We start from the raw sequence: 52,740 nt of genomic DNA, 5'->3' as shown, positions 1-52,740 counted from the left end.
CCACAGGAAACCACCCTGCGGGCACTTCGGCGCCTTGCGATGCACCGCACCAGACGCCCCGGGCTATCCGCGAAGATCCACCGGACAGGACCTAGACGGGGCGCGTCGTCAGGTGGCGAGGCCCGTCTTGGCCCCCGCGCCGCACAGCGGGACGGTCACGGTGCGATCGGTCCACTCGCCGACTGCCGCCCAGCAGGCGACGCCGGTCGACTCGACGAAGAGACCGCGCGACGCCAACTCCCGCTGTGCCGCGCGGATCTGATCCTCGGTCACGGTGACGAAGGTCCCGCCCGATTCGCGTACCGCCCGCAGGATCTGGCGGGCGCGTGGTGGCCGCGGGATGGCGATGCCTTCGGCGAGGGTGGACGCCGGGGGCTTGAGCGTGCCGGGGAATCCGGTGCCGAGGTCGTCCTCCCCCGCGTGGAAGGCGGCGGCCAGCGGTGAGACGGCCTCGGCCTGGACGGCGACCAACTGGGGGCGCTCCGCGATCAGTCCGTGCGCGTGGAGTTCGGCGGTCGCGAGCGAGGCGCCGAGCAGCAGGGTGCCGTTGCCGACGGGGACGGCGATCGCCTCGGGGAGGCTGCCGCCGAGGTCCTCCCAGAGCTCGTACACGTATGTCTTCGTGCCGTGCAGGAAGTACGGGTTGTAGACATGGCTCGCGTAGAACGTGCCCGCTTCGCCGGCCGCGGCGCGGGCGGCTCGCGCGGTGGCCTCCCGGTCGCCCTTCACGCGTTCGAGGCGGGCGCCGTGGGCGCGGATCTGCTCGGTCTTCTGCGGTGACGTGGACTCCGGGACGTACACGGTGCAACTCAGCCCGGCCCGTGCGCAGTACGCGGCGACGGCCGTCCCCGCGTTACCGCTGCTGTCGGCGACGACACGGTGGACGCGCTCCGGTCCCAGCCGCAGGGCCAGTTCGGCCAGCATCACCGCGCCCCGGTCCTTGAAGGATAGGGTCGGCATCAGGAAGTCGAGCTTCGCGGAGACGGTGGGTGTCATCGGAACCAGCGGCGTACGGCCCTCGCCGAGAGACACCGCCCTTGTCGGAATCGGCAGCGCCTCCTCGTACCGCCACAGCGAATTCACGCGCCGCCCCAGGGAGTTGAGGGGAACGGGCGATGCGCTGAACTCCAGGTCCCAGGGGCCGCCGCACTCGGGGCAGCACCAAGGGGCCGATTCGACGGCGGCGCGTGTGCCGTCGACCGGGCAGAGGTACGTCGTCATGCGACCAGCATGACAGGCCGGGCGACAGCGGCAGGCGGCAAAGCTCCTGCGTACACCGCCCCTTGTCACTTCATGTGAAAGTCTGGCCTATGCTTGCGGTCAACAACCAACGGTTGCCAGGGTGTTGCTGTCTGTCAACTTGTTGGGAGTGAGCCTGTGGCTTTCGGTGAGCAGCCGGCCTATCTGCGTGTCGCCAGTGATCTTCGGCAGAAAATCGTCGATGGCGCTCTGCCGCCGAACACCCGGCTGCCGTCCCAGGCCCGGATCCGCGAGGAGTACGGGGTCTCGGACACGGTCGCTCTCGAAGCACGCAAGGTGCTGATGGCGGAGGGGCTCGTCGAGGGCCGTTCCGGCTCGGGCACCTACGTCCGTGAGAGGCCCGTCCCGCGCCGTATCGCCCGCTCCGGGTACCGGCCGCCGTCCGGCGCCAACCCCTTCCGGCAGGAGCAGGCCGAGGAAGGGGTGCGCGGCACGTGGGAGTCGAGCAGCGAACGCGACGAGGTGGCTCCGGAGATCGCGGAACGGCTCGGCATACAGCCGGGCGACCCCGCGATGCGTACGCGCTACGTCTTCAGGGACGCGGGGGAGCCGATGATGCTCTCCACCTCGTGGGAGCCCCTGGAGGTCACGGGACGCACACCGGTGATGCTTCCGGAGGACGGGCCGCTCGGGGGCTGCGGGGTCGTGGAGCGGATGGCGGCCATCGGGGTCGTGGTGGACAACGTGGTGGAGGAGATCGGCGCGCGCCCGGGGCTTGCGGAGGAGCTCCTGTTGCTCGGCGGTGTGCCCGGCCATGTGGTGATGGTCCTGGAGCGGACGTACTACGCGTCCGGCCGCGCGGTCGAGACGGCGGACGTGGTCGTCCCGGCGGACCGCTACCGCCTCGCCTATCACCTTCCGGTCAGATGACGATCGTATGACAACCGGTCGATCCGAGCGCCGGCCCGGCGGTCCGGTACGGTGGTGTGCCGCCTCAACAGGGCGTCGTACGCCGGGAGATGGCGCGCGACGGCCCGGGTCCGCCCCTGGAGCCCCGAATCTTCTTGGCCAGATGTGTACCTCTTTGTGTAAACGCGCATCCGCTGAGTGAAGGTCAGGCGTAGGCTCGGGCATATGCGGATTGGGGTTTCCAGCAGATCGCCCGAGTGGTGTGGACCGTTGGCGGGAGGGGCGCGATGAGCGACAGCGGTGCTGTGCTGCCCTGGCTGGTCATACGTCAGGACGACAACGGGAATCGGTACCGCGTGGGCAGGTACGCCACGAAGGACGAGGCGCAGAAGACCGTCGACAGCCTCGATATCAAGGGTCACAAGCAGCTCTACTGGGTCGAGCGCCTCCAGCAGACCGGCCGCTGACCTCGCGGGCTCCGGACCGCGGCCCCTCGTCGAGCCAGTGCCGACGGCCGCGTTACGATCCGGCCCATGAGTGACGGCGGAGCTGCAACGGTCTTGATCGACACGGTCGCGTGGGTCCGGCTGGAGCAGGGCAGGATCCTCTGTGCCCGCTCCCGCGGGAAGGATGTCTTCTACATCCCCGGGGGTAAGCGCGAAGGCGCGGAGACCGATCTGGAGACCCTGGTGCGTGAGGTCGAGGAGGAGCTGGCCGTGGCCGTCCTCCCGGCCACCGCGGCCCATCTGGGCACGTACGAGGCCCAGGCCCACGGTCAGCCCGACGGCGTTCTCGTCCGGATGAGCTGCTACTCCGGCGAGTACCGGGGCACGCCGGCCGCCACGAACGAGATCGAGGAGATCAGCTGGCTCTCCTACGGCGACCGGGCCCGTGTGGCCCCCGTCGACCAGCTTCTCTTCGACGACCTCAGGGCCTCGGGCGAGCTGGCATGACCCTCCGTCAAGATAGATCTTCTTCGATTCCGGGTATGTGCTGATAAACCCTCCCATAAGGGGCATGGGTTCGCTGTCAGTCTGGAGAAGTGGTCGGCTTGATCGAGGCGGAGAGTACCTACGCCGAGTGGACCTTCCCCGCCGAGCCGGATGCCGTACGTACCGCACGCCACGCGGTACGCGATGCCCTCGGCGGCTGGCTGCTCGACCACTCTGTTCGTGATACGGCCGTCCTGCTGGTCAGTGAGCTGGCCACCAATTCCCTGCGGTACACACCGGGGCCGATCGGTGTCAGGCTGGCTGTCGTCCCGTTGGGCCCCGCGGACCTCACCGGTGCCGCGCTGCTGGTGGAGGTGTCCGATCCGCTCCCCGAACCGCCGACCGCACGGTCCGCCGGCCCCGACGACGAAGGGGGTCGCGGGCTCCAGCTCGTCGCGTGCTCGGCCCGGCGGTGGGGTACACGCCGGGGGAAGACGGGTAAGACGGTGTGGTTCGAGCTGCCGCTCCCTGGTTAGGAGTGTTGAGGGACAACGATCACGTTGGTCTCGGCTCAAAAAGAACGAGACTGTGCTGTGATCGTGAACGCCGTACCAGTCAGGGCCGTAGTGCTGAATACTGCGGGGATGGCCGGTCCGGTGCGTGAGCTGGAGGGGACGGTCGCGTGAGCGAGATATCTGGAACGGCGGACGACGTCGTGTGGCAGAGCAGTCCGCCTGGCTCGATCTATGACTACATAAAGGTCGCTTCCTTCTCGATCGGGCCCGACGGGCTGGTCGACCAGTGGAGTCTGCGAGCCGCTGAGCTGTTCGGAATCACTCCGGACGAGGTCAGGGGCAAGGACCCGGTGGAGGTGTTCGTACCCTCCGACCTCCGTACCCGTGGGCACCGCAAGATCGCGGAGATCCTCGACGGCAAGGAGTGGACCGGGCTCGTCCCGTTCCAGGTGCCCGGCGAACGTGGCGTGCACGGCCTCGCCGAGGTCTATGTGATGCCCAGCGAGACCGAGAGCGGCGAACGGGCCGCGCTCTGCATCGTCGTGGACGTCCGCGCCCTGCGCCGGATCGAAACGGAACTCGCCTCTTCGCAGGCGATTTTCGGTCAATCTCCCTTTGGCTTCGTGCTGTTCGGCACGGACCTCACCGTCCAGCGGGCGAACCAGCGCTTCGCCGCCGTCTTCGGCGGCTCGGCGGACGAGCACCGGGGCCGCACGGTCCACGACTATCTCTCCCGCCCCGAGGCGGACCGGCTGAACGCCTCCCTCAAGCGGGTCCTGGCGACCGGCGAATCCGCCACCGACATCCAGATCGTCGGCGTCACCCCGGGCGGCAAGGAACGCCGCCATTGGTCCATCAACCTGTACCGCGTCCTCAGCGGAGCCGGCCGTACGATCGGGGTCGCCGGTCTCGGCAGTGACGTCACCCGTCGTCAGATCGCCGCGCGCGAGGCCGCGAGCGCCCGCCGCAATCTCGCGATCCTGAACGAGGCGAGCGCGCGGATAGGCAACTCCCTCGACCTGGAGACCACGGCCAGGGAACTCCTCGACGTTTCCGTCCCCGGCTTCTGCGACCTCGCGTCCGTCGACCTCTACCAGGGGCTGCTCACCGGGGAGGAGGCCCCGCCGGGACGCGGCGGCTCCTCCGGCCCCGATTCAGGCGGTGGCAGCGCCGCCCTGCGACGGGTCGCCGTCGCCAGCGCCGTCGCCGACGCGCCCCTGCTCGGAGCCGACCTGACGGGCGGAGGCGCGGTCGAGTCCCCGTCGGCCGGCGCCGTCCACCGGTATCCCTTCAACTCGCCCTGCGCCAACGCCCTGCGTACCGGCCGGGTCCAGACGGTGCCCGGCGGGCCCGGCAGCCTCATCCAGTCCACCTTCGCCGTGCCGATGGTCGCGCACGACACCGTGGTGGGACTCGCCCAGTTCTCCAGGACCAAGGGCAGCGAGCCCTTCGGGGAGCGGGACCGCGCCCTCGCCGTGGAGCTCGCCGCGCGCGCCGCCGTCTGTATCGACAACGCCCGCCTCTACCGGAGGGAGCACGAACGCGCGCTGATACTCCAGCGCAGTCTGCTTCCGCCCGGCGATCCCGAGGCCGCCGGGCTCGACATAGCGTGCCGCTATCTGCCGGGCAACACCGCCACCGAGGTGGGCGGAGACTGGTTCGACGTCATCGAACTGCCCGGACACCGGACCGCCCTGGTCGTCGGCGACGTGATGGGACGGGGGCTGCGCGCCGCCGTCGCCATGGGTGAACTCCGCACGGCTGTACGCACCCTGGCACTGCTCGACCTGGAGCCCGCCGAGGTCCTCTCCGCGCTGGACGAGATCGCGCGCGGCCTCGGCACACCGAGCGGCGCCCAGCAGGCCTCCCGTGTCGCCCACAAGTCGCGGGACGCCGATCTCTCCGAGGTGTATCTCGCGACCTGCGTCTACGCCGTCTACGACCCGGTCACCCGCCGCTGCACCTTCGCCAACGCCGGTCATCCCCCTCCTGTGCTCGTCGAGCCGGGCGAGGAGGCGCTGCTCCTGGACGTACCGCCAGGGATGCCCCTCGGCGTCGGTGGAGAGCCCTTCGAGCAGGTCGAGGTCGACCTTCCCGAGGACGCGCTGCTCGCGCTCTACACGGACGGTCTCGTCGAGTCGCGCGACCATCCGATCGACGAAGGGCTGACGGCTTTCCGGCGGGCGCTGACCAGTCCCGTACGGCCCCTGGAAGACGTCTGCGACCACGTGCTCAACACGCTCGACACCCGGCACGGCGAGGACGACATAGCGCTGCTGATGGCCCGCATACAGGGCCTGCCCACCGAGGCGGTCGGCGACTGGCAACTGCCGCGCGAGCCGCGCTCCGTCGGCCGCGCCCGCGAGGTCGCCCGCGCGCAGCTCCACTCCTGGGGCCTCGAACCGCTGGTGGACACCGTCGAACTGCTCGTCAGCGAACTGGTCACCAACGCCATGCGCTACGGCGAGGGCGAGATCCGGCTGCGGCTGCTCCGCGACCGCACGCTGGTCTGCGAGGTGTGGGACGCGGGTCTCGTACAACCGCGCAGGCGACGCGCGCGCGACACCGACGAGGGAGGGCGCGGGCTCCAGCTGGTCGGCCTGCTCAGCGCCGCCTGGGGGTCGCGCCGCACCCCCCGGGGGAAAACGGTCTGGTTCGAACTCGCCCTGCCCGACGGGGACTCGACGACGGAGCCCAGCGTCGAACAGCTCCTCAGCATGTTCTGACCCGGCGGGCGCCCCCCACTCCGGCCGGGTCACGGGAAGACGCCGGCCGGACGGCGGGCTGCTCCTCCGTCGCCCGATGGACCGGGGGAGTCGCGTCAGAAACGGCCGCCGCCGCTCATACGGCCGCGGGTGCCGGCGCCTCCGAAAACGCCAGGACCGGCATCACGACCGTCACCGTCACCGCCGCCATCACCGTCACCGGACCGGCCGCCGAGGATGATTCCGCCGAGCACGGCACCGCCGAGCCCGTTTCCCACTCCTGCCCCTGACCCCGCCCCTGTCGCACCGCCCGGACCGGACCGGCTCCCGAACGAGCGCACATCCTGCTCGGCGAGGTTCTGCGCCTGCCTCGCGAGAGCGTCCGCGTGCTGGGCCTCGGCCAGCGCGCCCCGCGCGTCGCCCAGCTCCGTCAGAGTCCCGGCCTGGTCGAGCCTCCGCTCCGCCTCCGCGAGCCGCGTGCGGGCTTCGCCGCCCACCGCACCCCGACGCGTCGCGATGTAGCCGTCCGCCGCGCCGACCGCCGAGCGTGCGCCGAGCGACGCCCGGTCGAGCAGCGCCGGTGTACGGCGTCCCTCCGCCTCGCCCTCGCCCTCGCGCGCGCCCGCGAGGGCCTCGTCCAGCACCGCGTCCGCCTCCTCGGTCCTGCGCAGGGCGTCCATCGGATCAAGTGGCCCGGCGGCCTGTTCCTGCCGCACGTCGGCGATCACCGCCTCGGCGCGCGCGATCCGCCCCTCAAGATCCGCCGTGGGTGTGCCTTCCTCCATGCCTTCGAGCAGGCCGCGCGCGTCCGCCAGATCGGTCTCCAAGTCGGTCAGCGAGCCCGGGAACTCGCCGGCCGCCTCGGCGAGTTCGAGAGCGCGCCGCTCCACGGCCTCGACCAGGATCGCCGCCTGCCCGATGGCGCTCTCCGCCGCACGGACATATACGGCCGCGGCTCCGTCGTCGCCCGCCTCGATCGAGCGGCGCGCGTCGTCCAGGCCGGCCGTCGCGAACACCAGCCGGTCGTCGGCCTGTTCGACAGCGTCCCCGACGGGCGCGGACGCCGACTCCGCGTACCGCTCCCGCATCGCGGTGAGAGTGGCGGCGGCCGTGACGCTTCTGCCGCTCAGCTCCCGGAACCCGGCCTCGGCGGTGGTCAGCGCCTGCGGCGCGGCGCGCTCCCTCGCGCGCAGCCGGTCGAAGTCCCCCGATTCGGCGTCCAGTCGGCCGTTGGCGTCCGTACACCGGGCGACGATCTCGTCCAGCATGCGGCGCCGGGCGCGGTCGTCCTCCGGGAACGCGTCGTCCAGCTGCAGACGCAGCCGGAAGGCGGACGCCAGCTCCCCCTTCGCGTAGGCCACGGAGTCTTGGAACGGTCGCGTCGCCTCCTCCCCGAACTGCGCCGTGGCGAAGCCGAGTTCCTCCTCGCTGGTGCGCACGGCGTCGTCGGTCTCGACGAGCACCTGTCCCGCCCTTCGATCGAGCTCCGGCAGCGGTGTCCGCGGCGAAGGACCCGCGACTCCCCAGGTCTCCTTGCCACCGTGCAGCGTCGTACGGCTCCAGGCACGGTGCCTGCCCTTGATGTAGCTGTAGGCGGCGAGAGCCGCGGCCCCGCCCACCAGGACAACAGGAAGGACGAGCGCGCTGCCCGCCCGGTTGGAGGCGGCCTCGCGGCCAGGGTCCACCGGGCCGGAAGAGATGGCGGGCGTGGGGATGGGCGTGCCGGCCGCTGCCGCGCGGATGCCGTCGGCCGCGCCGATCGCGGCTCCCGCCCAGTCGTTCCGGTGGAGAGCGGGTTCCACAGCGGTCCTCGCCACGTTCGCGAGCCTGTCCTCGGTAAGAGGGGAGTCGGCCGCGGCGGCGTACGCGTACCGCCGGTCATGCGTGGCGACGGCGAGCAGGATGTCGTCGCGGCCGAGACGGTTCCGCCCGGCGGTCGCGGCGGCCCAGCTCTCTCCGGTTCTGCCGGAGAAGTCACGCACGTAGACGACGAAGAGATGGATACGGGCATCCCGGTACAGCCGGTCGAGCGATGCTGTCACCGCCCGCTGCCGGCCGTCGAGCGCACCGACCTTGTCGGTGATCTGTCCCTGATGCGAAAGGGTGACGGGATCCTCGGCGCGCGCGTCGGGCGAGACGGCGGGCATCAGCAGCCACCCGGCCGTCAGCAGCATGGCCAGGAGGCTCCGGCCGGCTGTTCGAGTCCGGTTACGGCGTACTGTCCGCGTCACATTTTGGAGGCTATGTCCGGCCTCGGTGGTCCGCGACCGGACTGCCGACCCCGCGCGGACGCCCGAAGCGCCGGGCTCGGTGCCGTTCCGGCCGGCGCCGCACGCGGGGCGGCGCCGGCCGGCCCTTCGGGATCCGGCGCGGGAATCAGATGCTGAAGCGCTCCTTGGCCAGCATCGGACGGATACGCGAAGCGAAACCGCCGGTGCGGAAGGGGCGCTGCAGCAGACCGGGGCGCAGTTCCTGGGCGAGCGCGGCGGCGATCATGCCCTGATCCAGGGCGAGAGCGGAGCTGCTGACGTGGCCGCTCCCCACATTGACCGAGTCGCGGAAGCCGAAGCCGTCCTCGTACGCGCCGAAGTCCGCCGCGATGGACTTGAGGTTGGCGAGGGCTTCCGACCGGGCGTAGGGCAGGGCGAGGAAGGAGGCGTGCGGGGTCACGACCCCGTTGGTGTAGGCGGAGGCGGGCGGCAGCGGCTCACCGTGCGTGACATAGGTGCGGTCGGTGTTCGAGGCGTATCCGTCGATGTTCATGCCGATCGCGTCCACGCCGTACTCCTGGTAACCACCTTCGGGCACCTCGGCGGGGGAGAACCCCCAGTAGCCGTATTCCGCCTCCTCCAGGCCGTGCTCGATCTGGGAGCGGACGAATCGGCGGTGGGTGGTGCCCCATGAGCGGGGTGACCACTCCGGCTCGGGCACGAACAGCGGCACCATCAGGGCTTCGAACATCGAGCCGCCCCAGGTCGGGACCAGTTTGCGGCCCCGGTAGGTGTAGTGCCCCTGGAAGAGCCGGACGCCGTCGACGGTGTCGTACGCCCCGCCGGGCGGCTGCTCCTGACCGTGCTCGGGGAGCATCGTGCGGAACATGTGCCAGTAGTGGTCCGAGGGAAGGCTGCCGTCGGCGATGCCCAGGTAACTGGCCATGCGGGGCTCGGTGTTGAGCGCTCCGTAGTGGTGGCCGGTGGGCTCGCCGGTGTCGGTCCAGAAACCGCCCCGGAGCTGGCCGGGGTTGGCCACCGGGTCCCCGGCGTCGTACGGGGTGTAGTAGTACGACCAGTCGGCGGTGGCCAGCAGCTTGCCGACCCGGCGGCGCAGCCGGCTGTCCGCGTCGGCGGCGATGAGCAGGCCGGTCACGAGCCAGGCGTTGTCGACCGAGGAGAGGAAGGGACGGACCGGGTCGCCGGTGCCCGGCCAGTTGGTGAGCACCGAGCCGTCGTGGGCGTCGTACCAGTTGAGCCAGAAGCCGTGGTGGCGTTCGAGCTTCTCGACGGCCGTGAGGGCCCGGTCGAGGCGGCGGTGCATGGTGTCCTCGTCGATGACGCCGAGTCCGGCGGCGGCGACCGTGGACCAGAGCCCGCAGCCGATGTTGGTCGGCGAGGTGTTCTGGGAGGGGACCGGCCCGCCCGGTGCGTCGAGGTTGATCTTGTCGGCGGCGAGACCGATGTCGGTGGTCATCGCCTCGATCGAGTGATACGTGTCGCGGAACCAGCGGCGCAGCAGCGGTGTATCAGAGGCGTGAGCGGCACGAGCAGGCGACGCGACCGCGGTCGGCGCGGACACGGCGGGTGTGGCGAGGGCGCCGAGGGACAGGGCGGTGGCCCCTGTTCCCGCGGCGGCGAGAAATGTACGACGGTCCATGAGAGTCCAGCTCCCCTTGGCAGATGTGGAGTGGTGGCCAGGTTCGGTGCCTGGGCCAGGTCTTTTGGCCGCCGCCATGGCCGGAGTAATGGGCGGAGGGGCCGGCCATGGCGGCGGTGTCGGTACGGGGACCGACGGCGGTCAGGTGCCGCCGGTCCCCGGGACTGTGGGCGCGCTCAGGTGCGGACGAGGCGCAGGAAGCGGATACCGGGGTTGGGCAGCGGCACGGTCAGCGTGGCCGTGCCCGCGTCGTCGGCGACCAGGGGCCCGAAGGGCTCCACCGGCAGCTCGTCGGCGGCCCGCAGCTTCGCCCACTGGGGCTCGTCCGGCCAGTCGCCGCCGTTGAGGTCGTTCCAGACGGCCTGGATGTTGGCGTGTTCCTCGTCGACCCGGCGGGAGAGGGCGGTGTAACCGGAGCCCGGCCGAAGTCCGGTGACCCGCACGGTCGCCGTGCGGTCCAGCGGCGCGGAGCCGTCGATCTTGGACTGGTCGAGCGTGCCGTTCCAGACCAGGACGTCGACGGTGGTGCTGTCGTCGGCGCGGGTGGCCAGGGACTCCACCAGCGCCTCGGCGCCGTCGCCCGTGACCACGGCGGGGATCCGCCCTCCGGCCAGCTGGGAGAGGAGATAGAGCGCCCAGAAGCGCGGCTTGCGCAGATTGCCGACCGTGAGGAGACCGAATCCGCCGTGGAAGAGGCGGGGCGGCCAGCCCAGTTCCTCGAACTGGTCGGAGGCGACCCAGTAGGCGAGCGCGTCGGTCGACGACAGGGCGCTCTTCATACCGCGCAGGATGAACGGAGCGGCGAAGACGGAGTCGCTGACCCGGTGGAAATGGGTGGGGGTGACACCCCACTCGGTCCACAGGATCTCCGGCTCGGGGCGTCCGGTCGCCTCCGCGAACGCGCGCGTCATCGGACGGAAGTCGAGCGGGGCGTTGCCGTAGGTGTGGGTGGAGACGAAGTCGACGGGTACGTCGCGCTCCTGGCAGTACTCAAGAAAGGCGCCGACCCAGCCGGCCGCGGCGGACGACGGGCCGCCGACCCTGATCCGCTCGTCGACACCCTTCACGGCGCGGACGGCGACCTCGTAGAGCAGGTGGTAGTCGTCCTGGGTGCCGTTCCAGAAGACCTCCAGATTGGCCTCGTTCCAGACCTCGAACTCCCAGCCCGCCACGGTGTCCTTGCCGTACCGGTCCTGGAGGTGGACGGTCACCTCGCGGCAGAGGTCGCCCCAGTGCTCCCACACGGCGGGCCTGGACACCAGAGCCCGGTAGTCGAAGACGGTGTAGTCCGGGTCGGCGGCCAGCTCCTTCGGCATGAAGGAGAGTTCGACGACGGGCTGGAGACCGGTCGCCAGGAACCGGTCGTAGACCGCGTCCAGGCCGGAGAAGTCGAAGGAGCCGTCCGGCTGGACGGTGAGTGTCTCCGGGAGGAAGGTGCCGTGCGCCCGCACGGAGCGGACGCCGATCTCGTCGCGGACGATCTCCAGGGCACGGGCGTACTCCTTCGCGACGTCCGAGCCGCCCGCGCCCGGCTTGTCCCAGGCCAGCAGGGAGAAGTGCTCGGCGCCGATCATCCTGTTCCAGACGCCGGGGAGAGGAGTGGCGGGTGCGGCGGCGTCCACCGTGACGGTGACCGGGGCGGGGCCTGAGCCGGCGGGCTCGGCGCGGCCGGAGGCCGCCTGCGAGAGGGCGCCGGCTCTGCCGTCGGACCAGGTCGCCACCTTGTAGTGGTAGACGCGTCCGGGCTCGGCGAGGGTGTCGGCGTACGGCGGATGGGGTACGGCGAGCACGTCGCCGCCGAGGTGGTCGAGCGGTTCGTAGGGGCCGTCGGCGGACTCGGCGCGGTGGACGAGATAGCCGAGCGCGCCCGCCACCGGTTGCCAGGTCAGCAGCACATGGCCGGTGCCGTCCTCGGCGGACAGGCCGACGGGGGCGGGGAGTTCCCCGATGCCGGTGAGCCGCTGATCGCTGGGCTTCCCGATACGGGTCTCCCAGTCGGCGCGAGCGGTGGACTTCTCGGTCATGTCGGTACAAACCTTTTCGTCGATGAGTGCGCGGCGGTAGAGCGGCGGCGTCGGAGCCGCGGTACGCGTCGGGAAGGCCGGTGGCGGCGGCTACTTCATGCCGGTGGTGGCGAGGCCCTGGGTGAAGTGCCGTTGCAGGACGAGGAACACCAGCAGCACCGGCAGGATGATCAGGAGGGAGCCGACCATCAGCATGCCGTTGGAGCCGTCCGACTGGTTGGGGTCGGTGGCGAAGGTCGCGAGGGCCACCGGGAGGGTGTATTTCCCTGGGTCGTTCGTCGCGATCAGCGGCCAGACGAAGTTGTTCCAGGAGCCCAGGAAGATAAGGATCGAGAGCGTCGCCAGCGCCGGTTTGACCAGCGGCATCGCGATCCGCCAGAAGATGTACCACTCGCGGGCACCGTCGATGCGGGCCGCTTCCAGCAGTTCGTCGGGGATCGACTGCATGAACTGGCGCATCAGGAAGACCCCGAAGGCCTGGGCGGCGAACGGCAGTACCAGCCCCGCGTAGGAGTCGATCAGCTGGAGCTTGCTCATCAGGACGAAGAGCGGCAGCAGCATCAGATTGCCGGGCACCATCAGCGCGCCGAGCACCAGCGCGAAGATCCTGTTCCGGCCGCCGAACCGCAGTTTGGCCAGTGCGTAGCCCAGCATCGAGCAGAACACCAGATTGGACAGGGTCACCAGGACGGCCACCGTGAGGGAGTTGAAGAAGTAGAGCGGTACGTCGAGACGGTCGAGCAGTTCGCCGAAGTGCTCGAAGGTCCACTCGGTGGGGATCCACACCGGCGGGCTCGCGGTCAGGTCGCGGTCGGTCTTGAACGCCGACAGACCCATCCACAGGAACGGCGCCGCCATGACCAGCAGGCCGACCGAGAGCAGCGCATAGACGCCGGTCTTCTTCAGCCGTCCGCCGCTCGACGTCGGGGGCGGGGGAGTGGTGGTGGTGCGTGCGGCGCTCATTTCGTGTTGTCCTTCAGCAGACGGAGCTGGAGCACCGTGATCGCCATGATCACGACGAAGAGCACATACGCCATGGCGCTCGCGTAACCCATGTGGAAGAAGTTGAAGCCCTCGCGGTACATGGCCAGCGACACGGTGAGCGTGCTGTCCGACGGCCCGCCCTGTGTCATCACGAACGGCTCCTCGAAGACGTTGAGATAGCCGATGGTGGTGATCACCGTGGTGTAGAGCATCGTGGGCCGCAGCAGCGGCACGGTGATACGGCGGAACTCCTGCCACGTGCTCGCGCCGTCCAGCCGGGCCGCCTCCCGTACGTCGGGCGGGATGGCCTGAAGGCCGGCGATGAAGAGCACCATGACCGTGCCGAGGTTGCGCCACACGGCCATCACGATCAGCGAGGGCATGGCGAGTGCCTCGGAGCCGAGGAAGTCCGGGGAGGTCAGGCCGACTTCGGAGGCAAGGCCCGCGATCAGTCCGTCGGACGGGTCGAGGACGAAGCGCCAGACGACGGCGATCGCGACGATGCTGGTCACGACCGGGGCGTAGAAGCCGACCCGGAAGAAGGTACGGGCCCGGTCGATGCCGTTGTTGAGCAGGACCGCGACGACGAGCCCGAGGCCGACGGTCAGCGGGACGCCGACGACCACGAAGTAGGCGGTGTTGAACAGGGCCTTGAGGAACTTCTCGTCCTCGAACAGCTTCGTGTAGTTCTCAAGGCCGATGAACTCCGCCGAGAAGGGATCGGTGACATTGCGCAGTCCGAAGTCCGTGAAGCTCATGAGGAGCGTCGCGAGGATCGGCAGAGCCATGAAGACGGCGAAGAGCACCAGGAAGGGCGTGGAGAACAGCCAGCCGGCCATGTGCTGTACGGCGACGGGCCGTTGCTTGCGGTGGTCGTGGCCACCGGACGGGGAGTCCGCCCCCGGCCCGGACTTGACCGGGGCCGCGTCCGCCACAGATTCGGTCGTGGTGCTCATGACGACTACTCCACAAGCCCTTCGATGCTGGACTGGGCCTTCTGCGCGGCGTCCTCGGCGGAGGCCTTGCCCTGGGTCACCTGGGAGATGGCCTCGTCGGCCTTCGAGGAGATCTCCGTCCACTGGGGCAGGACCGGCCAGGACTTGGCGGTCTCCATCTGCGCACGGAAGATCTTGAAGTTGGCGTCGTCGGCGAGGTCGCCGGAGTCCCAGGCGCTGGTGTTGGCCGGCAGATCACCCGAGCGTTTGAACCAGTCCTTCTGCCCCTCGGTGCCGGTGAGATAGCTCAGGAACTCCTTGGCGGCTTCCTTGTGGTCGCTGTCCTTGGAGACGACGAGGCTGGAGCCGCCGGCCATGGAGACGGAGCCCTGGTCCGCCGGGACCTTCGCGATGGCCCACTTGCCCTTGAGGTCCGGGTAGTTGTCGTTGATGCCCGCCATGGTCCAGGGGCCGGAGTAGAACATCGGGACGTCGCCGCTGTTGAAGTCGGTGAGGACCTCGTAGCCGGGCTGGAAGCTCTTCTTGGAGAGACCCTTCTCGAAGTATGTGCCGTACTCCTTGAGGGCCTTGACGGTCTCCGGGCTGTTCATGGCGGCCTTGCCGTCGTCGGAGACGATCGAGCCGCCGGCCGAGTACAGGAAGGGGTACCAGCTCTGTACGGCGTCCAGGCCGCTCGGCTGGAAGTAGATGCCCCACTGGGTGCCGGCTTTTTCCTGGAAGGCGGTGGCCGCCTGTTGGAGTTCGGGCCAGGTGGCGGGGGGTTTCGTTATGCCTGCCTTCTTCGCCAGGTCGGTGCGGTAGTAGAGGACGCGGGTCTCGACGTACCAGGGGACGCCGTAGACCTCGTCGTCGGCCACGCCCTGGTCCCAGGCGGCGGGGAAGAAGGAGTCCTTCTTGAACGTCTTGGTGTCGACCGGCTCCAGGACGCCGAGTTCGGCGAACTCGCCCATGTAGCTGCTGCCCATCTGCGTCACGTCCGGCAAGGTGCCGGCGGCAGCCGCGGAGACCAGCTTCTGGTGGGCGACGTCCCAGCCGATGGGGGTGACCTTGACGGTGATGTGCGGGTTGGCGTCCTCGTACACCTCGGCCACCTCGGCGAGCTTCTCGCCCTCGGCGCCCATGGCCCACACGGTGAGGGTCTGCTTCTTGTCGGCGGCGACCCCCGCGCCCCCCGAACTGCCGCATGCGGTGATCCCCGCGGCCATCGTGAGAGCGAGGGCGGCTGAGGCGGTTCTGGCGTTGCGATGCATGGACGGCTCCTCCTTGAGCGCACCGATGTATGCGCTGCCTGTAAGCGCATACATCACTCTGGTGCAGTCGTTCCGGGAACCGCAAGGGGGCCATTGGTCACACTCGTGCAACATGTGCGACACCCGGAGGCTCTGCCTCCGCAGGCTAGGTGGGCTGTTTGCGTTGTGGAAGTAATGAGGGTTATTCCGGTTGTGGTCATCGGTGGCGGGCCGGGGCTAATGTCGCGCTCATGTCTGAGTTCGAGCACGGCTATCCCTTCGACCCTGCCTACGGCCGGACCCTCGACGAGCTGCTCGACATCCCGGCGCCCGCCCCTCCGGTGGGATACGACGCGTACTGGCGGGACCGGTTCGAGGCGGCGGCCGGGGTGGCGACCGCCCCGGCCGTGGGGCCGCAGGAGGACGAGCGGAACGGCTGCCGGATCTTCGGGGTGTCCTACACCTCGGTCGGCGGACTGCGCCTCGGTGGCTGGCTGGTGCGGCCGGCCGCGGGGCCCGTCGAGCACGGCTTCGTGATCGGGCACGGCTACGGCGGGCGCCAGGAGCCGGGCGCGGATGTGCCGCTGCCGCTGCCCCGGAGCGCGGCCATCCTGCCGTGTGTACGGGGGATGGGCTCGCGGAGCCGGCGCCCCGGGATTCCCGGCGAGGCCGGGGAGCATGTGCTGCACGGCATCGAGTCACGCGAGACGTATGTGATCGGCGACTGTGTGGCCGATCTGTGGTGCGCGGCGTCGGCGTTGCTGGAGCTGGTGCCGGAGCTGAGGACGGGGACGGCGTCGGAACCGGGGGAGGAGGCCCGGCTCGGGTATGTGGGGGAGAGTTTCGGAGGCGGGCTCGGGGCGCTGGCGCTCCCGTGGGACGACCGGTTCGCCTGCGGGCAGTTGACCGTGCCGACGTTCGGGAATCACCCGCTGCGGGTGACGCTGCCGAGCGTGGGGAGCGGGGAGGCGGTACGGACGTACCGCGAGCGGCATCCGGAGGTCATGGACGTCCTCCCGTACTTCGACGCCGCGACCGCGGCGAAACGGATCCGGGTGCCGATGCTGGTCGCGCCCGCGCTGTTCGATCCGGCGGTGCCGCCGCCGGGGCAGTTCGCCGTCTACAACGCCCTGCCCGAGCCGCGCGAGCTGCATCTGCTGCGGGCGGGGCACTTCGAGTACGAGGGTGAGAGCGCGGACGTGGCGGCGCTGGCGAAGGCCCGGCGTGAGTTCTTCGCCACCCGGCTCGGCTGACCCGGGCCGCCCCGGCCGGCCCGCTGGGCCGTGTCTTCGAAGGAGCGCCCTCCGCCTGTAAGGCGGGGCCCAGGGCCGGCTGGTGCGGTGCGTCGCAAGGCGGAGGATCGGCCTCGTACTGGGCGTACGTGGGCGACTCCGACAACGCCGCGAGGTGCCGCCCGCCGTAGTAGCGGCTGATGTCACTGCGGCGCCGCGGGCCAGGCGCGACTTCGAAGACACGGCCCAAGGCCGGACAGCCGCGCCCGCGCCCGTGTCCGCCGCCGCGTCCCTACCCGCAGCCGCAGCTTGAGCGGCGCGTCACCGAGACCGGGAGCATCAGGGAGACCGGGGCGCGCGTGGGGTCGGCCAGGCGGTGGATGAGGAGTTCGACCGCCTCCTCGCCCAGGCGGCGCATCGGCTGGCGGACCGTCGTCAGGGACGGGCGGACGATCCGGCTCAGCGGAATGCCGTCGAAGCCGGTCACCGCGATGTCGTCGGGCACCCGCACCCCACGCCGTTCCAGTGCGTGCAGCGCGCCGATCGCCATCTGGTCGTTGGCGAATAGGATCGCCTGGGGCCGCTCGCTCCCGCGCCCGGCGGCGCGGTCCAGCAGCGCGTCGGCGGTCCGTTCGCCCTCCGCCTGCGTCATCATCCCGGCGCGCAGGTCGGGCTCGTCGGCCACCGGCAGGCCCGCCTCCCGGCAGGCCTCCTGATAGCCGCGGAACCGCGCCTGCGCGTCCGGCGATTCACGCTCGCCGCCCACGAACGCGAGCCGGCGGAGCCCGTGGTCACGGATGAGATGGCGGGCCAGCTCCCGTTCCCCGTCGGAGTTCGCCACCTCGATGTGGTCGAGGTGGTCGATCTCGCGCGGCCCGGCCAGCATCACGATCGGCAGCCGCCGCGAGATCACCTCAAGATCCTCGGTGGGCACGGTCCTCGCCAGTACGGCGAACCCGTCCACCCGCCCCGCCACCTTGGCGACCAGGCTCTCCGGCCCGCCCACCAGCGAGGCGGCGATCAGCAGCGCGTACCCGTGCCGCCGTGCCGCCCGTTCCATGCCACGGATGATCTGGTCGGAGTAGAGCATGACGGCCGAGTCGTCGGCCTCGGCCTCCGCCTCCGCGCCCGTCTCGGCGTCCGGGTCCGCGTAGTCGGGGAAGCAGAGTCCGAGGACACCGGTGGTGCGGCTGGCCAGACCACGCGCGTTGCCGCTCGGTACGTAACCGAGGGCGCGGGCCGCGTCCAGTACGCGGTCTCGGGTCTCCGCGCGTACCGAGTCCGGATTCCGGTAGACCCGCGAAACCGTCGCGATCGAGACGCCGGACCGTTCGGCGACGTCGTACACCGTGGGGGCACTCAACCGATCCGACCGTCCGCTCTCGCCGCGCTGTCTCTGACCGCTCACTCTCCACCGGGCCCGTTCCGCTGCCGGACGCCGGCGCACCTACGCTGTAAGCGCATTCACTTTACGGCGCCGGTCTGTGCACGAGCAAGGTCACCCCCCTTGACGCCCCCCTCGGGGCCCCCGTCCCCGCTGTCCGTCCCAGGCCCGGCCGTGCCCCTGAGCGCCACGAACGAGAAGAGCGCGGCCCCCACCATCACCACCGCCGCGCCCACCGACGCCAGTCCCATCCCGTGCGTGAAGGCGTCCCGCGCCGCCGTCAGTACGCCCGCGGCGGTCTCCTCCGGGAGCCGGGCCGCGGCAGCCGCCGCGCCGCCCAGGGTCTCGCGTACGGCGTCGGCCTGACCGCCCGGCAGCGCGGCGGTGACACCGGCCGGCAGGGCGTCGGCCATGTCCCGGCTGTAGACCGCGGCCCCGACCGAGCCGAGGACGGCCATCCCCAGCGCCCCGCCGAGCTCCTGGCCCGATTCGAGTACGGCGGCGGCCGAGCCCGCGCGCTCGGGCGGGGCGGCGCCGATGGCGAGTTCGTTGGCGAGTGTCATGGCGGCGACGAGGCCGCCCACATACAGTGCGGCGGCGGCGAGGCAGAACCAGAGCGCCGAGTCGGCCCGGACCTGGGTCAGCCAGAAGAAGCCGGCCGCCGAGAAGAGGAACGCCCCGCCCATCACATACGCGCGGTCGGTGCGCTGCGCGAGGATCGCCGACGCCGGCGCCGCCACGATCACGCCCGAGGCCGGTACGAGGCTCCACAGCGCGGCCTCGAACGGACTCAGCCCCTGCACGGACTGGAGGTACTGGGTGAGGAAGACCGCCATCCCCACCGTGGCGAACATCGCGAGCAGATTCGCGAACACCGGTCCCCCGAAGGCGCGTCGCCCCAGCAGTCCGAGGTCGATCATGGGGTGGGCGAGGCGCTTCTGGCGGCGTACGAAGACATACCCGAGCACCAGTCCCAGGGCGACGGCCGCGGCGGGCCCCGGCGCGAACCCGTGCCGGGCCCACTCCTTGACGCCGTGGATGACCGTGAGCAGGGCGGCGAGCGAGAGAGCCGCGCTCACCAGGTCGAAGGGCTCCCGCGAAGCGCCCCGGCCCTCCGTCCTGGACTCCGGCACCAGAAACGGCACCAGCACGAGCAGCAGCACCATCGCCGGCAGGTTGATCAGGAAGACCGACCCCCACCAGAAGTGTTCGAGCAGCAGCCCGCTGACCACCGGCCCCAGCGAGATCCCGGTGGTCATGACCCCCGTCCAGATCGTCACCGCCCGGCCCCGCTGCCTCGCGTCGTGGAAGAGGTTGCGGATCAGCGCGAGGGTCGACGGCATCAGGGCGGCGCCGCCGAGCCCGAGCAGCGCGCGTACGCCGATGAGGGCGTCGGCCGAGTGCGCGTACGCCGCCGCCACCGAGGCCGCGCCGAAGACCGCCGCGCCGGCGAGCACCAGCCTGCGCCGGCCGATCCGGTCGCCGAGCGCCCCCATGGTGATGAGCAGCCCCGCCAGCACGAAGCCGTACATGTCGAGGATCCACAACTGCTGGGTGGCGCTGGGCTCCAGATCCTGGCTGACGTACGGGATCGCGAAGTAGAGGATCGAGATGTCCATCGAGACGAGGAGCAGCGGGAGCATCAGGACGCCGAGCGCGGTCCATTCCCTGCGGCCCGCGAGCCGGGGTGCGTGTGAGTTCTCCATGGCCGGTACGTTCCCGGCTTCGCGTGTACGCGGCAAACAGCTGCCTAGTGCACCGGCCCTGAAGCCCTGTTCAGACCCGGGAGTTGAGTCCTCAGCGCACTAGTACGGTGGATGTCATGACCGTCGATCCGCCCTACCTCCGCATCGCGGCCGAGCTCCGCCGCCGTATCGCGTCCGGCGAACTCGTGCCCGGCGACCGTGTGCCGTCCACCCGCCGTATCACCCAGGAGTGGGGCGTCGCGATGGCGACCGCGACCAAGGCGCTGGCGGCGCTCAACCAGGAAGGGCTCGTACGGGCGGTGCCCGGCGTCGGCACGGTGGTCGCGGAGCCCGTCCGCCCCCGTGGCCGCCGGGACACGGCTCCCGGCGAGGGACTGAGCCGCGAGCGCGTCGTGCGCGCGGCCATCTCGATCGCCGATGCCGAAGGGCTGGGCGCGCTGTCGATGCGGCGCGTGGCGACGGAGTTCGGTACGTCCACGATGGCGCTGTACCGCCATGTCCCCAGCAAGGGCGAGCTGGTGCGGCTGATGTCCGAGGCGGTGTTCGCGGGCGCCCCGGCGGGCCCCGAACCGGCCGGCTGGCGTCCACGGCTGAGCCGGGAGGTCCGGTGGCTGTGGATCCAGTACGAGCGCCATCCCTGGCTCGCCCGTGCCATGGCGGGACTGACCCGGCCGATGGCGTCACCGCACGCGATGAGCTACACCGAGCGGGCGCTGGGCACGCTGCGCGGGCTCGGTCTCACGCCGGACGCGATGATCTATATCCATCTCTCCCTGCTCGGCTACGCCCAAGGGGTGGCGATGGCGGTCGAGTTGGAGTCGCAGGCGCGGCAGGACACGGGGCTGACGGCCGAGCAGTGGATGGCGGCCAACGAGACGCGCCTGGATTCGGTCCAGCTCACCGGCCGGTATCCGGTCCTGTCGACCCTCTTCGGGGACGAGGGGTTCGACCTCGAACTCGGCACACTCTTCGAGTTCGGCCTCGAACGGATGCTGGACGGCGTCGAGTCCCTGATCGGGCGGTCCCAAAGGTCCCCGGAGTCCCCCGAGTTCCCCACGTCACCCAAGCACTGAGGCAGACCCCCAGGCGCCGGACGGGCCGCGCCGGCCCGTCCGCCGCCTGAGCGCGGACGCCGCCCCTCAGCCGCCGGTACGGCGGCGGATCTTGTTCCCCAGCCAGACCAGCGGGTCGTACTTCTTGTCCGCCACGCGCTCCTTCAGCGGGATCAGCGCGTTGTCCGTGATCTTGATGCCCTCGGGACAGACCTCGGTGCAGCACTTGGTGATGTTGCAGTAGCCGAGCCCGTGCTCGTCCTGCGCCGTCTCCTTGCGGTCCAGGCCACTCTCCCCGGCCGCGTCCAGCGGATGCATGTCCAGCTCCGCGACCCGCATCAGGAAACGGGGACCGGCGAACGAGGTCTTGTTCTCCTCGTGGTCCCTGACTACGTGACAGGTGTCCTGGCACAGGAAGCACTCGATGCACTTACGGAACTCCTGCGAGCGTTCCACGTCCATCTGCTGCATCCGGTACTCGCCCGCCGCGACCCCCGGCGGCGGCACGAACGCCGGTACCTCACGCGCCTTCTGGTAGTTGAAGTTCACGTTCGTCACCAGGTCCCGGACGACGGGGAACGCGCGCAGCGGGGTGACCGTGATCGTCTCCTCGCGGGTGAAGGTCGACATCCGCGTCATGCAGAGCAGCCGCGGCCGGCCGTTGATCTCCGCGCTGCACGAACCGCACTTGCCCGCCTTGCAGTTCCAGCGCACCGCCAGATCGGACGCCTGCGTCGCCTGGAGCCGGTGGATGATGTCGAGGACGACCTCGCCCTCGTTCACCTCGACGGCGAAGTCCTTCAGCTCGCCGCCCTCCGCGTCGCCCCGCCAGACCCTGAACTTGGCCTCGTACGAAGTGGCCGGGGCGGGCGTTCCTGACGTGGCGGGTGAGGTGGTGGACGAGTCGGACGACGGGGGTGTGCTCTGAGTCGGAGTCGTGCTGGCACTCACTCGTGGAGCTCCTCTTCGGCGAGGTACTTGACCAGCTCTTCCTTGTCGAAGAGGTCGAGCAGGTCGGGACGGATGGGCTCGGTCGTCTTCCTGGAGAGGCTGATCCGGCCGAGCGCGGGGTCCGCCGACGGGTCCCGCGCGGAATCGTTCAGCCGGCAGTGCAGATTGACCCGCCGCCAGTCGAGCACCATGCCCGGCCAGTCCTCGCGGGTATGACCGCCGCGGCTCTCCGTGCGCTCCAGGGCCGACAGGGCGATGCACTCGCTGACCAGCAGCATGTTCCGCAGGTCGATCGCGAGGTGCCAGCCGGGGTTGAACTGCCGGTGGCCCTCCACCCCGGCGCGCGCCGCTCGCGCGCGCAACTCGCCCAGCTTCTCCAGCGCCTGCTCCATCTCGCCCTCGCGCCTGATGATGCCGACGAGATCGTTCATCGTCTGCTGGAGCTCCTGGTGGACGCTGTACGGGTTCTCGGGCGGGCCGCCGCCCTCCGGCTCCTCGGCGCCGAACGGGCGCAGCGCCTCGGTGGCCGCCGCGTCGATCTGACCCTCGTCGAGCGCCGGCCGTTCGGTGAGCCCCGCCGCGTACTCGGCCGCGTGCAGCCCGGCCCGCCGCCCGAAGACCAGCAGGTCAGAGAGCGAGTTGCCGCCGAGCCGGTTGGAGCCGTGCATCCCGCCCGCGACCTCGCCGGCCGCGTACAGACCGGCGACCCCAGGCGTCGCGGCGGTGTCCGAGTCGACGGCGATCCCGCCCATCACGTAGTGACAGGTGGGGCCGACCTCCATCGCCTCGGCCGTGATGTCGACGTCGGCCAGCTCCTTGAACTGGTGGTACATCGACGGGAGCCGGCGCTGGATGACCTCGGACGGCATACGCGTGGACACGTCCAGGAACACACCGCCGTGCGGTGAGCCCCGGCCCGCCTTGACCTCGGAGTTGATGGCACGGGCCACCTCGTCACGGGGCAGCAGCTCGGGCGGGCGCCGGTTGTTGTCCGGGTCCTCGTACCAGCGGTCGCCCTCCTCCTCGGACTCCGCGTACTTCTCCTTGAAGACGTCCGGGATGTAGTCGAACATGAACCGTTTGCCTTCGGAGTTGCGCAGCACTCCGCCGTCGCCGCGCACCGACTCGGTGACGAGGATCCCCTTCACCGACGGCGGCCAGACCATGCCCGTCGGGTGGAACTGCACGAACTCCATGTTCAGCAGCGGGGCTCCGGCGAGCAGCGCCAGCGCGTGCCCGTCGCCCGTGTACTCCCACGAATTCGACGTCACCTTGAAGGACTTGCCGATGCCGCCGGTCGCGAGGACGACGGCGGGCGCCTCCAGGACGAAGAAGCGGCCGGACTCGCGCTCGTAGCAGAACGTGCCCGAGACCCGCTCGCCCTCCTTCAGTACGGAGGTGACGGTGCACTCCTGGAAGACCTTCAACCGGGCTTCGTAGTCACCGAATTCGCGGAAGTCCTCCTGCTGGAGGGCGACGATCTTCTGCTGGAGCGTACGGATCAGCTCAAGGCCGGTCCGGTCGCCGACGTGGGCGAGCCGGGGGTACTCGTGACCGCCGAAGTTGCGCTGGGAGATCTTCCCGTCGGCCGTACGGTCGAAGAGCGCGCCCCAGGTCTCCAGCTCCCAGACCCGGTCGGGCGCTTCCCGCGCGTGCAGCTCAGCCATCCGCCACTGGTTGAGGAACTTCCCGCCGCGCATGGTGTCGCGGAAGTGGACCTGCCAGTTGTCCCCGGAGTTCACATTGCCCATGGAGGCCGCGATACCGCCCTCGGCCATCACCGTATGGGCCTTGCCGAAGAGCGACTTGCAGATGACAGCGGTACGGGCGCCACGCTCACGCGCCTCGATGGCGGCCCGCAGACCCGCTCCGCCCGCGCCCACCACCACGACGTCCCACTGCTCGCGTTCGAGTTGCGTCATTACTGGAGGCACTCCCTAGCACTAAAAGAGGCGCGGATCGTCGAAGACCCCGCTGGCGAGCAGATACACATAGAAGTCCGCGAGGGCGACGCTGATCAAGGAGGCCCAGGCGAGCTGCATATGACGGTGATTCAGCTTCCCGACCCAGCCCCACAGCCGGTAGCGCACCGGATGCTTGGAGAAGTGCTTCAGCTTGCCGCCGATGACATGGCGACAGGAGTGGCAGGAGAGGGTGTACGCCCAGATCAGCACGATGTTGACGACCATGATGATCGTGCCGAGGCCCATATGGCCCCACTCGTAGTCCGAGTTGCGGAAGGCGAGCGCCGTGTCGTACGTGAGGATGACCGCCACCGGCACGGCCGCGTAGAAGAAGTACCGGTGGATGTTCTGGAGGATCAGCGGGAAGCGCGTCTCGCCGGAGTACTTCTTGTGCGGTTCGGCGACGGCGCAGGCGGGCGGTGACGCCCAGAAGCCCCGGTAGTAGGCCTTGCGGTAGTAGTAGCAGGTCATCCGGAAGCCCAGCGGGAAGATCAGGATGATCAGCGCGGGGGACAGGCCCCACCAGCTGCCGAAGATCTCCAGATTGGGGCCGCCCTTCATCGGCTCACAGTTCTCCGCCAGACAGGGCGAGTAGAACGGTGAGACGTACGGCGCCGCGTAGTAGTGGGCGTTCCCGAACGCGCGCCACGTCGAGTAGATGACGAAGGCGAGCAGCCCCGCCGCCGTGGCGGCAGGGGCCAGCCACCAGCGGTCGGTCCGCAGGTGGCGGGCGGTGATGGCGGCACGCGTGGTGTCGTGCACGCCCGTATTCAGTTGGGGTCGTTCCGTGCCTGTTGCCAACGAAGACTCCGTATGGAGATGGAGTGGGTCTGGTGGGGGGTCGTAGGGCCGGTGGCGATTGATGGCGGGTGTGTCGGACGTCGTCGGAGGCCGGCAGGCCGGGCGCCTAGGGGGCGCGCCGGTCCCGCAGGCCGAGACCCTCGTCGTCGGAGTCCGTCCACAGCGCCGCGTTGTACGGCGCGTCGGGGATGGTGACCACGTCCGGGCGGCGGTCCTTGGGCGCGGGCCTGGACGGCGCCGCCGGTACGGCTTCGTTCAGTCGGTCGACCGTCCGCTCCAGGTCCGCGACGCGCTGAACGAGCTCATCGATACGACGGTGGACTGCTGTCAGATCTTCCGGCTGGGACATGACTTGCCCTCACTTCCGCAGGGGAGCGATGCCATCGGTAATGCGCCTGCGAGTGTCGCTCCTCACATCCCCGCTTGTGAAGGGACGTGCAGGGATTCCCGGCGCATACCTGAGCCGTGCGCTCCGCGTCGTTGATGTCGCGCCCCTCCATTTTCGCTCTTTCGGCGGCCCTGTGTCCCGTTCCTCGTTGAGCCGTACGGGTGGGCTTCGGGCGCCTGACCGCCGTGTCTCCGCTGCCGGGGCGGCCCGGTCCACTTCAGTGGGCGGGCAATAGATGTGATCATCTCTAAATTCCACAAACAGGACGAAGAGGGAGAAGTCATGTCCCAGGTCGGCGCCCCACGCGGGAGGACATGCTCCCGGACCATCCGCTCCGTCGCACTACTGACCACCGGCGTGCTCGCCCTGCCCGCGCTCGCCGGGTGCAGCTCGGGCGAGGAGCGGAGCAAGGTCCCGGGCCCGGCCCAGGACGTCGGGCCCGCGGCCCGGGACCGGATCGCCGACGGCGGGACGCTGCGCTGGGCCGTGGACACCGTGCCCACCACCCTCAACACCTTCCAGGCGGACGCCGACGCCACGACGTCGCGCATCGCGGGCGCCGTACTGCCCTCACTCTTCACCCTCGACAAGACGGGCCGGCCGGAGCGCAACCCGGACTATCTGGAGTCCGCGAAGATCGTCGAGCGGGAGCCCAAGCAGGTCGTGCTCTACAAGCTCAACCAGCAGGCGGTGTGGAGCGACGGACGCGAGCTGGGCGCCCCCGACTTCGTGGCCCAGTGGCGCGCGCTGAGCGGCAAGGAGTCCGCGTACTGGACCGCGCGCAACGCCGGATACGAGCGGATCCAGAAGATCGAGCGCGGCAAGGACGACCTTGAGGTCCGGGTCACCTTCAACAAGCCGTACGCCGACTGGAAGGCGCTCTTCAGCCCGCTGTACCCGAAGAGCGTGATGGGGGCGCCGAACTCCTTCAACGACGGCGCGCGCACCAAGCTCAAGGCGACGGCCGGGCCGTTCCAGATCAAGGAGCTGGACCGCGAGGAGCGCGAGATGACCCTCGTCCGCAACCCCCGCTGGTGGGGTGCGCGGCCGAAGCTCGACAGCATCGTCCTGAGCGCGGTGCCGCGCGACAAGCGGGCCGCCGCGCTCGCCGACGGCACGCTCGACCTCGCCGAGATCGACAGCCCGGTGGCCGAGCGGATCAACAAGGCGCGCGACGGCAAGAAGGGTGGGGGAGCGGGGCCGGAGGCGGCCACGGCGTCGCCGTCGCGATCCCCGGAGGACACCACGGACGAGGAGAACGGCTCCGACGAGGAGAGCGGCTCGGACGAGGAGACGTCCGACGAGGCGCGGGAGTCCCAGGACAGGAGGACTGAGGCGCTCGCCAAGGAGGACAAGGAGCAGAAGGGCCTGCGGGGCTATGTCGTACGGAAGTCCCTGGAGCCCGCCTTCACCCAGCTGGCGCTCAACGGGGAGACCGGGCCGCTGGCCGACGAGCGGGTACGGCGTGCCGTGGCCCGCGCCCTCGACCGGAAGAAGCTGGCCGAGGCCGTGCTCAAGCCGCTCGGGCTGCCCGCGTACCCGCCGGGCAGCCATCTGGCACTGGCCGGACAGCACGCGTACGCCGACAGCAGCGACGCGCTCGGGGACCAGAACACCCGGGAGGCGCAGGCGCTGCTGGCCGACGCGGGCTGGGTGCAGGGCGGCGCGCTGAAGAAGGACGAAGGGACGAAGGCCGGGAGCGAGGCCGACGCCGACAAGAAGAAGGACAAGGACGCCGAGAACAAGGACAAGGAATCCGATTCCAGCTCCAGCCCCAGCTCCGATTCGAGTGCCGATTCGGACTCCGCTTCCGGCTCCGGCTCCGAGTCCGACAGCTCGTCCGACGAAGGTTCGTACGTCGTCGGTGACAACAAGCCGGGACGCGCTGCCCCCGTCTCCGAGAGCGACACCAGCGTGATCGCCCCGGCCCCCGCCGCCGCCTTCCACCGCGCGGTCCTGATCGGCCGGGCCGGGCTGCGTGACGACTCGGACGTCAGCGCCCAGGACAGGCAGCAGAGCGGCATGGCCGGTGCGTACGCCCCGCGCGGTACGGCGGCGCCCTCCGAGTCCGCTTCCGAGTCCGCTTCCGCTTCCGCGTCCGAGTCCGCGTCCGAGTCCGCGTCCGCGTCCGAGTCCGCGTCCGCGTCCGGCGAGTCGGACACCGAGTCGGACACCGGCTCCGACACGGAATCCGAGTCCGCGTCCCCGTCGTCGTCCGCATCGAGCTCCGCCTCCGGATCAGCCTCGGCGTCGCCGTCGGCCTCCGCCTCCGGATCGGCCTCCGCATCAGCCGCCGCCCTGCCCGGCTCGCTCGCCAAGGACGGCAAGCCGCTCACCCTCCGCTTCGTCCTCCCCTCAGGACCCGGCTCCGAGCAGCTGCGCACGGTCGGTGAGAAGATCGCGCGCATGCTCGACCGCATCGGCATCCGCACGGACATCAGCAAGGTCGCGGACGCCAACTACTTCAAGGACCACGTCGCGTCGGGCGACTACGACCTCGCCCTCTACTCGTGGCCCGCGACCGCCTACCCCGCGACCGACGGCCGGCCGATCTACGCCAAGCCCGTCCCCGCATCCGACGGCTCGCTGCTGGTGGAGCAGAACTACACCCGCGTCGGGACGGACCACATCAACCAGCTCTTCGACCAGGCGGCCTCCGAGCTGGACGAGAACGCGGCCCGCGATCTGCTCAGGCAGGCCGACGCCCGCATCTGGGCGGCGGCCGGTTCCATTCCCCTCTACCAGCGCCCGCAGCTCGTGGCGGCCAAGCCCTCCGTGGCGAACGCCGGTGCCTTCGCCTTCGCCACCCCTCACTACGAGGACATCGGCTTCAAGGACGGCGGCAGGAGCGGCCCGCAGAAGCCGTCACCGTCCGACAGCGCCACGGCGCCCTCCGACAACGCCACGGCGCCCTCCGAGAGTGCCGAGGCGACGCCCGAAAGCGACGACGAGTAGAAGCACAGCGGTAGCACAGAAGAAGAAACGGAGAGAACCGGCAGGTCAGACCCTGGAAGCCGGACGATCAACTTGCCCGCCGGGCCTCCCGGCGGGCAAGATCGTGCCATCCCCTGACCCGGGCCGTCCCACACCCCGCAGTACGTCGCAGCAGACGCACGACGAGCACTCCACAAGCACTCCACGAGCGCGTTCCCCAGCGCCCAGCCTCTTATCGGATCGGTCCCGGAAGCCCCGGCATCGCCAGCCCCGTACGATGGGGTAAGCCGTGGCGTGTCCGCCCGGCAGGCGTACGAGGAAAACAACGCCGCATCCCACGATCGAGAGAAGCGCCAGCCAGCATGCCCACGCGCCACGACATCCGTAACGTCGCCATCGTCGCCCACGTCGACCATGGCAAGACCACTCTGGTCGACGCCATGCTGAAGCAGGCCGGTGCCTTCGCCGCGCACGCCGCCGAGCACCTCGACGACCGGATGATGGACTCGAACGACCTGGAGCGTGAGAAGGGCATCACGATCCTCGCCAAGAACACGGCGGTGAAGTACCACCCCAAGGAGGGCGGTACCGGTGACGTCCCGAACCTGGTCACCATCAACATCATCGACACCCCCGGCCACGCCGACTTCGGTGGTGAGGTCGAGCGCGGCCTGTCGATGGTCGACGCGGTCGTCCTCCTCGTCGACGCCTCCGAGGGCCCGCTGCCGCAGACCCGGTTCGTGCTGCGCAAGGCACTCGCGGCCAAGCTGCCGGTGATCCTGTGCATCAACAAGACGGACCGGCCCGACGCCCGTATCGCCGAGGTCGTGGACGAGACGTACGACCTCTTCCTCGACCTTGACGCGGACGAGGACCAGATCGAGTTCCCGATCGTCTACGCCTGCGCGCGTGACGGCGTCGCCTCGCTGACCAAGCCGGAGGACGGCACGGTCCCGGCCGACAGCACCAATCTGGAGCCGTTCTTCACCACGATCCTCAGCTCCGTCCCGGCTCCGGTGTACGACGAGGACGCGCCGCTCCAGGCCCATGTCACCAACCTGGACGCCGACAACTTCCTCGGCCGTATCGCGCTCTGCCGGGTCGAGCAGGGCGAGCTGAAGAAGGGGCAGACCGTCACCTGGATCAAGCGTGACGGCACGATGTCCAACGTCCGCATCACCGAGCTGCTGATGACCGAGGCGCTCACCCGCAAGCCGGCCGAGAAGGCCGGTCCTGGCGACATCTGCGCCATCGCCGGTATCCCGGACATCATGATCGGCGAGACCCTGGCCGATCTGGAGAACCCGATCGCGCTGCCGCTGATCACGGTGGACGAGCCGGCCATCTCGATGACCATCGGCACGAACACCTCGCCGCTCGTCGGCAAGGGCGGCAAGGGCCACAAGGTCACCGCCCGGCAGGTGAAGGACCGCCTGGACCGCGAGCTGATCGGTAACGTCTCGCTGCGCGTCCTGGACACCGAGCGTCCCGACGCCTGGGAGGTGCAGGGCCGCGGTGAGCTGGCGCTGGCCATCCTGGTCGAGCAGATGCGCCGCGAGGGCTTCGAGCTGACGGTCGGCAAGCCCGAGGTCGTCACCAAGGACGTCGACGGCAAGCTCCACGAGCCGATCGAGCGCATGACGATCGACTGCCCCGAGGAGCACCTGGGCGCGATCACGCAGCTGATGGCGACCCGCAAGGGCCGTATGGAGACCATGACCAACCACGGGTCCGGCTGGATCCGCATGGAGTGGATCGTGCCCTCCCGCGGACTCATCGGCTTCCGTACGGAGTTCCTCACCCAGACCCGCGGCACCGGCATCGCGCACTCGATCTTCGAGGGGCACGAGCCGTGGTTCGGCGAGCTGCGGACCCGTAACAACGGCTCGCTGGTCGCTGACCGCTCCGGTTCGGTGACGCCGTTCGCGATGGTCAACCTCCAGGAGCGCGGTGTCATCTTCACCGAGCCGGGCACCGAGGTGTACGAGGGCATGATCATCGGTGAGAACTCGCGCGCCGACGACATGGACGTGAACATCACCAAGGAGAAGAAGCTCACCAACATGCGTGCCGCCTCCGCCGACACCACGGAGAACGTGGTGCCGCCGCGCAGGCTCTCGCTGGAGCAGTCCCTGGAGTTCTGCCGCGACGACGAGTGCATCGAGGTGACCCCGGAGACGGTCCGTATCCGCAAGGTCGTCCTGGACCAGAAGGAGCGTGGCCGCGCGGCCTCCCGCGCCAAGCGCTGACGGTCCACGACTCCGGAACCCGACGGTCCGCCACCGCGGAATCTGACGGTCCGGCAGGTGTACGTCTCCCCGGCCCGGCCCCGCGAGGTGCCGGGCCGGAGTTCTGCCCCCTCGCCGGCGGCCGGACAGTAGGGCGATTTGCCCGAGCCGGTAGCTTCTGTCAACTCGTTTTCCGTGGCGAAACGTCCGGATACCGGGTATCGCTCACCGGAAGCTGCGTTAACAGTCCGTTTCGCGGGTGTCTGTCTGTGCTTACTTTGTCCGGATTTCGGGCGTAGGTGATGGGTCGATGTTGTCAAAACGAGACGCGGTAAGTGTGGTTTACAGGTCGGGTGTACTTAATAGTTGGCTCCATTGAGCTCGGGTCAATGGGTCATGCGCTGTGGGGAGCGCCGACTCACGAGCACACACTCGGAGCACTGATCGGCCGCCGTCAGGGGTGTCGGCGTAACGATCGGTGCCCATCTTGTTGTGACAAGTGGACTCATGAGGAGGAACCCATGCGCGGTGCCAAGAGCGCCAAGTGGGTCGCGGGCGCGATAGTCATCGCCCTGGCTGCGACCGCCTGTGGCGGCGGCGACAGCGACAGCGGCGACGACATGAAGGCGGGGAAGGCCGACCCGAATGGCATTCTGACCGCACAGCTCGGCGAGCCGCAGAACCCGCTGCAGCCGGCTAACGCCAAGGAGAGCCAGGGCAGCCGTGTCCTGCGCGCCATCTTCTCCGGCCTGGTCGACTACGAGCCCGGGACCGGAAAGCTCGAGAACGTCAACGCCGAGTCGGTCACCCCGAACGACGACTCGTCCGTCTGGACCGTCAAGCTCAAGCCCGGCTGGAAGTTCCACGACGGCACCCCGGTCACCGCCGAGTCCTACGTGAACTCGTGGAACTGGTCGGCCAACGTCAAGAACAACCAGACCAACTCCAGCTGGTTCCAGGACATCAAGGGCTACGCGGACGTCCACCCCGAGAAGGGTGACCCCAAGGCCGACAAGATGTCCGGTCTGAAGGTGGTCGACGAGAACACCTTCACGATCACGCTGACCAGCTCGGTCTCGTACTTCGCGTACAAGCTCGGTTACGACGTGTGGGCGCCGCTCCCCGAGTCCTTCTTCAAGGACCCGAAGGCCGCCGGTGAGAAGCCGGTCGGCAACGGTCCGTACAAGTTCGTCTCCTGGGACCACAAGAAGCTGATCAAGGTCCGTAAGTTCGAGGACTACACCGGGCCGAACAAGGCCAAGAACGGTGGCATCGACTTCAAGAACTACACCACCGCCGACTCCGCCTACTCGGACCTGCGGTCGGACAACCTGGACTGGATCGAGCAGGTCCCGACCACGGCTCTCACGAGCTACAAGGACGACCTGGGCGACCGCGCGATCGACCAGGAGTACTCGGCCATCCAGGCGATCAACCCGGCGTTCTACACGGACCAGTTCAAGGACATCGACCCCAAGGTCGTCCAGGGTCTGTCCATGGCGATCGACCGTGACACGATCACCAAGACCGTGCTCCACGGCACCCGGACCCCGGCGGACTCGTACGTCGCCCGCGGTGTGCTCGGCTACAAGGCCGGCGCCCTCGGTGACATCACGAAGTTCGACCCGGCCGCGGCCAAGGCCCTCATCAAGGAGGGTGGCGGCGTCCCCGGCAACAAGATCTCGATCCAGTTCAACGCCGACCAGGACCACAAGCCCTGGGTCGACGCGGTCTGCAACAGCATCCGCAAGAGCGTCGGTGTCGAGTGCACCGGCGACTCGAAGCCGGACTTCCAGGCGGACCTGAACGCGCGTGACAACAAGCAGGTCAAGTCCATGTACCGCAGTGGCTGGGTGCTCGACTACCCGGTCAACTCGAACTTCATGCGCGACCTGTACGGCACCACCGCCGCCGGTAACACCTCGGGCTACTCCAACAAGGAGTTCGACGCCCTGTCCGCCAAGGCGGACAAGGCGGCGACGCTCGACGAGACGGTGAAGCTGTACCAGGAGGCCGAGCAGATCCTGAAGGCTGACATGCCCAGCATCCCGCTGTGGTTCTACAAGAACAACTCGGGTCAGTCCCGGAACGTATTCGGAAAGATCGTCTACGGCCAGGACGGCGACCCCATCTTCACCGACGTTCAGGTGAAGGCGAAGAGCTAAATACCGGGACCGTCAACCGGTGCCGCCGTCCCCTCGCGGGGCGGCGGCACCGGTCCGGCCAGGCCGAGGCCCCGGGAGACTCCACCCCATACCCCGTGGCGGAGAAAACTACGTAGGCCATCGCCGACCCCTCACGGCATGGAGGCATGATGGGGCGTTACGTCGCCAGGCGACTGCTCCAGATGATCCCGGTATTCATCGGGACCACTCTGATTATTTTCCTTATGGTCCACATCCTTCCCGGCGATCCGATCCGGGCGATGTGGGGTGACAAGGCGGCGGACCCCGCACAGGTCGCCGCGCTACGTGCTGACTTCGGGCTCGATCAGCCCCTGTGGAAGCAGTACGTCGACTACATGTGGGGCCTCCTCCAGGGAGACTTCGGCGAGACGTTCGGTGGCCGTCAGGTCGCCGACGAGATGTCCGAGGCCTTCCCGGTGACGCTCCGGCTCACCATGGTGGCGCTCGTCATCGAGATCATCATCGGTATCGGCCTCGGCGCCTGGGCGGGCCTGAAGGCCGGCAAGGCCGTCGACACCGGCGTACTGATCTTCACGCTCGTCGTCATCTCGATCCCGGTGTTCGTGCTCGGCTACCTGGCGCGCTTCGTCCTCGCCGACGAACTGGGGTGGGTCGCGCCCAATGTGCAGGACTCTACGGACTACGCCCAGCTGTTCCTGCCAGGGTTCGTCCTGGCGATGCTGTCGATGGCGTACGTGGCACGGCTGACCCGCACGACCTTCGCGGAGAACCTGCGGGCGGACTACATGCGTACGGCGATGGCCAAGGGACTGCCCAGACGCCGCATCGTCGGCGTCCACCTGCTGCGCAACTCGCTGATCCCGGTCGTCACCTTCCTCGGCACCGACGTCGGCGGCTTCATCGGCGGCGCGGTCATCACCGAGGGCATCTTCAACGTCCAGGGCGTCGGCAACCTGCTCTTCAAGGCGCTCCAAGGCCGTGAGGGCTCGACGATCGTCGGCGTGGTCACGGTCTTCGTGCTCATCATTCTTCTGATCAACCTGGTCGTCGACCTGCTGTACGCGGTCCTGGACCCGAGGATCCGGTATGCCTGACGTGATCAAGACCAAGACGGACGCGACCACCGACGCCATCGCGCCGCCGGCCGCCGGAGCTCCCGAGACCGCGGCCGACGGCCACAAGTCGCAGGGCAAGCCGCGCAGCCTGTGGGGCGACGCCTGGTACGACCTGCGGCACCGCCCGATGTTCTGGATCTCCTCGATCCTGCTGGTCTTCCTGATAGTCGTCGCCGTCTTCCCGGGGCTGTTCACCAGCGCCGACCCGCGCGACGGCGACCTCACCAACCACTTCCTGACCAAGCCGGAGCTGGGCAGCTTCTTCCAGCCCGACTGGTTCGGCTACGACGGCCAGGGCCGTTCGATCTACGCGCGTGTCGTCTACGGGACGCGGGCCTCGATCCTGGTCGGTGTCGGCGTCACCGCCGCGGTGACGCTCCTGGGCGGACTGCTCGGGATGCTGGCCGGCTACTTCGGCGGCTGGCTCGACTCGGTCATCTCCCGTATCACCGACATCTTCTTCGGCATCCCGTTCCTGCTCGGCGCGATGGTCGTCCTGAACGCCTTCACCGAGCGCAAGGTCTACGTCGTGATCTTCGCCCTGGCCTTCCTGGGCTGGACGTCGATCTGCCGCGTGATGCGCTCGTCGGTGATCACCGCGAAGCAGGCGGACTACGTGACGGCGGCGCGCGCCCTCGGCGCGGGCACCCGGCGGATCCTCTTCCGCCATGTGCTGCCGAACGCCATGGCACCGACCATCGTCGTCGCGACGATCGCGCTGGGCGGCTACATCTCGGCCGAGGCGACCCTGTCGTTCCTGGGTCTCGGTCTCGCCGATCCGACCATTTCCTGGGGCATCGACATCGCCCAGGGCAGCAAGGACATCAGGGACAACCCGCACGCCCTGTTCTTCCCGGCCGGAATGCTGAGCCTCACGGTCTTCGCGTTCATCATGCTGGGTGACGCCGTCCGCGACGCCCTCGACCCGAAGCTGCGCTGAGGAGGGCGTACGTGACCATCATCGAAGAAACCTCAAGTGTCCCGACGCCCCGACCGGGCGAGTCGGACACCACCCCGCTGCTCGAAGTACGCGACCTCCACGTGGAGTTCCACACCCGCGACGGTGTCGCCAAGGCCGTCAACGGGGTCAACTACAGCGTGGCCTCGGGCGAGACCCTGGCCGTGCTCGGTGAGTCCGGCTCCGGCAAGTCCGTGACCGCGCAGGCGGTCATGGGCATTCTCGACATGCCGCCGGGGTCCATCCCGCAGGGCCAGATCCTGTACCGCGGGCAGGACATGCTCACCATGAGCTACGAGGAGCGGCGGAAGATCCGCGGCCGGAAGATCGCGATGATCTTCCAGGACGCGCTCTCCTCGCTCAACCCCGTGCTGTCGGTGGGCTACCAGCTCGGCGAGATGTACCGGGTCCATGAGGGCCTCTCCCGCAAGGCGGCCAAGATCAAGGCCGTCGAGCTGATGGAGCGGGTCAACATCCCGGCGGCGAAGGCGCGGGTCAACGACTACCCGCACCAGTTCTCCGGCGGTATGCGCCAGCGCATCATGATCGCGATGGCGCTCGCCCTGGAGCCCGACCTGATCATCGCGGACGAGCCGACGACCGCGCTCGACGTGACCGTGCAGGCCCAAGTGATGGACCTGCTCGCGGACCTCCAGCGCGAGTTCAACATGGGGCTGATCCTGATCACCCACGACCTCGGCGTCGTCGCCGACGTCGCGGACAAGATCGCTGTCATGTACGCGGGCCGGATCGTGGAGACCGCGCCGGTGCACGAGCTCTACAAGCGGCCGGCGCACCCGTACACCCGCGGTCTGCTCGACTCCATCCCCCGGCTCGACCAGAAGGGGCAGGAGCTCTACGCGATCAAGGGCCTGCCGCCCAACCTGCTCAAGATCCCGGCCGGCTGCGCGTTCAACCCGCGCTGCCCGAAGGCGCAGGACATCTGCCGTACGGATGTCCCGGTCCTCCAGCCGGTGACCGAGCAGGACGGTACCGAGCTGCCCGGCCGCGGCAGCGCGTGCCACTTCTGGAAGGAGACGATCCATGGCTGAGCCCAGGAAGACGGACGGGAACCCGGCCGCACCGGCCGAGGACGTCACCCCCAACGTCACCGAGGTGGCGGAGATCGACGTCGCCACCGAGTCGGCGGCGGTCGCCGCCATCGAGGCGCCCGCGGAGCGCGGGGAGCCGATCCTCCAGGTCCGCAACCTGGTCAAGCACTTCCCGCTGACCCAGGGCATCCTCTTCAAGCGCCAGGTCGGCGCGGTCAAGGCCGTGGACGGGGTCTCCTTCGACCTCTACCAGGGCGAGACGCTGGGCATCGTCGGCGAGTCGGGCTGTGGCAAGTCCACGGTGGCCCGGCTGCTGATGACGCTGGAGACGGCGACCGCGGGCGAGGTCTTCTACAAGGGCCAGGACATCACCCGGCTGTCCGGGCGGGCGCTCAAGGCGGTCCGCCGGAACATCCAGATGGTCTTCCAGGACCCGTACACCTCGCTGAACCCGCGTATGACCGTCGGCGACATCATCGGTGAGCCCTTCGACATCCACCCCGAGGTGGCGCCGAAGGGTGACCGGCGGGGCAAGGTCCAGGACCTGCTCGACGTCGTGGGACTGAACCCGGAGTACATCAACAGGTATCCGCACCAGTTCTCCGGCGGCCAGCGCCAGCGCATCGGCATCGCCCGCGGGCTCGCCCTCAACCCTGAGGTCATCATCTGCGACGAGCCGGTATCGGCGCTGGACGTGTCCGTGCAGGCGCAGGTCATCAACCTGATGGAGAAGCTCCAGGACGAGTTCAACCTGTCCTACATCTTCATCGCGCACGACCTGTCGATCGTCCGGCACATCTCCGACCGGGTGGGTGTCATGTACCTCGGCAAGATCGCCGAGATCGGTACGGACACCCAGATCTACGACCACCCGACGCACCCCTACACCCAGGCGCTGCTGTCGGCGGTCCCGGTCCCCGACCCGGAGGCCCGTACCGGCCGCGAGCGGATCATCCTCTCCGGCGACGTGCCGTCCCCGGCGAACCCGCCGTCCGGCTGCCGGTTCCGTACCCGCTGCTGGAAGGCGCAGGACAGGTGCGCCAAGGAGGTCCCGCTGCTGGCGATCCCCGAGCGCTTCGTCGCCTCGACGACGCCGGCGGCGCACGAGTCGGCGTGCCACTTCGCCGAGGAGAAGGACGTCGTCCACGCCGCGTGAGGTGTGGTCGTGTGAACGACGAGAGGCTCGGGCCGTACGCGGTCCGGGCCTCCGTCATGTCCGCGGGTACGGCGCGGATTCCGCCCGGCCATCCCTCCCCGCACGGGTGCCCACCACATGCGCGATTGCTGAAAGAGAGTGATATTTGGGCCTAAGTGACAGTCAGGACTCAGGAGGAACCCCATGCGCGGAGCCACGCACGCCAAGTGGGCCGCAGGTGCGCTCGCCGTCGCCCTCACCGCGACGGCCTGTGGCGGCGGGAGTGGCGGAAGCAGCGGGAGTGGTGGTGGGAGCGGCGGGGTACTCAGCTCGTCCTGGGGCGACCCGCAGAACCCGCTGGAGCCCTCCAACACGAACGAGGTCCAGGGCGGCAAGGTCCTCGACATGGTGTTCCGGGGACTGAAGCGGTACAACCCGAAGACCGCCAAGGCCGAGAACATGCTCGCCCAGAAGATCGACACGAAGGACTCGACGAACTTCACCATCACCGTCAAGAACGGCTGGACCTTCAGCAACGGTGAGAAAGTCACGGCGAAGTCCTTCGTGGACGCCTGGAACTACGGCGCGAACCTGCGGAACAACCAGCGCAACGCCTACTTCTTCGGCCAGATCGACGGCTACACGGCCGTTCACCCGGACTCGGGCAGCCCCACCGCCACCACGCTCTCCGGTCTCAAGGTCACCGGCCCCCAGACCTTCACCGTCAAGCTCTCCCAGAAGTTCTCCACCTGGCCCGACACCCTCGGGTACGCCGCGTTCGCGCCACTGCCCACCGCGTTCTTCAAGGACCACGCGGGCTGGCTCGCCAAGCCCGTCGGCAACGGGCCGTACACCATCGACTCGTACACCAAGGGCTCACAGATGTCCCTGCGCAAGTGGGACAACTACCCGGGGCCGGACAAGGCGCAGAACGGCGGTGTGGACCTGAAGGTCTACACCGACAACAACACCGCCTACACCGACCTGACGGCGGGCAACCTGGACCTCGTCGACGACGTCCCGGCCTCCCAGCTCAAGAACGCGCCCGCCGACCTGGGGTCCCGCTACATCAACACCCCCGCCGGCATCATCCAGACCCTCGCCTTCCCCTTCTACGACAAGGCGTGGAACACCCCGGACGCCCAGAAGGTCCGCACCGGTCTGTCGATGGCGATCAACCGCAAGCAGATCACCGAGACGATCTTCCAGAAGACCCGCACCCCGGCCACCGACTGGACATCCCCGGTCCTCGGCAAGTCGGGGGGCTTCCAGGCCGGCCTCTGCGGCAAGGCCTGCGACTTCGACCCCATCGCCGCCAAGAAGATGATCAACGACGGTGGCGGCCTCCCCGGCGGCCGGATCCAGCTCTCGTACAACGCGGACACCGGCTCCCACAAGGACTGGATCGACGCCGTCTGCAACAGCATCAACAACACCCTCGGCAACGACCGCGCGTGCGTGGGCAGGCCCATCGGCACCTTCGCCGACTTCCGCAGCCAGATCACCCAGCAGAAGATGCCCGGTCCGTTCCGGGCGGGCTGGCAGATGGACTACCCGCTGATCCAGAACTTCCTCCAGCCGCTCTACTTCACCAACGCCTCGTCGAACGACGGCAAGTTCACGAACGCCGAGTTCGACAAGCTCGTCAACGAGGCGAACGCCGAGAGCGACCAACCGACCGCGATCAAGAAGTTCCAGCAGGCCGAGGGCGTCGTACGGGACAACATGGCCGCCATCCCGCTCTGGTACCAGAACGGCAGCGCCGGCTACTCGGAGCGGCTGAGCAACGTCAAGCTGAACCCCTTCAGCGTCCCCGTCTACAACGAGATCAAGGTCAACTGACGCCTGGAGGTCGCAGGGCCCGGCGCACTCTCTCGGCGCGCCGGGCCTGGGCCCTTCTCCCGCGGCCCACGACCTAGGACCACGACCCCCGGAGCCCTTCATGGGACGTTATGTGATCCGGCGTCTGCTTCAGATGATCCCCGTCTTCATCGGCGCCACGCTGCTGATCTTCCTCATGGTCAACGTGATGGGCGACCCCATCGCGGGTCTCTGCGGCGAGCGTCAGTGCGACCCGGCGACCGCCGCCCAGCTGCGCCACGAGTTCGGCCTCGACAAGCCGGTGTGGCAGCAGTACGCGATCTACATGGGCAATGTCTTCACCGGCGACTTCGGTACGGCCTTCAACGGCCAGGAGGTCACCGAGCTGATGGGCACCGCCTTCCCGGTCACCATCCGGCTGACGATCGTCGCGATCGTCTTCGAGATCATCATCGGCATCACGCTCGGCGTGCTCACCGGACTGCGGCGTGGCCGGCCCGTCGACAGCAGTGTCCTGCTGCTGACCCTGGTCGTCATCTCCGTACCGACCTTCGTGACCGGTCTGATCGTGCAACTGCTCTTCGGCGTGAAGTGGGACGTCATCTCGCCGTCGGTCTCCTCGGCCGCACCGCTCGACGAACTGATCGTGCCCGGCCTCGTACTGGCCTCCGTGTCACTGGCGTACGTCACCCGGCTGACCCGGACCTCCATCGCCGAGAACACCCGCTCCGACTACGTCCGTACCGCCGTCGCCAAGGGGCTGCCGAGACATCGCGTGATCACCCGGCATCTCCTGCGCAACTCACTGATCCCGGTCGTCACCTTCATCGGCACCGACATCGGAGCGCTGATGGGCGGCGCGATCGTCACCGAGCGGATCTTCAACATCCACGGCGTCGGCTTCCAGCTCTACCAGGGCATCCTGCGCCAGAACACCCAGACCGTCGTCGGCTTCGTGACGATCCTCGTCATCATCTTCCTGCTCGCGAACCTGCTGGTGGACCTTCTCTACGCCGTACTCGACCCGAGGATCCGCTATGCCTGAGCCAGAGCCCCCCAAGGACGAAGGAGCCATCGCCCCGACCGGTTTCGGCGGCACGATGGACCTCGCCACCAGCGACGGCGAGTCGGTCGAACCGACCGGGCCCGGTGACGGGGGGCCCGAGGAGCGAGCCCGCAGCCTCTGGTCGGACGCCTGGCGCGACCTGCGCCGCAACCCCGTCTTCATCGTCTCCGGCCTCGTCATCCTCTTCCTGGTGTTCATCGCGATCTGGCCCCAGGCGATCGCCTCGGGCAACCCGCTCTCCTGCGACCTCGCCAAGGCCCAGGAAGGCTCGCAGCCCGGCCACCCCTTCGGCTTCACCTCCCAGGGCTGCGACGTCTACACCCGTACCGTCTACGGCGCCCGCGCCTCCGTTACCGTCGGCGTCTGCGCCACCCTCGGCGTCGCGATCGTCGGCACCGCGCTCGGCGGCCTGGCCGGCTTCTTCGGCGGCTTCTGGGACTCGATCCTCTCCCGGGTCACCGACATCTTCTTCGGCATCCCGGTGGTGCTCGGCGGCCTCGTCCTGCTCTCCGTGGTCACCAGCTCCAGCGTCTGGCCGGTGGTCGGATTCATGGTGCTGCTCGGCTGGCCGCAGATCTCCCGGATCGCCCGCGGCTCCGTCATCACCATCAAACAGAACGACTTCGTCCAGGCAGCGCGCGCCCTCGGAGCCTCCAACTCACGGATGATGCTGCGCCATGTCCTGCCCAACGCCGTCGCCCCGGTGATCGTGGTGGCGACCATCGCGCTCGGCACGTACATCGCGCTGGAGGCGACCCTGTCCTACCTCGGCGTGGGCCTCAAACCGCCCTCGGTGTCCTGGGGCATCGACATCTCCGACGCGTCGAAGTTCATCCGCAACGCCCCGCACATGCTGCTCTGGCCCGCCGGCGCCCTGGCCGTCACCGTGCTCGCCTTCATCATGCTCGGCGACGCGGTGCGCGACGCCCTCGACCCCAAGCTGCGCTGAGGAGCCCGGCCATGTTGCTCGAAGTGCGCGATCTGCAGGTGGAGTTCCACACCCGCGACGGTGTCGCGAGGGCGGTCAACGGGGTCAGCTACTCGGTCGACGCGGGCGAGACCCTCGCCGTGCTCGGCGAGTCAGGCTCCGGCAAGTCCGTCACCGCCCAGGCGGTCATGGGCATTCTCGACGTCCCGCCAGGCCGGATCGCGGGCGGCGAAGTGATCTTCAAGGGCCGGGACCTGCTCAAGACCAAGGAGGACGAACGGCGGAAGATCCGCGGCGCCGACATGGCGATGATCTTCCAGGACGCCCTCTCCTCGCTCAACCCGGTGCTGACCGTGGGCGCGCAGCTCGGCGAGATGTTCATCGTGCACCGGGGGATGTCCCGCAAGGACGCGCGGGCGCGGGCCGTCGAACTGATGGAGCGGGTACGGATCCCGGCCGCCAAGGAGCGGGTGAACGACTACCCGCACCAGTTCTCCGGGGGCATGCGCCAGCGCATCATGATCGCCATGGCGATGGCGCTCGAACCCTCCCTGATCATCGCCGACGAACCGACGACCGCGCTCGACGTGACCGTCCAGGCCCAGGTCATGGAGCTGCTCGCGGACCTCCAGCGCGAGCTGAACATGGGGCTGATCCTGATCACCCACGACCTCGGGGTCGTCGCCGACGTCGCGGACAAGATCGCCGTCATGTACGCGGGCCGGATCGTCGAGACCGCCCCCGTCCACGACATCTACAAGGCCCCCGCCCACCCCTACAGCCGCGGTCTGCTCGACTCCATCCCCCGGCTCGACCAGAAGGGCCGGGACCTGTACGCGATCAAGGGCCTGCCGCCCAACCTGACGCGCATCCCGCCCGGGTGCGCCTTCAACCCGCGCTGCCCCAGAGCACAGGACATCTGCCGCACGGACGTGCCGCCCCTCTTCGAGGTCGACGAGAACCGGCGCAGCGCCTGCTTCTTCTGGAGGGACACTCTCGATGACGTCTGAGCCCATCCTGGAAGTGCGGGACCTGGTCAAGTACTTCCCGCTGACCCAGGGCATCCTGTTCAAGAGGCAGATCGGGGCGGTCAAGGCGGTCGACGGCGTCTCCTTCTCCCTGGCGGCCGGCGAGACGCTGGGCATCGTGGGCGAGTCCGGCTGCGGGAAGTCGACCGTCGCGCGCATGCTGGTCAACCTGGAGCGGCCGACGGCCGGCGAGATCCGTTACAAGGGCGAGGACATCACCCGTATGTCGGGCCGCGCGCTGAAGGCCGTACGGCGCAACATCCAGATGGTCTTCCAGGACCCGTACACCTCGCTCAACCCCCGGATGACCGTCGGCGACATCATCGGCGAGCCCTTCGACATCCACCCCGAGGTCGCGCCGAAGGGCGACCGGCGGCGCATGGTGCGGGACCTGCTCGACGTGGTCGGGCTCAACCCGGAGTACATCAACAGGTATCCGCACCAGTTCTCCGGCGGCCAGCGCCAGCGCATCGGCATCGCGCGCGGACTGGCCCTGCGCCCGGAGATCATCGTCGCCGACGAGCCGGTCTCGGCCCTCGACGTGTCCGTACAGGCGCAGGTCGTCAATCTGATGGAACGGCTCCAGAACGAGTTCGACCTCAGTTACGTCTTCATCGCGCACGACCTGTCGATCGTCCGGCACATCTCCGACCGGGTCGGGGTGATGTATCTCGGGCGGATCATCGAAATCGGCACGGACGTCCAGATCTACGACCACCCCACCCATCCGTACACGCAGGCGCTGCTCTCGGCGGTCCCGGTGCCCGACCCGGAGGCGCGCGAGGGCCGGGAGCGGATCATCCTGACCGGTGAGGTGCCCTCGCCGGCGCATCCGCCGTCGGGCTGCCGGTTCCGTACGCGGTGCTGGAAGGCGCAGGAGCGCTGTGCGCTGGAGGTGCCGCTGCTCACCGTGCCTCCGTGGTTCCGGGGGACGGAGGGGCCCGCGGAGCACGACTCGCGGTGTCACTTCGCCGAGGAACGGCAGATCGTGCCGAGCCCGTCGGGGCCGGCGGAGGGTACCGAGGGCAGGGAGCAGGGTCCGGATCCGGACAAGGAGATGTGATTGAGACGTCAGTTCCGTTGACACGCAGGAAACTTGGCTGACGCTTCGCCGATATACGCACGGGTCACATTGGTCGACGTACGGCCGTGCGGGTGCCGTTGGACCGGCCGGGATCCTGAGGTCCCGGCCGGTCGCCCCCGGCGATCCGGCCGTACGGCGCGGCTCTGCCGCCGCCTTACGGCATCCCGAGCGAACGCTTCAGGAAGTCCACCTGGAGCAGCAGCAGATTCTCCGCGATCTGTTCCTGGGGCGTCATGTGCGTCACCCCGGTGAGCGGCAGCACCTGGTGCGGCCGGCCCGCCGACAGCAGCGCCGACGACAGCCGCAGCGTGTGCGTCATCACGACGTTGTCGTCCGCCAGACCGTGGATGATCATTATCGGCCGCGCCTGGTCCGCGGGCTCCGCCAACCCGTCGTCCGTGACAAGGGAGTTGACCGCGTACACCTCGGGCGCCTCCGACGGGTGCCCCAGATAGCGCTCCGTGTAGTGCGTGTCGTACAGCCGCCAGTCGGTCACCGGGGCGCCCGCGATGGCCGCGTGGAAGATGTCGGGACGGCGCAGCGCGGCGAGTCCGGCGAGGTAACCCCCGTACGACCAGCCGCGGATGGCCACCCGCGACCGATCCAGCGGGAACCGCCCGGCGAGTGCCTGGAGCGCCTCGATCTGGTCGTCCAGGGTGAGCGGCAGATTGTCCTTCACCGCCTTCTCCCAGCCGGGGGAGCGGCCCGGACTGCCCCGGCCGTCCGCGACGACGACGGCGAAGCCCTGGTCGGCGAACCACTGGGACGTGAGGTACGGATTGTGCGCGGCGAGCACGCGCTGGCCGTGCGGTCCGCCATAGGGATCCAGCAGTACCGGAAGCGGACCGTCCGCCTCCTGGTAGTCCGTGGGCAGGAGGACGGCGCACGGAATTCGGTGTGCGCCCCCCTCGGTGAGCTGTACACGCGGGGTGAGATTCGGCTGCTGCGCGTACGAGGCGATGACCGCGAGTTGTTTCCCCTCCCGCATCACCTGCACCACCGATCCGCTGATGTCGGGCCGGGCCGACGCCAGGACCATGACGTTGCCCGCGCGCACGGCGCTGTGCACCCCCACGCCCTCCGAGACGCGCTCGGGGCCCCAGGCGCGTACCTCCCCGGCCTCGGCCGTGTCCGCGGCCGTGGCTCCGGGCTCGGCTCCGGGCGCGCCGTACGGGACCCGGTAGACATGGATCTCACCGATCTCAGGAGCCCCGGCGGCCTCTCCCGCCGCCGCCGACACCAGCACGTCCCGCTCGCCGATGTCGAGCACCGCGCGCAGCTGCAACTCCGGCCCGGTCAGCGCCCGGTCACCGACGACCAGCACCCGCGCGCTGTCCTCGGCCGTGGCGCCGTCCGCGCCCTTCTCGCCCGCCGGGGTGTCCACGATCCGCACCAGCTCGCCGCCGGGCGTCAACGCCGGTACGCCGGAGAAAAGTTCAAGCCAAACCGGGTCCGTCTCCTCGCGTACGAGCCGCGTCTCGCCGCTCGCCGTGTCGACCGACAGACAGCGCTGTTCGCGCTGGTCCCGCGCCTGGACGAGCAGCAGTGGCTCGCCCGCCGACGACCAGTGGACGGCCGCGAGATACGGCGACGTGGCCCGGTCCCAGACCACCTCCGTACGCGAACCGTCGAGGCCGATCAGATAAAGCCGCACGTCGGCGTTGGGTGTGCCGGCGGCGGGATAGGCGATGGTCGACGGCTCGCGGTCCGGGTGCGCGGGGTCGGCGATCCACCAGCGCTGTACGCCCGCCCCGTCGACCCGCGCCACCAGCAGCCGGTCCGAGTCCGGCGACCACCAGAAACCGCGTGAACGGCTCATCTCCTCGGCTGCGATGAATTCGGCCAGACCGTAGGTGGTCTGCCCGTCCTCCGGTGCCGCCAGCTCACGGTCGCCGTCCCCCTCGGCGCCCGTCACCCGCAGTGCGCCCCCGGCCACATAAGCGATGTGCCGCCCGTCGGGCGACGGCCTCGGGTCGATCACCGGCCCCGGTACGGGCAGTTCGCGCGCCGTCCCGGCACGCAGTTCGGCCGTGAACAGCCGCCCCGACAGGGCGAAGGCCGCCAACTCCGCGGCGTTGTCCACCGCGTAGCCGACGATGCCCGCAGACCCCTCGCGGCTCCGCTCCCGGCGGGCGCGCTCCTCGGCCGAGAGCTCCTCCGGTGTGCCCGCCAGCAGGGCCTGAGGATCAGCGGCGATCCGCTCGCGCGCCGTACCCGATCTGTCGTCGAGATCGAGCACCCAAAGACGGTTCGTCCGGTCCGTTCCTGAGGCGGAACGCAGGAAGGCCACCCGCGAACCGTCGGGGGACACCGTGAAGGCCCGCGGAGCACCCAGCGTGAACCGCTGGGTCCTCGCGTACTGGCGAGGAAAGGAGAGTTGTTGCCTCGAGGTCATACGACCGAACCTAGCGTCCGCCCCGGCCCTTCGTGCGCCCCCGTGTGCTGCCGTGCACCGATCGATGCGTTCGCGCGGATAGTTATGATCCATAGCGTCAGGTGGGTAAGTACCCGTCGGCACATGCGTGTTGCTCATCCCGTTCGAATACCCCGCCGACCATCTGTGGAGGTGAACCGCCGTGGCACTCTCGATTTCGGCGGTGGTGCTGCTGGCGATCATCGTCTTCCTCTTGATCCGGAAATCCGGACTCAAAGGTGGACACGCGTTGGTCTGCGTCTTACTCGGGTTCTATCTGGCCAGCTCCTCGGTGGCCCCCTCGATCACCGAACTGACCACCAACGTGGCGGGGATGATCGGCGACCTCCAGTTCTAGCCCGTGTCCGGTGGATCTTCCCGGGCCCGGGGGCGGCCGTGGGGCCGCCCCGCCCGGACTTGTCGGTGAGGGCGCGCCTCGTACGCTGTGGGCATGACCGATCTTCCCGACCGTCGTCTGCTCCTGGTCCACGCGCACCCCGACGACGAGTCGATCAACAACGGCGCCACGATGGCCAGATACGCGGCCGAGGGCGCCCAGGTCACCTTGGTGACCTGCACCCTGGGTGAGGAGGGCGAGGTCATTCCGCCCTCCCTCGCCCATCTCGCGCCAGGCGGCGGGCCGGAGGGAGCCTTCAGCCCGCTCGGGGCCCACCGCGAAGGTGAGCTCGCCGCGGCCATGAAGGAGCTCGGCGTCGCCGACCACCGGCTGCTGGGCGGCCGGGGGCGCTACAAGGACTCCGGCATGATGGGCCTTCCGCAGAACGACCGCGAGGACGCCTTCTGGGGCGCGGACGTGGACGGCGCCGCCGCGGATCTGGTGCGGGTGATCCGGTCCGTACAGCCGCAGGTGCTGGTGACGTACGACCCCCAGGGCGGCTACGGCCACCCCGACCACATCCAGGCCCACCGCGTCGCCACGCGCGCCGCCGAGCTGGCCGCCGACGCCGGATTCCGGCCCGGACTCGGCGCCCCGCACACGATCGCGAAGATCTACTGGAACAGGGTGGCGCGCTCGGCCGCCGAGGAGGGTTTCGCCCGGCTGCGTGCCTCCGGGGCGGCCTTCGAGGGGGTGGCGGAGATCGAGGACGTCCCCGGAGTGGTGGACGACGCCGGGATCACGGCGGAGATCGACGGGACGGCGTACGCGGCGCGGAAGGCGGCGGCGATGCGCGCCCACGAGACGCAGATCGTGGTGGACGGGGCGTTCTTCGCGCTCTCCAACGGCCTCGGGCAGCCCCTTCTCGCCGTGGAGCACTACCAGTTGGTGCGGGGCGCCTCGGGCGCCGACGCCGGTGTACGTGAGACGGATCTCTTCGCGGGGGTGGGCGTGTGAGCGGGCGCAAGGGTGCGGGCCGCCCGAAGGCGAAGAGCGGTGCGGGTGGCGGTGCGCGTACGGGCGGTGCTGCCGGTGGTGGCGGTGCGGCCCGTGGCGCCGGGGCTACTCGTGCGGACGGTGCGACGAGCGGCGCGGCCGGCGCGGGTGCCACGGGCGCCGCGGGCCAGGGCGTGCCCGGCCTGTGGCCCGCGTCCCCGCCGAGACCCTGGCGCATCGCCGCGTACGCCGGTCTTGTGATCCTCGGGGTGGTGGTCGGCACGGCGGGCTCGCTCGTCCAGAGCGGCTTCTTCCCCGGCGGCCTCGTCCTCGCGCTGGTGGCCTCCGCGGCCCTCTTCTACGGAGGCCGCACCGCGACCGGGACCGCCTTCGGCGTCGGGGCTCCCGCGGCGGGCTGGCTGATCGCCGTCATCGTGCTCAGTCTCGGGCGGCCGGAGGGCGACGGCGTCTTCGACGCGGGGCTCGGCCCAGTCGTCTATCTGCTGGGCGGTGCACTCGTGGCTGTGATGTGTGCCACCATGTCGCGGTCACCGCAACCGGGTCCGGAGTCCGGCCGACTTGGAAAGTGATACGCCCGTCCAGTGACCCGTCGGCCCGAATTGACCCTGTCCGTACGGTCGGTGGAATAAACGCTTCCCCCGGTCGTCGGGTGCGTTCCGGCGCAGGACAGTATGGTGGTGCGCGCTCCGGGCCGTCCCCTGGCCTCCGGCTTGGGGGGACCCACACAGTTGAGTACCAGTAAGAACGGGCGGCGGAGCCAACCCGGGAGAACTTGCTTTGAGTCGTGAAACTGACAGTTCGTCCTCCGGGCCCCAGGGGCGCGGCGGAGCCGCGTACCCCTCGGGGACGCCGCCGTATGGATCCCGCCAGTATCCGTCGCTGCACCCTGAGCAGGACGCTCCGGAGGAGACAGACACGGCCCCGGCCCAGCCGGACGAGCCGAAGACCGAGACCACGCTGACCACGCGCATCCGGATCAACATCCCGGGTTCGCGGCCGATTCCGCCCGTCGTCATGCGTACGCCCATGAGCGACACGGACAGCGGCCCGTCCGGACCGGGCGGACCCGCGGGTCCGGACGCGCGGCCTGGCAGGGGCGCCGATGACACGGGCGGCGTGAAGCGCTCCGGCGCGGCCCCCGAGACCGGTGCGGCCGACGAGGACGCGCCGGCGGAGAAGCCCGCGACGAGTGACTGGTTCGCGCCGCGCAAGCCCTCGGCCGGGGGCACGCTCCCCGGCGGGATGGGCGCCGGAGCCGCCGTGACGGCACCGGGCCCGACGGTCCCGCCGCCGGCGCCCGGCCCCGGCATGGGGCCCGGTGCGAGCGGGCGTACCGACCTTCCGTACGGCTCCGACAGCGGTCCTGACACCCGGGGCGGCGCGGGCGTTCCGCGCCCGCCGGCCTCCGGGGGCAACGCCTTCATGCCGCCAGGCAGGGGCGGCGCCACCCCGGCGTTCGGCACCGGCGCCCCCGACGGGCCGACCTCGGGCCCGGCGAGCGGTACGTCGTCGCTGGCCTTCCTGGACCTGCCGCCGGGCGCCGACCTGGGCGCCTCGGGCGGCCCCACGGGCCCGGGAAGCCCCGCGGGACCGGCCCGCCGTGACGACAGGGACGACCGCGGCGGAGCGCCGCGCATGTCCGACGACACCGCGATCCTGACCCCGCAGCAGCCCGCCCCGGAGCCTCCGGGCGGTGCCGGCGCGCATGTATCGGGCGACACGCTCTCCAGCGGTATCCCGGTGGTGCCGTCCGACAACCGTTCGCCGTTCCCGCCCGCCGGTTCCCAGACGGGCGCGATGCCGCGCGCGGATCTGTCCGGCGCCCGGTTCCAGGACGGCCAACTGCCCCCGCCTCCCGGCCCGTCGGGCGGCCCCCTGTCCACGAGGCCCTCCTCCCAGGGAGGCGGCAACCCCGACTTCTCGGCGCCGGACTTCCCCGGCCCGCCGGGACCGGCGTCCACCACGCCCGCTGGACCAGGCTCCGGCGCACCCGCGCGGACGACGAGCCCGCCTCCCAAGAAGAAGAAAGGCCGCTCGAAGCTGATGGCCGCGGGCGCGGGCATCGTCACGCTGGTCGCGATCGCCTACGGCGCCGGACTGCTACTGAACCACTCCGACGTCCCCAAGGGCACCACCGTCTTCGGGGTGGACATCGGCGGCGGCACCCGCGACGACGCGGTGGACAAGCTGGACGCGACACTCGGCGAGCGGTCGACCGCGCCGCTCCAGCTGACCGTCGGCGGCAAGAAGGAGGAGCTCGGGCCGGACAAGGCGGGGCTCACCTTCGACAGCCAGGCGACGGTCCGCGATGCCGCGGGCAGCGACTACAACCCGGTCTCCGTGATCGGCTCGCTCTTCGGCGGCGAACGCGTCACCGAGCCGGTGATCCCGGTCGACGAGGAGAAGCTGCGCGTCGCACTCACCGACCTCGCGGGCGACTCGGGCTCGGCGGCCGACGGCACCATCAAGTTCGAGCCGGGCAAGGCCGTCCCCGTACCGGGCAAGGCGGGCAAGGCACTTGATGTCGAGCGCTCGATGATCTCGGTACGGGACGCCTACCGCGCCCAGGTCGAGACAGGTAAGCCCAACAGCGTCGAACTGCCCATCGCCACCCGCGAACCGACCATCGACCAGGCCGAACTCGATCGGGCGATGAAGGAGTTCGCCGAGCCGGCGATGTCGGGCCTGATCACGATCAGGGCCGGCGGCAAGCAGATCCAGTTCGGCCCCGACCGGTCACTGCCCCAGATCCTCTCCATGAAGCCGATCGACGGAAAGCTGGTCGAGGTCTACGACAGGGCGGCGATCGAGCAACTGCTGGACGGCGTCTTCGACGGTCTCACGATCACCAAGGCCGACGGCAAGGAACACCCGGTGTCGGCGGCGGACGTGGCGCAGGCCATGCAGAAGCCGCTGCTGGGCAAGACCCCGGAGGAACGCACGGCCGAGATCGAGCTCGACCCGCAGGGCTGACGCTCCACCCAGCCACCGGACGGGCCGCGCACGCGCGGCCCGTCCGGCGTTTTCCGGACAGGCCCCGGGGCCGTGCTCAGTTCAGCATCGCGCGGGCGGCCCGTGCCTTGTGGCGGATCGCGTCCGCCGTCGCCGGTTCCACCGCGGCGACCACCTCCGCGTACTCGTCCATCTCCGCCGCTCCCGTCAGGAAGTCCCCGCGCCGCACCAGCAGTTGGGCGCGCTCGTAACGGAGCCGGGCCGGGTGGGACGGCAGCAGGAGGCTCAGTTCGAGGGCCCACAGCGCGACATCACCGCGCTCGGGGCGTGTCGACGCCCACGCGCGGAGGTTGTTCAGGATGCGGATCACGATGTGGAGCGGTTCGGCCGGGTTCAGTATCGACGGCACCAGCGGGGCTCCCGTGGCCCCTCTCACCAGCGTCTCGGTGTCCTGCCGGGTCAGGATCCGGCCACCCGTGAACGGGTCGACCAGCACCCCGTCGTCGGGCTCTTCGGGCGGGCCGATGCCGACGACGAAGTGACCGGGCAGGGCCACCCCGTACACCGGCGCTCCCGCGCGGCGCGCGACCTCGGTCCACAGCACCGAGAGCAGGATCGGCAGCCCGCGCCTGCGGCGCAGGACCTCATGCAGCAGGGAGGCCTCCAGGCGCCCGTACTCGGCCGGTGTGCCCCGGAAGCCGAGGCGCGTGCCCAGCAGGTCCTCCAGCGCCGCGCCCCACGCGCGCGGGCCGTCGAGACCGAAGGGCAGCATCCCGGCCAGCCGGTCGAGCTCGATCTGCGCCGCGTCGATCCCGTCCTCGTCGAACGCGGAGTCCGCCTCCGTACCGATGAGGAGGCAGAGCAGGGCGATGTCGGGCCGTTCGGCGCGGGCCTCGGCGGCGAACCGGCTCCGCCGGTCGGACGATGGCGGTTGAGGTGGTTCCATGGCCGGTCCGTCGCTCCTCACGCGGGTCGGAAGTGGTGGTAGCGGTGATGCGTGGCGAAGCCCATGCCCTCGTACAGAGCGCCCGCGGCCTCGTTGTCCGACTCGACCTGGAGCCACGCCGCGGACGCGCCCTCCTCCAGCGCACGGCCGGCGAGCGCGCGCATCACGGCGCTCGCCAGCCCTTGGCGCCGCCGCGCGGGATCGACCTCGACGGCCATGAAGCCCGCCCAGCGCCCGTCCACGACACACCGGCCGATCGCGGCCGGCACCCCGTCGTCGCCCTCGACCGAGGCGAACCAGACGGACGGCCCGCCGCCGAGCACCCGCAGTACATGCGGGCCCGGCTCGTCGAAGCGCTGGTAGCGGCGGAGCCACCCCTCGTCGAAGGAGCGGTCGAGCCGCACCGGTGCCACGTCCGGGTCCGGCCCGCCGTCGACCAGCGGAGCGAGCGCGCCGACGCGCAGTTCGGCCGTGACCTCCCGCCGCCAGCCGCGCGCCTCCAGCTCGGCGCAGAGCAGCTCCTGCGTCCCCTCGGCGCCCGTGGCGGTCTGGATGTACACCGGCAGGCTCCGCAGGTCGTACCAGCGCCGTACGCGCGCCAGAGCGTCGTCCAGGGGCATTCCCGGCTCGCCCAGCGGCAGCACCGAGTTGGCGCGCCGGGTGAACCCGCCGGACGCCCGCAGCTCCCAGTCGCCGAGCGCCTCGCGCTCCACCGGCTGCCACGCACGCGCGGCCACCCGGGCGAGCTCCCTGAAGGAGGCGGCGGGACCCCGCCGCCGCGCGGGCGCGGCCGGGACGACCTTGCCCGCGACGAGCGAGGATTCCGCGATCCGGACCGTTTCACCCGTACGGCGTGTGATGAGGACCACATTGTCGTCCCAGGAGGTGAGCACACCGACCGTGTCGGTGAACTTCTCCGTGCCGTCGAAGGAGCCGGTCAGACGGCGGACGGACACACGTTTTCCCACGTCGGCGGGGGTGATCCGGACCGTCAGCCGTCCTCCGGTTGTGAATTCCACAGCTCTGTGCGCCCCTCCTGTGCGGATCGTGCCCAGGAACGGAGATACTAGGTGCGGGCATCGACGACGCCGCGCTCCCGCGCGCCCGTGGACGGAGCCGCAGATGGCCCGCCGCGCCCTATCGAGGAGGAACGACAGCGTGACCTACGTCATCGCGCAGCCTTGTGTGGATCTCAAGGACAAGGCGTGCATCGAGGAGTGCCCGGTCGACTGCATCTACGAGGGCTCCCGGTCCTTGTACATTCACCCGGACGAATGCGTCGACTGTGGTGCCTGTGAGCCGGTCTGCCCGGTCGAGGCGATCTTCTACGAGGACGACACTCCGGAGGAGTGGAAGGACTACTACAAGGCGAACGTGGAGTTCTTCGACGAACTCGGTTCCCCCGGTGGTGCGTCCAAGCTCGGTCTGATCGAGCGTGATCACCCCTTCATCGCCGCACTGCCGCCGCAGCCTCAGAACGACTGACCTCAGAACGACTGAGCGTGCCCCCGGTCCCGTACGGCGAATCGCCGTACGGGACCGAGGCGTTTCCCTCGCCGTACCGGCGGATTCCGTCGTCGTACCGACAATCGAGCACCACCGAGAGAGTGAGCACCGTGTCCGCAGTCTCTTCGCGACTTCCGGTCTTCCCCTGGGACAAGCTGGAGCCCTACAAGGCGACGGCTTCGGCCCACCCGGACGGCATCGTGGATCTGTCCGTGGGGACCCCGGTGGACCCGGTCCCCGAACTGATCCGGCGAGCCCTGGTCGGCGCGGCGAACTCGCCCGGCTATCCGACCGTCTGGGGCACGCCCGAGCTGCGTGACGCGCTGACGGGCTGGGTGGAGCGCCGGCTCGGGGCGCGCGGCGTCGCGCACACCAACGTCCTTCCGGTGGTCGGCTCCAAGGAGCTGGTCGCCTGGCTGCCGACCCAGCTCGGGCTCGGCGCCGGCGACCGGGTCGCGTACCCCCGGCTCGCCTACCCGACGTACGAGGTGGGGGCCCGGCTGTGCGGGGCGGAGCCCGTCTCCTACGAAGACCCCACCGAACTCGACCCGGCGGGCCTGAAGCTGCTCTGGCTGAACTCGCCGTCGAACCCGACCGGGCGGGTCCTGGACAAGGCGGAGCTGACCCGGATCGTCGCCTGGGCCCGTGCGCACGGCGTGCTGCTCTTCAGCGACGAGTGCTATCTGGAACTCGGCTGGGAGGCCGAGCCCGTCTCCGTGCTCCACCCGGACGTCTGCGGTGGCTCGTACGAGGGCGTGGTGGCCGTCCACTCGCTCTCCAAGCGCTCCAACCTGGCCGGCTACCGGGCGGCCTTCCTCGCGGGCGACGCGGCCGTCCTGGGTGAGCTGCTCCAGATCCGCAAGCACGGCGGCATGATGACGCCCGCGCCGGTGCAGGCGGCGACCGTCGCGGCGCTGGGCGACGACAGCCATGTGGCGGAGCAGCGCGCGCGGTACGCCGCCCGCCGTACCGCCCTGCGCGCGGCCCTGGAGAGCCACGGTTTCCGGATCGAGCACAGCGAGGCGAGCCTGTACCTCTGGGCGACGCGCGACGAGCCGTGCTGGCGGACGGTGGCGCACCTCGCGGAGCTGGGGATCCTGGTGGCGCCGGGGGACTTCTACGGGCCCGCGGGCGGGAGTTTCGTACGGGTGGCGCTCACGGCGACCGACGAGCGCGTGGACGCGGCGGTCAAGCGGCTCGGCTGACGCCCGCCGGAGGGTGCGGCCCGGGGGCCGGGGCGACGCGAAGGGGCTCGGGGAGTACGTACTCCC

41 protein-coding genes are annotated in these 52,740 nt (G+C 69.8%); 25 read left to right on the top strand and 16 right to left on the bottom strand.

What is annotated here, in order from left to right:
* Positions 1–108 precede the first annotated feature (108 nt).
* Positions 109–1,221 (bottom strand): pyridoxal-phosphate dependent enzyme, encoded by a 1,113-nt coding sequence (locus ACFWV8_RS30385; protein ID WP_384211119.1) that lies wholly within the window; start codon positions 1,219–1,221, stop codon positions 109–111.
* Between the two features lie 156 nt (positions 1,222–1,377).
* On the opposite strand from ACFWV8_RS30385, the gene ACFWV8_RS30380 reads away from it, so the two are divergent.
* From ACFWV8_RS30380 to ACFWV8_RS30360, 5 genes are all read left to right on the top strand, one after another.
* A complete protein-coding gene (locus ACFWV8_RS30380) occupies positions 1,378–2,130 on the top strand; it encodes a GntR family transcriptional regulator (protein ID WP_384211116.1) in 753 nt (250 codons plus the stop codon).
* Between the two features lie 266 nt (positions 2,131–2,396).
* Complete coding sequence (locus ACFWV8_RS30375) at positions 2,397–2,576, top strand: SPOR domain-containing protein (protein ID WP_384211113.1); 180 nt, start codon at positions 2,397–2,399, stop codon at positions 2,574–2,576.
* 66 nt (positions 2,577–2,642) lie between these two features.
* On the top strand, positions 2,643–3,062 hold the full coding sequence (locus ACFWV8_RS30370; protein ID WP_384211111.1) for an NUDIX domain-containing protein: 420 nt from the start codon (positions 2,643–2,645) through the stop codon (positions 3,060–3,062).
* Between the two features lie 89 nt (positions 3,063–3,151).
* Entirely contained in the window at positions 3,152–3,577 is a 426-nt protein-coding gene (locus tag ACFWV8_RS30365; RefSeq protein ID WP_329382155.1) for an ATP-binding protein, read from the top strand.
* A 146-nt stretch (positions 3,578–3,723) separates the two neighbouring features.
* On the top strand, positions 3,724–6,282 hold the full coding sequence (locus ACFWV8_RS30360; RefSeq protein ID WP_384211105.1) for a SpoIIE family protein phosphatase: 2,559 nt from the start codon (positions 3,724–3,726) through the stop codon (positions 6,280–6,282).
* A gap of 95 nt (positions 6,283–6,377) precedes the next feature.
* Here the strand turns inward: ACFWV8_RS30360 and ACFWV8_RS30355 are convergent, their stop codons facing one another.
* From ACFWV8_RS30355 to ACFWV8_RS30330, 6 genes are all read right to left on the bottom strand, one after another.
* Positions 6,378–8,435: a TPM domain-containing protein gene (locus ACFWV8_RS30355; RefSeq protein WP_384211122.1), complete on the bottom strand. Its 2,058-nt coding sequence runs from the start codon at positions 8,433–8,435 to the stop codon at positions 6,378–6,380.
* Between the two features lie 202 nt (positions 8,436–8,637).
* Positions 8,638–10,131, bottom strand: a complete 1,494-nt coding sequence (locus ACFWV8_RS30350; protein ID WP_384211099.1) for a glucoamylase family protein — start codon at positions 10,129–10,131, stop codon at positions 8,638–8,640.
* Between the two features lie 176 nt (positions 10,132–10,307).
* Positions 10,308–12,155, bottom strand: coding sequence for a glycoside hydrolase (locus ACFWV8_RS30345; RefSeq protein ID WP_384211094.1), 1,848 nt, complete (start codon positions 12,153–12,155; stop codon positions 10,308–10,310).
* Between the two features lie 90 nt (positions 12,156–12,245).
* Positions 12,246–13,118, bottom strand: a complete 873-nt coding sequence (locus ACFWV8_RS30340) for a carbohydrate ABC transporter permease (RefSeq protein WP_384211088.1) — start codon at positions 13,116–13,118, stop codon at positions 12,246–12,248.
* Positions 13,115–14,095, bottom strand: coding sequence for a carbohydrate ABC transporter permease (locus tag ACFWV8_RS30335; protein WP_384211083.1), 981 nt, complete (start codon positions 14,093–14,095; stop codon positions 13,115–13,117). The genes ACFWV8_RS30340 and ACFWV8_RS30335 overlap by 4 nt, the downstream gene beginning before the upstream one ends.
* Before the next feature lie 5 nt (positions 14,096–14,100).
* Complete coding sequence (locus ACFWV8_RS30330; protein WP_384211077.1) at positions 14,101–15,345, bottom strand: sugar ABC transporter substrate-binding protein; 1,245 nt, start codon at positions 15,343–15,345, stop codon at positions 14,101–14,103.
* A 230-nt stretch (positions 15,346–15,575) separates the two neighbouring features.
* Here ACFWV8_RS30330 and ACFWV8_RS30325 point away from each other — a divergent pair, with 230 nt between their 5' ends.
* Positions 15,576–16,577, top strand: coding sequence for an acetylxylan esterase (locus tag ACFWV8_RS30325; protein ID WP_384211070.1), 1,002 nt, complete (start codon positions 15,576–15,578; stop codon positions 16,575–16,577).
* A gap of 271 nt (positions 16,578–16,848) precedes the next feature.
* Here ACFWV8_RS30325 and ACFWV8_RS30320 read toward each other — a convergent pair whose 3' ends face one another.
* Both ACFWV8_RS30320 and ACFWV8_RS30315 read right to left on the bottom strand, forming a co-directional pair.
* Complete coding sequence (locus ACFWV8_RS30320) at positions 16,849–17,919, bottom strand: LacI family DNA-binding transcriptional regulator (RefSeq protein ID WP_384211064.1); 1,071 nt, start codon at positions 17,917–17,919, stop codon at positions 16,849–16,851.
* Between the two features lie 101 nt (positions 17,920–18,020).
* Positions 18,021–19,646, bottom strand: a complete 1,626-nt coding sequence (locus ACFWV8_RS30315; RefSeq protein ID WP_384211059.1) for an MFS transporter — start codon at positions 19,644–19,646, stop codon at positions 18,021–18,023.
* Between the two features lie 116 nt (positions 19,647–19,762).
* Between ACFWV8_RS30315 and ACFWV8_RS30310 the strand changes: the two genes are divergently transcribed.
* Complete coding sequence (locus ACFWV8_RS30310) at positions 19,763–20,719, top strand: TetR/AcrR family transcriptional regulator C-terminal domain-containing protein (protein WP_384211053.1); 957 nt, start codon at positions 19,763–19,765, stop codon at positions 20,717–20,719.
* 66 nt (positions 20,720–20,785) lie between these two features.
* Here ACFWV8_RS30310 and ACFWV8_RS30305 read toward each other — a convergent pair whose 3' ends face one another.
* The 4 genes from ACFWV8_RS30305 to ACFWV8_RS30290 all read right to left on the bottom strand — a co-directional run bounded on the left by ACFWV8_RS30305 (position 20,786) and on the right by ACFWV8_RS30290 (position 24,763).
* Positions 20,786–21,649 (bottom strand): succinate dehydrogenase/fumarate reductase iron-sulfur subunit, encoded by an 864-nt coding sequence (locus ACFWV8_RS30305; protein WP_384211046.1) that lies wholly within the window; start codon positions 21,647–21,649, stop codon positions 20,786–20,788.
* Positions 21,646–23,571, bottom strand: a complete 1,926-nt coding sequence (locus ACFWV8_RS30300) for a fumarate reductase/succinate dehydrogenase flavoprotein subunit (protein WP_329382119.1) — start codon at positions 23,569–23,571, stop codon at positions 21,646–21,648. Before ACFWV8_RS30300 ends, ACFWV8_RS30305 begins: the two co-directional genes overlap by 4 nt.
* Positions 23,572–23,592: 21 nt before the next feature.
* Positions 23,593–24,414: a hypothetical protein gene (locus tag ACFWV8_RS30295; protein ID WP_329382116.1), complete on the bottom strand. Its 822-nt coding sequence runs from the start codon at positions 24,412–24,414 to the stop codon at positions 23,593–23,595.
* 106 nt (positions 24,415–24,520) lie between these two features.
* Positions 24,521–24,763, bottom strand: a complete 243-nt coding sequence (locus tag ACFWV8_RS30290; protein WP_329382114.1) for a hypothetical protein — start codon at positions 24,761–24,763, stop codon at positions 24,521–24,523.
* 321 nt (positions 24,764–25,084) lie between these two features.
* On the opposite strand from ACFWV8_RS30290, the gene ACFWV8_RS30285 reads away from it, so the two are divergent.
* The 12 genes from ACFWV8_RS30285 to ACFWV8_RS30230 all read left to right on the top strand — a co-directional run bounded on the left by ACFWV8_RS30285 (position 25,085) and on the right by ACFWV8_RS30230 (position 42,277).
* Positions 25,085–27,757 carry an ABC transporter substrate-binding protein gene (locus tag ACFWV8_RS30285; RefSeq protein WP_384211041.1) on the top strand — a complete coding sequence of 891 codons (2,673 nt, stop codon included), beginning with the start codon at positions 25,085–25,087 and terminating at the stop codon, positions 27,755–27,757.
* Positions 27,758–28,098: 341 nt separating this feature from the next.
* Positions 28,099–29,985 (top strand): translational GTPase TypA, encoded by a 1,887-nt coding sequence (gene typA / locus ACFWV8_RS30280; protein ID WP_384211038.1) that lies wholly within the window; start codon positions 28,099–28,101, stop codon positions 29,983–29,985.
* Positions 29,986–30,485: 500 nt separating this feature from the next.
* Complete coding sequence (locus ACFWV8_RS30275; RefSeq protein WP_384211036.1) at positions 30,486–32,129, top strand: ABC transporter substrate-binding protein; 1,644 nt, start codon at positions 30,486–30,488, stop codon at positions 32,127–32,129.
* 149 nt (positions 32,130–32,278) lie between these two features.
* The gene (locus ACFWV8_RS30270; RefSeq protein ID WP_329382102.1) at positions 32,279–33,205 is read left to right on the top strand and encodes an ABC transporter permease; all 927 of its coding nucleotides are present in this window, start codon (positions 32,279–32,281) and stop codon (positions 33,203–33,205) included.
* Positions 33,198–34,166: an ABC transporter permease gene (locus ACFWV8_RS30265; protein WP_384211032.1), complete on the top strand. Its 969-nt coding sequence runs from the start codon at positions 33,198–33,200 to the stop codon at positions 34,164–34,166. The genes ACFWV8_RS30270 and ACFWV8_RS30265 overlap by 8 nt, the downstream gene beginning before the upstream one ends.
* A gap of 11 nt (positions 34,167–34,177) precedes the next feature.
* Complete coding sequence (locus ACFWV8_RS30260; protein WP_384211029.1) at positions 34,178–35,236, top strand: ABC transporter ATP-binding protein; 1,059 nt, start codon at positions 34,178–34,180, stop codon at positions 35,234–35,236.
* On the top strand, positions 35,229–36,392 hold the full coding sequence (locus ACFWV8_RS30255; protein WP_384211026.1) for an ABC transporter ATP-binding protein: 1,164 nt from the start codon (positions 35,229–35,231) through the stop codon (positions 36,390–36,392). The genes ACFWV8_RS30260 and ACFWV8_RS30255 overlap by 8 nt, the downstream gene beginning before the upstream one ends.
* A 183-nt stretch (positions 36,393–36,575) precedes the next feature.
* A complete protein-coding gene (locus ACFWV8_RS30250) occupies positions 36,576–38,213 on the top strand; it encodes an ABC transporter substrate-binding protein (protein ID WP_384211023.1) in 1,638 nt (545 codons plus the stop codon).
* A 100-nt stretch (positions 38,214–38,313) separates the two neighbouring features.
* Positions 38,314–39,237 carry an ABC transporter permease gene (locus ACFWV8_RS30245; protein WP_384211020.1) on the top strand — a complete coding sequence of 308 codons (924 nt, stop codon included), beginning with the start codon at positions 38,314–38,316 and terminating at the stop codon, positions 39,235–39,237.
* Positions 39,230–40,207, top strand: coding sequence for an ABC transporter permease (locus ACFWV8_RS30240; RefSeq protein ID WP_384211017.1), 978 nt, complete (start codon positions 39,230–39,232; stop codon positions 40,205–40,207). The genes ACFWV8_RS30245 and ACFWV8_RS30240 overlap by 8 nt, the downstream gene beginning before the upstream one ends.
* 11 nt (positions 40,208–40,218) lie before the next feature.
* The gene (locus ACFWV8_RS30235; RefSeq protein ID WP_384211015.1) at positions 40,219–41,196 is read left to right on the top strand and encodes an ABC transporter ATP-binding protein; all 978 of its coding nucleotides are present in this window, start codon (positions 40,219–40,221) and stop codon (positions 41,194–41,196) included.
* The gene (locus tag ACFWV8_RS30230) at positions 41,186–42,277 is read left to right on the top strand and encodes an ABC transporter ATP-binding protein (protein ID WP_384211011.1); all 1,092 of its coding nucleotides are present in this window, start codon (positions 41,186–41,188) and stop codon (positions 42,275–42,277) included. Before ACFWV8_RS30235 ends, ACFWV8_RS30230 begins: the two co-directional genes overlap by 11 nt.
* 175 nt (positions 42,278–42,452) lie before the next feature.
* Here the strand turns inward: ACFWV8_RS30230 and ACFWV8_RS30225 are convergent, their stop codons facing one another.
* Entirely contained in the window at positions 42,453–44,693 is a 2,241-nt protein-coding gene (locus ACFWV8_RS30225; protein ID WP_384211008.1) for a prolyl oligopeptidase family serine peptidase, read from the bottom strand.
* 181 nt (positions 44,694–44,874) lie between these two features.
* On the opposite strand from ACFWV8_RS30225, the gene ACFWV8_RS30220 reads away from it, so the two are divergent.
* From ACFWV8_RS30220 to ACFWV8_RS30205, 4 genes are all read left to right on the top strand, one after another.
* The gene (locus tag ACFWV8_RS30220; protein WP_329382075.1) at positions 44,875–45,069 is read left to right on the top strand and encodes a hypothetical protein; all 195 of its coding nucleotides are present in this window, start codon (positions 44,875–44,877) and stop codon (positions 45,067–45,069) included.
* Positions 45,070–45,162: 93 nt separating this feature from the next.
* Positions 45,163–46,065, top strand: a complete 903-nt coding sequence (gene mshB, locus ACFWV8_RS30215) for an N-acetyl-1-D-myo-inositol-2-amino-2-deoxy-alpha-D-glucopyranoside deacetylase (protein ID WP_384211005.1) — start codon at positions 45,163–45,165, stop codon at positions 46,063–46,065.
* Positions 46,062–46,634, top strand: coding sequence for a DUF6113 family protein (locus ACFWV8_RS30210; protein ID WP_384211002.1), 573 nt, complete (start codon positions 46,062–46,064; stop codon positions 46,632–46,634). Before mshB ends, ACFWV8_RS30210 begins: the two co-directional genes overlap by 4 nt.
* A gap of 208 nt (positions 46,635–46,842) precedes the next feature.
* Complete coding sequence (locus tag ACFWV8_RS30205; RefSeq protein ID WP_384210999.1) at positions 46,843–49,038, top strand: hypothetical protein; 2,196 nt, start codon at positions 46,843–46,845, stop codon at positions 49,036–49,038.
* A 76-nt stretch (positions 49,039–49,114) separates the two neighbouring features.
* Here ACFWV8_RS30205 and ACFWV8_RS30200 read toward each other — a convergent pair whose 3' ends face one another.
* Together ACFWV8_RS30200 and ACFWV8_RS30195 are read right to left on the bottom strand one after the other, a co-directional pair.
* Positions 49,115–49,963 (bottom strand): tetratricopeptide repeat protein, encoded by an 849-nt coding sequence (locus ACFWV8_RS30200; protein WP_384210996.1) that lies wholly within the window; start codon positions 49,961–49,963, stop codon positions 49,115–49,117.
* 17 nt (positions 49,964–49,980) lie between these two features.
* Positions 49,981–50,982, bottom strand: a complete 1,002-nt coding sequence (locus tag ACFWV8_RS30195) for a GNAT family N-acetyltransferase (protein WP_384210994.1) — start codon at positions 50,980–50,982, stop codon at positions 49,981–49,983.
* 139 nt (positions 50,983–51,121) lie between these two features.
* Between ACFWV8_RS30195 and fdxA the strand changes: the two genes are divergently transcribed.
* Complete coding sequence (fdxA, locus tag ACFWV8_RS30190; protein ID WP_189111520.1) at positions 51,122–51,448, top strand: ferredoxin; 327 nt, start codon at positions 51,122–51,124, stop codon at positions 51,446–51,448.
* Between the two features lie 131 nt (positions 51,449–51,579).
* Positions 51,580–52,674, top strand: coding sequence for a bifunctional succinyldiaminopimelate transaminase/glutamate-prephenate aminotransferase (locus ACFWV8_RS30185; RefSeq protein WP_384210990.1), 1,095 nt, complete (start codon positions 51,580–51,582; stop codon positions 52,672–52,674).
* Positions 52,675–52,740 lie beyond the last annotated feature (66 nt).

The organism is Streptomyces sp. NPDC058665, assembly GCF_042714995.1.
In the GTDB taxonomy this organism is placed as follows: domain Bacteria; phylum Actinomycetota; class Actinomycetes; order Streptomycetales; family Streptomycetaceae; genus Streptomyces.
This window is presented reverse-complemented; position numbering and strand designations above follow the sequence as displayed.

What these genes read in the sequence shown, in the direction of transcription:
- ACFWV8_RS30385 (WP_384211119.1), bottom strand. Translation starts at nt 1,221, where the DNA reads ATGACGACGTACCTCTGCCCGGTCGACGGCACACGCGCCGCCGTCGAA.
- ACFWV8_RS30375 (WP_384211113.1), top strand. Translation starts at nt 2,397, where the DNA reads ATGAGCGACAGCGGTGCTGTGCTGCCCTGGCTGGTCATACGTCAGGAC.
- ACFWV8_RS30370 (WP_384211111.1), top strand. Translation starts at nt 2,643, where the DNA reads ATGAGTGACGGCGGAGCTGCAACGGTCTTGATCGACACGGTCGCGTGG.
- ACFWV8_RS30355 (WP_384211122.1), bottom strand. Translation starts at nt 8,435, where the DNA reads ATGCTGCTGACGGCCGGGTGGCTGCTGATGCCCGCCGTCTCGCCCGAC.
- ACFWV8_RS30350 (WP_384211099.1), bottom strand. Translation starts at nt 10,131, where the DNA reads ATGGACCGTCGTACATTTCTCGCCGCCGCGGGAACAGGGGCCACCGCC.
- ACFWV8_RS30345 (WP_384211094.1), bottom strand. Translation starts at nt 12,155, where the DNA reads ATGACCGAGAAGTCCACCGCTCGCGCCGACTGGGAGACCCGTATCGGG.
- ACFWV8_RS30340 (WP_384211088.1), bottom strand. Translation starts at nt 13,118, where the DNA reads ATGAGCGCCGCACGCACCACCACCACTCCCCCGCCCCCGACGTCGAGC.
- ACFWV8_RS30335 (WP_384211083.1), bottom strand. Translation starts at nt 14,095, where the DNA reads ATGAGCACCACGACCGAATCTGTGGCGGACGCGGCCCCGGTCAAGTCC.
- ACFWV8_RS30330 (WP_384211077.1), bottom strand. Translation starts at nt 15,345, where the DNA reads ATGCATCGCAACGCCAGAACCGCCTCAGCCGCCCTCGCTCTCACGATG.
- ACFWV8_RS30325 (WP_384211070.1), top strand. Translation starts at nt 15,576, where the DNA reads ATGTCTGAGTTCGAGCACGGCTATCCCTTCGACCCTGCCTACGGCCGG.
- ACFWV8_RS30315 (WP_384211059.1), bottom strand. Translation starts at nt 19,646, where the DNA reads ATGGAGAACTCACACGCACCCCGGCTCGCGGGCCGCAGGGAATGGACC.
- ACFWV8_RS30310 (WP_384211053.1), top strand. Translation starts at nt 19,763, where the DNA reads ATGACCGTCGATCCGCCCTACCTCCGCATCGCGGCCGAGCTCCGCCGC.
- ACFWV8_RS30300 (WP_329382119.1), bottom strand. Translation starts at nt 23,571, where the DNA reads ATGACGCAACTCGAACGCGAGCAGTGGGACGTCGTGGTGGTGGGCGCG.
- ACFWV8_RS30290 (WP_329382114.1), bottom strand. Translation starts at nt 24,763, where the DNA reads ATGTCCCAGCCGGAAGATCTGACAGCAGTCCACCGTCGTATCGATGAG.
- ACFWV8_RS30285 (WP_384211041.1), top strand. Translation starts at nt 25,085, where the DNA reads ATGTCCCAGGTCGGCGCCCCACGCGGGAGGACATGCTCCCGGACCATC.
- typA (WP_384211038.1), top strand. Translation starts at nt 28,099, where the DNA reads ATGCCCACGCGCCACGACATCCGTAACGTCGCCATCGTCGCCCACGTC.
- ACFWV8_RS30275 (WP_384211036.1), top strand. Translation starts at nt 30,486, where the DNA reads ATGCGCGGTGCCAAGAGCGCCAAGTGGGTCGCGGGCGCGATAGTCATC.
- ACFWV8_RS30270 (WP_329382102.1), top strand. Translation starts at nt 32,279, where the DNA reads ATGGGGCGTTACGTCGCCAGGCGACTGCTCCAGATGATCCCGGTATTC.
- ACFWV8_RS30265 (WP_384211032.1), top strand. Translation starts at nt 33,198, where the DNA reads ATGCCTGACGTGATCAAGACCAAGACGGACGCGACCACCGACGCCATC.
- ACFWV8_RS30255 (WP_384211026.1), top strand. Translation starts at nt 35,229, where the DNA reads ATGGCTGAGCCCAGGAAGACGGACGGGAACCCGGCCGCACCGGCCGAG.
- ACFWV8_RS30250 (WP_384211023.1), top strand. Translation starts at nt 36,576, where the DNA reads ATGCGCGGAGCCACGCACGCCAAGTGGGCCGCAGGTGCGCTCGCCGTC.
- ACFWV8_RS30245 (WP_384211020.1), top strand. Translation starts at nt 38,314, where the DNA reads ATGGGACGTTATGTGATCCGGCGTCTGCTTCAGATGATCCCCGTCTTC.
- ACFWV8_RS30240 (WP_384211017.1), top strand. Translation starts at nt 39,230, where the DNA reads ATGCCTGAGCCAGAGCCCCCCAAGGACGAAGGAGCCATCGCCCCGACC.
- ACFWV8_RS30235 (WP_384211015.1), top strand. Translation starts at nt 40,219, where the DNA reads ATGTTGCTCGAAGTGCGCGATCTGCAGGTGGAGTTCCACACCCGCGAC.
- ACFWV8_RS30230 (WP_384211011.1), top strand. Translation starts at nt 41,186, where the DNA reads ATGACGTCTGAGCCCATCCTGGAAGTGCGGGACCTGGTCAAGTACTTC.
- ACFWV8_RS30225 (WP_384211008.1), bottom strand. Translation starts at nt 44,693, where the DNA reads ATGACCTCGAGGCAACAACTCTCCTTTCCTCGCCAGTACGCGAGGACC.
- mshB (WP_384211005.1), top strand. Translation starts at nt 45,163, where the DNA reads ATGACCGATCTTCCCGACCGTCGTCTGCTCCTGGTCCACGCGCACCCC.
- ACFWV8_RS30200 (WP_384210996.1), bottom strand. Translation starts at nt 49,963, where the DNA reads ATGGAACCACCTCAACCGCCATCGTCCGACCGGCGGAGCCGGTTCGCC.